The sequence below is a fragment of the Ramlibacter sp. MAHUQ-53 genome, from assembly GCF_052600055.1.
Window position 1 is genome coordinate 389,388 of record NZ_JBQWTS010000002.1, and the last position, 53,602, is coordinate 442,989.

At 73.2% G+C, this 53,602-nt stretch carries 58 protein-coding genes (2 of these 58 only partly in view); 34 read left to right on the forward strand and 24 right to left on the reverse strand.

Annotated features, from left to right (window positions below; genetic code table 11):
• The 6 genes from ACT80S_RS05265 to ACT80S_RS05290 form a co-directional block, all read right to left on the reverse strand.
• Positions 1-209, reverse strand: partial view of an O-antigen ligase family protein gene (locus tag ACT80S_RS05265; protein WP_377413497.1) — the start only. Its footprint begins 1,135 nt before the window's first position; only the first 209 of its 1,344 coding nucleotides appear in the window; the start codon lies at positions 207-209; its stop codon lies off the left edge, out of view.
• Positions 206-1,762 carry an oligosaccharide flippase family protein gene (locus ACT80S_RS05270; protein WP_377413499.1) on the reverse strand — a complete coding sequence of 519 codons (1,557 nt, stop codon included), beginning with the start codon at positions 1,760-1,762 and terminating at the stop codon, positions 206-208. The genes ACT80S_RS05265 and ACT80S_RS05270 overlap by 4 nt, the downstream gene beginning before the upstream one ends.
• A 16-nt stretch (positions 1,763-1,778) precedes the next feature.
• The gene (locus ACT80S_RS05275; RefSeq protein WP_377413501.1) at positions 1,779-1,946 is read right to left on the reverse strand and encodes a hypothetical protein; all 168 of its coding nucleotides are present in this window, start codon (positions 1,944-1,946) and stop codon (positions 1,779-1,781) included.
• A 191-nt stretch (positions 1,947-2,137) separates the two neighbouring features.
• Positions 2,138-3,022, reverse strand: coding sequence for a DMT family transporter (locus ACT80S_RS05280; protein WP_377413503.1), 885 nt, complete (start codon positions 3,020-3,022; stop codon positions 2,138-2,140).
• Positions 3,023-3,067: 45 nt separating this feature from the next.
• A complete protein-coding gene (locus ACT80S_RS05285) occupies positions 3,068-3,568 on the reverse strand; it encodes a methylated-DNA--[protein]-cysteine S-methyltransferase (protein WP_377413506.1) in 501 nt (166 codons plus the stop codon).
• Between the two features lie 362 nt (positions 3,569-3,930).
• Complete coding sequence (locus ACT80S_RS05290; RefSeq protein WP_377413509.1) at positions 3,931-4,752, reverse strand: IclR family transcriptional regulator; 822 nt, start codon at positions 4,750-4,752, stop codon at positions 3,931-3,933.
• 115 nt (positions 4,753-4,867) lie between these two features.
• Here ACT80S_RS05290 and ACT80S_RS05295 point away from each other — a divergent pair, with 115 nt between their 5' ends.
• The 8 genes from ACT80S_RS05295 to ACT80S_RS05330 all read left to right on the forward strand — a co-directional run bounded on the left by ACT80S_RS05295 (position 4,868) and on the right by ACT80S_RS05330 (position 14,469).
• Positions 4,868-5,821: an MBL fold metallo-hydrolase gene (locus tag ACT80S_RS05295; RefSeq protein ID WP_377413512.1), complete on the forward strand. Its 954-nt coding sequence runs from the start codon at positions 4,868-4,870 to the stop codon at positions 5,819-5,821.
• Positions 5,822-5,861: 40 nt separating this feature from the next.
• The gene (locus tag ACT80S_RS05300) at positions 5,862-7,517 is read left to right on the forward strand and encodes an FAD-dependent oxidoreductase (protein WP_377413514.1); all 1,656 of its coding nucleotides are present in this window, start codon (positions 5,862-5,864) and stop codon (positions 7,515-7,517) included.
• Between the two features lie 17 nt (positions 7,518-7,534).
• Positions 7,535-7,795, forward strand: coding sequence for a DUF2783 domain-containing protein (locus ACT80S_RS05305; RefSeq protein ID WP_377413516.1), 261 nt, complete (start codon positions 7,535-7,537; stop codon positions 7,793-7,795).
• A gap of 42 nt (positions 7,796-7,837) precedes the next feature.
• A complete protein-coding gene (locus ACT80S_RS05310; RefSeq protein WP_377413518.1) occupies positions 7,838-8,809 on the forward strand; it encodes a Bug family tripartite tricarboxylate transporter substrate binding protein in 972 nt (323 codons plus the stop codon).
• A 166-nt stretch (positions 8,810-8,975) separates the two neighbouring features.
• The gene (locus ACT80S_RS05315) at positions 8,976-10,358 is read left to right on the forward strand and encodes a phosphomannomutase/phosphoglucomutase (RefSeq protein ID WP_377413520.1); all 1,383 of its coding nucleotides are present in this window, start codon (positions 8,976-8,978) and stop codon (positions 10,356-10,358) included.
• Positions 10,355-11,350, forward strand: a complete 996-nt coding sequence (gene waaC / locus ACT80S_RS05320) for a lipopolysaccharide heptosyltransferase I (RefSeq protein ID WP_377413522.1) — start codon at positions 10,355-10,357, stop codon at positions 11,348-11,350. Before ACT80S_RS05315 ends, waaC begins: the two co-directional genes overlap by 4 nt.
• A gap of 3 nt (positions 11,351-11,353) precedes the next feature.
• Entirely contained in the window at positions 11,354-12,625 is a 1,272-nt protein-coding gene (locus ACT80S_RS05325) for a 3-deoxy-D-manno-octulosonic acid transferase (RefSeq protein ID WP_377413524.1), read from the forward strand.
• 50 nt (positions 12,626-12,675) lie between these two features.
• Complete coding sequence (locus ACT80S_RS05330) at positions 12,676-14,469, forward strand: hypothetical protein (RefSeq protein ID WP_377413526.1); 1,794 nt, start codon at positions 12,676-12,678, stop codon at positions 14,467-14,469.
• On the opposite strand, the gene ACT80S_RS05335 is transcribed toward ACT80S_RS05330, so the two are convergent.
• The 7 genes from ACT80S_RS05335 to ACT80S_RS05365 form a co-directional block, all read right to left on the reverse strand.
• Positions 14,466-15,797: a TolC family outer membrane protein gene (locus tag ACT80S_RS05335; protein ID WP_377413528.1), complete on the reverse strand. Its 1,332-nt coding sequence runs from the start codon at positions 15,795-15,797 to the stop codon at positions 14,466-14,468. The genes ACT80S_RS05330 and ACT80S_RS05335 overlap by 4 nt on opposite strands.
• A gap of 61 nt (positions 15,798-15,858) precedes the next feature.
• On the reverse strand, positions 15,859-16,200 hold the full coding sequence (locus tag ACT80S_RS05340; protein WP_377413530.1) for a rhodanese-like domain-containing protein: 342 nt from the start codon (positions 16,198-16,200) through the stop codon (positions 15,859-15,861).
• Between the two features lie 10 nt (positions 16,201-16,210).
• Entirely contained in the window at positions 16,211-16,876 is a 666-nt protein-coding gene (locus ACT80S_RS05345) for a protein-L-isoaspartate O-methyltransferase family protein (protein ID WP_377413532.1), read from the reverse strand.
• Positions 16,877-16,922: 46 nt separating this feature from the next.
• Positions 16,923-20,078 (reverse strand): efflux RND transporter permease subunit, encoded by a 3,156-nt coding sequence (locus tag ACT80S_RS05350; protein WP_377413534.1) that lies wholly within the window; start codon positions 20,076-20,078, stop codon positions 16,923-16,925.
• Positions 20,079-20,099: 21 nt separating this feature from the next.
• On the reverse strand, positions 20,100-21,224 hold the full coding sequence (locus tag ACT80S_RS05355) for an efflux RND transporter periplasmic adaptor subunit (protein WP_377413536.1): 1,125 nt from the start codon (positions 21,222-21,224) through the stop codon (positions 20,100-20,102).
• Entirely contained in the window at positions 21,221-21,880 is a 660-nt protein-coding gene (locus ACT80S_RS05360) for a TetR/AcrR family transcriptional regulator (RefSeq protein ID WP_377413538.1), read from the reverse strand. Before ACT80S_RS05360 ends, ACT80S_RS05355 begins: the two co-directional genes overlap by 4 nt.
• A gap of 69 nt (positions 21,881-21,949) precedes the next feature.
• The gene (locus tag ACT80S_RS05365) at positions 21,950-22,729 is read right to left on the reverse strand and encodes a YdcF family protein (RefSeq protein WP_377413540.1); all 780 of its coding nucleotides are present in this window, start codon (positions 22,727-22,729) and stop codon (positions 21,950-21,952) included.
• Positions 22,730-22,782: 53 nt separating this feature from the next.
• Here ACT80S_RS05365 and msrA point away from each other — a divergent pair, with 53 nt between their 5' ends.
• From msrA to ACT80S_RS05390, 5 genes are all read left to right on the forward strand, one after another.
• Positions 22,783-23,322: a peptide-methionine (S)-S-oxide reductase MsrA gene (msrA, locus tag ACT80S_RS05370; RefSeq protein WP_377413542.1), complete on the forward strand. Its 540-nt coding sequence runs from the start codon at positions 22,783-22,785 to the stop codon at positions 23,320-23,322.
• 45 nt (positions 23,323-23,367) lie between these two features.
• Complete coding sequence (locus tag ACT80S_RS05375) at positions 23,368-23,799, forward strand: hypothetical protein (RefSeq protein ID WP_377413544.1); 432 nt, start codon at positions 23,368-23,370, stop codon at positions 23,797-23,799.
• A 79-nt stretch (positions 23,800-23,878) separates the two neighbouring features.
• Positions 23,879-25,894 carry a TonB-dependent receptor gene (locus ACT80S_RS05380; protein WP_377413546.1) on the forward strand — a complete coding sequence of 672 codons (2,016 nt, stop codon included), beginning with the start codon at positions 23,879-23,881 and terminating at the stop codon, positions 25,892-25,894.
• A 64-nt stretch (positions 25,895-25,958) separates the two neighbouring features.
• Positions 25,959-26,909, forward strand: a complete 951-nt coding sequence (locus ACT80S_RS05385) for an AEC family transporter (RefSeq protein ID WP_377413549.1) — start codon at positions 25,959-25,961, stop codon at positions 26,907-26,909.
• Between the two features lie 71 nt (positions 26,910-26,980).
• A complete protein-coding gene (locus ACT80S_RS05390) occupies positions 26,981-27,334 on the forward strand; it encodes a hypothetical protein (RefSeq protein ID WP_377413551.1) in 354 nt (117 codons plus the stop codon).
• Positions 27,335-27,368: 34 nt separating this feature from the next.
• On the opposite strand, the gene pdxH is transcribed toward ACT80S_RS05390, so the two are convergent.
• Positions 27,369-28,028 (reverse strand): pyridoxamine 5'-phosphate oxidase, encoded by a 660-nt coding sequence (gene pdxH / locus ACT80S_RS05395; protein ID WP_377413553.1) that lies wholly within the window; start codon positions 28,026-28,028, stop codon positions 27,369-27,371.
• A gap of 24 nt (positions 28,029-28,052) precedes the next feature.
• Between pdxH and ACT80S_RS05400 the strand changes: the two genes are divergently transcribed.
• Positions 28,053-28,625 (forward strand): nucleotidyltransferase family protein, encoded by a 573-nt coding sequence (locus tag ACT80S_RS05400; RefSeq protein WP_377413556.1) that lies wholly within the window; start codon positions 28,053-28,055, stop codon positions 28,623-28,625.
• Here the strand turns inward: ACT80S_RS05400 and ACT80S_RS05405 are convergent.
• Positions 28,594-29,199 (reverse strand): gamma-glutamylcyclotransferase, encoded by a 606-nt coding sequence (locus tag ACT80S_RS05405; protein WP_377413558.1) that lies wholly within the window; start codon positions 29,197-29,199, stop codon positions 28,594-28,596. The genes ACT80S_RS05400 and ACT80S_RS05405 overlap by 32 nt on opposite strands.
• A gap of 136 nt (positions 29,200-29,335) precedes the next feature.
• Here ACT80S_RS05405 and edd point away from each other — a divergent pair, with 136 nt between their 5' ends.
• The 3 genes from edd to ACT80S_RS05420 all read left to right on the forward strand — a co-directional run bounded on the left by edd (position 29,336) and on the right by ACT80S_RS05420 (position 32,236).
• Positions 29,336-31,177 carry a phosphogluconate dehydratase gene (gene edd, locus ACT80S_RS05410; RefSeq protein WP_377413560.1) on the forward strand — a complete coding sequence of 614 codons (1,842 nt, stop codon included), beginning with the start codon at positions 29,336-29,338 and terminating at the stop codon, positions 31,175-31,177.
• Positions 31,168-31,812 (forward strand): bifunctional 4-hydroxy-2-oxoglutarate aldolase/2-dehydro-3-deoxy-phosphogluconate aldolase, encoded by a 645-nt coding sequence (gene eda / locus ACT80S_RS05415; RefSeq protein WP_377413562.1) that lies wholly within the window; start codon positions 31,168-31,170, stop codon positions 31,810-31,812. The genes edd and eda overlap by 10 nt, the downstream gene beginning before the upstream one ends.
• A gap of 91 nt (positions 31,813-31,903) precedes the next feature.
• A complete protein-coding gene (locus ACT80S_RS05420; protein WP_377413564.1) occupies positions 31,904-32,236 on the forward strand; it encodes a hypothetical protein in 333 nt (110 codons plus the stop codon).
• Positions 32,237-32,280: 44 nt separating this feature from the next.
• Here the strand turns inward: ACT80S_RS05420 and ACT80S_RS05425 are convergent, their stop codons facing one another.
• Both ACT80S_RS05425 and ACT80S_RS05430 read right to left on the reverse strand, forming a co-directional pair.
• Complete coding sequence (locus tag ACT80S_RS05425) at positions 32,281-32,703, reverse strand: universal stress protein (protein WP_377413566.1); 423 nt, start codon at positions 32,701-32,703, stop codon at positions 32,281-32,283.
• Between the two features lie 67 nt (positions 32,704-32,770).
• Positions 32,771-33,214: a universal stress protein gene (locus ACT80S_RS05430; protein WP_377413568.1), complete on the reverse strand. Its 444-nt coding sequence runs from the start codon at positions 33,212-33,214 to the stop codon at positions 32,771-32,773.
• Between the two features lie 82 nt (positions 33,215-33,296).
• On the opposite strand from ACT80S_RS05430, the gene ACT80S_RS05435 reads away from it, so the two are divergent.
• The 13 genes from ACT80S_RS05435 to fnr all read left to right on the forward strand — a co-directional run bounded on the left by ACT80S_RS05435 (position 33,297) and on the right by fnr (position 44,120).
• Positions 33,297-35,588 (forward strand): heavy metal translocating P-type ATPase, encoded by a 2,292-nt coding sequence (locus ACT80S_RS05435; protein WP_377413570.1) that lies wholly within the window; start codon positions 33,297-33,299, stop codon positions 35,586-35,588.
• A 2-nt stretch (positions 35,589-35,590) separates the two neighbouring features.
• The gene (gene ccoS, locus ACT80S_RS05440; RefSeq protein WP_377413572.1) at positions 35,591-35,728 is read left to right on the forward strand and encodes a cbb3-type cytochrome oxidase assembly protein CcoS; all 138 of its coding nucleotides are present in this window, start codon (positions 35,591-35,593) and stop codon (positions 35,726-35,728) included.
• Positions 35,729-35,795: 67 nt separating this feature from the next.
• Positions 35,796-37,229 carry a cytochrome-c oxidase, cbb3-type subunit I gene (gene ccoN, locus ACT80S_RS05445; protein WP_377413574.1) on the forward strand — a complete coding sequence of 478 codons (1,434 nt, stop codon included), beginning with the start codon at positions 35,796-35,798 and terminating at the stop codon, positions 37,227-37,229.
• An 18-nt stretch (positions 37,230-37,247) separates the two neighbouring features.
• The gene (gene ccoO / locus ACT80S_RS05450) at positions 37,248-37,874 is read left to right on the forward strand and encodes a cytochrome-c oxidase, cbb3-type subunit II (protein ID WP_377413576.1); all 627 of its coding nucleotides are present in this window, start codon (positions 37,248-37,250) and stop codon (positions 37,872-37,874) included.
• Between the two features lie 13 nt (positions 37,875-37,887).
• Positions 37,888-38,025 (forward strand): cbb3-type cytochrome oxidase subunit 3, encoded by a 138-nt coding sequence (locus ACT80S_RS05455; protein WP_377413578.1) that lies wholly within the window; start codon positions 37,888-37,890, stop codon positions 38,023-38,025.
• A gap of 11 nt (positions 38,026-38,036) precedes the next feature.
• Positions 38,037-38,972 carry a cytochrome-c oxidase, cbb3-type subunit III gene (gene ccoP / locus ACT80S_RS05460; RefSeq protein ID WP_377413581.1) on the forward strand — a complete coding sequence of 312 codons (936 nt, stop codon included), beginning with the start codon at positions 38,037-38,039 and terminating at the stop codon, positions 38,970-38,972.
• A 9-nt stretch (positions 38,973-38,981) separates the two neighbouring features.
• On the forward strand, positions 38,982-40,424 hold the full coding sequence (ccoG, locus tag ACT80S_RS05465; protein WP_377413584.1) for a cytochrome c oxidase accessory protein CcoG: 1,443 nt from the start codon (positions 38,982-38,984) through the stop codon (positions 40,422-40,424).
• Positions 40,425-40,440: 16 nt separating this feature from the next.
• Positions 40,441-40,728 carry a FixH family protein gene (locus ACT80S_RS05470; RefSeq protein ID WP_377413587.1) on the forward strand — a complete coding sequence of 96 codons (288 nt, stop codon included), beginning with the start codon at positions 40,441-40,443 and terminating at the stop codon, positions 40,726-40,728.
• Between the two features lie 39 nt (positions 40,729-40,767).
• Positions 40,768-41,016, forward strand: coding sequence for a hypothetical protein (locus ACT80S_RS05475; protein ID WP_377413590.1), 249 nt, complete (start codon positions 40,768-40,770; stop codon positions 41,014-41,016).
• 67 nt (positions 41,017-41,083) lie between these two features.
• Positions 41,084-42,160, forward strand: coding sequence for a PAS domain-containing sensor histidine kinase (locus tag ACT80S_RS05480; RefSeq protein ID WP_377413593.1), 1,077 nt, complete (start codon positions 41,084-41,086; stop codon positions 42,158-42,160).
• Positions 42,157-42,801 (forward strand): response regulator, encoded by a 645-nt coding sequence (locus ACT80S_RS05485; protein ID WP_377413596.1) that lies wholly within the window; start codon positions 42,157-42,159, stop codon positions 42,799-42,801. The genes ACT80S_RS05480 and ACT80S_RS05485 overlap by 4 nt, the downstream gene beginning before the upstream one ends.
• A 113-nt stretch (positions 42,802-42,914) precedes the next feature.
• On the forward strand, positions 42,915-43,301 hold the full coding sequence (locus ACT80S_RS05490) for a response regulator (RefSeq protein ID WP_377413599.1): 387 nt from the start codon (positions 42,915-42,917) through the stop codon (positions 43,299-43,301).
• Positions 43,302-43,325: 24 nt separating this feature from the next.
• Positions 43,326-44,120 carry a fumarate/nitrate reduction transcriptional regulator Fnr gene (fnr, locus tag ACT80S_RS05495; RefSeq protein WP_377413601.1) on the forward strand — a complete coding sequence of 265 codons (795 nt, stop codon included), beginning with the start codon at positions 43,326-43,328 and terminating at the stop codon, positions 44,118-44,120.
• A 7-nt stretch (positions 44,121-44,127) separates the two neighbouring features.
• On the opposite strand, the gene ACT80S_RS05500 is transcribed toward fnr, so the two are convergent.
• The gene (locus ACT80S_RS05500) at positions 44,128-44,499 is read right to left on the reverse strand and encodes a TraR/DksA family transcriptional regulator (RefSeq protein WP_377413604.1); all 372 of its coding nucleotides are present in this window, start codon (positions 44,497-44,499) and stop codon (positions 44,128-44,130) included.
• A gap of 150 nt (positions 44,500-44,649) precedes the next feature.
• On the opposite strand from ACT80S_RS05500, the gene ACT80S_RS05505 reads away from it, so the two are divergent.
• Genes ACT80S_RS05505 through ACT80S_RS05515 form a run of 3 tightly spaced genes read left to right on the forward strand, consistent with a single transcriptional unit; the run spans position 44,650 to position 47,230 of the window.
• Positions 44,650-45,090 (forward strand): universal stress protein, encoded by a 441-nt coding sequence (locus ACT80S_RS05505; protein WP_377413607.1) that lies wholly within the window; start codon positions 44,650-44,652, stop codon positions 45,088-45,090.
• 17 nt (positions 45,091-45,107) lie between these two features.
• Positions 45,108-46,484 carry an oxygen-independent coproporphyrinogen III oxidase gene (gene hemN, locus ACT80S_RS05510; protein WP_377413610.1) on the forward strand — a complete coding sequence of 459 codons (1,377 nt, stop codon included), beginning with the start codon at positions 45,108-45,110 and terminating at the stop codon, positions 46,482-46,484.
• 59 nt (positions 46,485-46,543) lie between these two features.
• Positions 46,544-47,230: a sulfite exporter TauE/SafE family protein gene (locus ACT80S_RS05515; protein ID WP_377413612.1), complete on the forward strand. Its 687-nt coding sequence runs from the start codon at positions 46,544-46,546 to the stop codon at positions 47,228-47,230.
• On the opposite strand, the gene ACT80S_RS05520 is transcribed toward ACT80S_RS05515, so the two are convergent.
• The 3 genes from ACT80S_RS05520 to gloA form a co-directional block, all read right to left on the reverse strand.
• Positions 47,227-47,532, reverse strand: a complete 306-nt coding sequence (locus ACT80S_RS05520) for a HigA family addiction module antitoxin (protein WP_377413615.1) — start codon at positions 47,530-47,532, stop codon at positions 47,227-47,229. The genes ACT80S_RS05515 and ACT80S_RS05520 overlap by 4 nt on opposite strands.
• Positions 47,533-47,546: 14 nt before the next feature.
• Positions 47,547-47,825 (reverse strand): type II toxin-antitoxin system RelE/ParE family toxin, encoded by a 279-nt coding sequence (locus tag ACT80S_RS05525; protein WP_377413618.1) that lies wholly within the window; start codon positions 47,823-47,825, stop codon positions 47,547-47,549.
• 165 nt (positions 47,826-47,990) lie between these two features.
• On the reverse strand, positions 47,991-48,386 hold the full coding sequence (gloA, locus tag ACT80S_RS05530) for a lactoylglutathione lyase (protein WP_377413621.1): 396 nt from the start codon (positions 48,384-48,386) through the stop codon (positions 47,991-47,993).
• 92 nt (positions 48,387-48,478) lie between these two features.
• On the opposite strand from gloA, the gene ACT80S_RS05535 reads away from it, so the two are divergent.
• Positions 48,479-51,079: a hypothetical protein gene (locus ACT80S_RS05535; RefSeq protein WP_377413624.1), complete on the forward strand. Its 2,601-nt coding sequence runs from the start codon at positions 48,479-48,481 to the stop codon at positions 51,077-51,079.
• A gap of 10 nt (positions 51,080-51,089) precedes the next feature.
• Here the strand turns inward: ACT80S_RS05535 and ACT80S_RS05540 are convergent, their stop codons facing one another.
• From ACT80S_RS05540 to ACT80S_RS05550, 3 genes are all read right to left on the reverse strand, one after another.
• Positions 51,090-51,893 (reverse strand): SDR family NAD(P)-dependent oxidoreductase, encoded by an 804-nt coding sequence (locus ACT80S_RS05540; protein WP_377413627.1) that lies wholly within the window; start codon positions 51,891-51,893, stop codon positions 51,090-51,092.
• A gap of 76 nt (positions 51,894-51,969) precedes the next feature.
• The gene (locus ACT80S_RS05545; protein ID WP_377413631.1) at positions 51,970-52,977 is read right to left on the reverse strand and encodes a tripartite tricarboxylate transporter substrate binding protein; all 1,008 of its coding nucleotides are present in this window, start codon (positions 52,975-52,977) and stop codon (positions 51,970-51,972) included.
• Between the two features lie 97 nt (positions 52,978-53,074).
• Positions 53,075-53,602: the 3' portion of a LacI family DNA-binding transcriptional regulator gene (locus ACT80S_RS05550; RefSeq protein ID WP_377413633.1), read on the reverse strand. It continues 519 nt past the right edge of the window; only the last 528 of its 1,047 coding nucleotides appear in the window; its start codon lies off the right edge, out of view — the gene reads right to left on this strand; its stop codon occupies positions 53,075-53,077.

Genomic DNA, 53,602 nt, shown 5'->3' on the forward strand with positions numbered 1-53,602 from the left:
TGCTCGATCGCGGCGAGCAGCAGCAGCAGCGAGACCACGCGCTGCGCCCAGGCCGCCAGCGGCGGGCGCGGGGCGGGCGCGGCGGCCTGCAGCTGCGCGAAGTGCTCGGCGAGGTCGCGGCCGCCGGCCAGCACGTCCAGCGCGCCGACCAGCAGCATCGCCGGGAAGACCCAGGGCAGCAGCCCCAGCGAGCGCCGCGGCGCCGTCATGGACTGCCTCCGGGCGCGGGCTGCGGCCGCAGGGGGCGCAGCTGGCGCAGCGCCGTGCGCGCCTCCTCGCCGAGCAGGGCCGGGCGCAGGCCGACGAGGCCGGCGGCCGCCGCCAGCGCGCCCAGTCCCCCCAGGGCCAGCGAGGCGGCGGCCTGGACGGCGCCTCCTGCGGCGCCTCCCGCGGCGCCATCCCCGGCGCCAAAGCCGGCGCCGCCAGGCGCGGCGACCGTGGCAAGGGCCAGGCCCGCGGCGGTGCCCGCGCCGCAGGCCAGCGCCAGCCCCGCGCCGCGCAGCGCCAGCGGCAGCAGGCGCGCGCCGGGCAGGGACAGGGCCTGCAGCGCCGCCCGCACGGTGGCCAGGGCGCGCAGGTGCAGCGCCAGCGCCGTCACCGCCGCGACGGCGGCCAGCCCCTGCGGTGCGAGCCACCACCACGCGGGCAGGGCCAGCGCCAGCACCGGCCACTGCAGGCGGGCCTCGAGCCGGCGCCGGCCGGTGTGCCACAGCACCGGCGTCGACAGGCCCCACAGCGCCCAGGCCGGCAGGCAGGCCAGGAGGAGCGCGAGCACGGCGCCGGCCGGCGTCCACGCCGGGCCATAGAGCAGCCGCACGAGCGCGGGGGCCAGCAGCGCCAGCACCGTCGCCGCCGGCACCAGCAGCACCAGGGCGCAGGCCACGGCGGCGAGCCAGCCGCGGGCCAGCGCGCGGGCGTCTCCCGCGAGCTTCGCGCCGGAGGCGAGGAAGGCGGGCTGCACCGCGCCGAGCAGCAGCGTCACCGGGATCTGGGCGAGGTTCCAGGCCAGGGTGTACAGGCCCACGCCGTGCGCCTGCAGGGCGCGGCCGATGACGAGGCGGTCCAGGTTGGCGAGCAGCCAGTTGGCGAGGTTGGTGATGAACACGGCGCGGCCGGTGTCCAGCGCCTGGCCGCCGTCGTCGTGCCGCAGCAGCGGGCGCACCGGGTGCGGGCGCAGCCACCAGGCGCCGGCCAGGGTGGCGGCGGCCTGGGCGACGGCGGCCATGGCCAGGGCCTGCGCGCCCCAGCCGGCCAGGGCCAGGGGCAGGCCGCAGGCGAGGTAGCCGGCGGCGTAGGCCGCCAGCTGCAGCAGGCCGAGGCGGCGGAAGTCCAGCGCGCGCTGCAGCAGGCACAGCGCGGTGCCGCTGGCGGCGGTGAGCACGCAGGCCAGGGCCAGCCAGCGCAGCACCGGGGCCAGCGCGGGCGTGCCGAAGAAGGCGGCGGCGGCCGGCGCGCCCAGCGCCATCGCCAGCGCGCAGGCTGCGCCGGCGAGCAGCTGCCAGGTGAAGGCCAGGCGGATGTCGGCTTCGCCCACGCGGTCGCGCAGCACCAGGCTGTGGCTGAAGCCGGTGCCGGCGAGGAAGCCGGCGAAGGTGAGCACCGCGATGCCCAGGCCGTAGGCGCCGTAGGGGCCGGGCCCGAGCAGCCGGGCCAGCGCCACCTGGGCACCCAGTTGCAGCGCGAAGCGCGCGGCGGTCGTCAGCGCGCTCCAGCGGACGGCCCGTGCGGCGCGCGCGGCGAGGCTGGGGCCGGTAGGGTCCATGGGCGCGCCGCCTGCGTCATCGCGTGCCGCTGGCATGGCGCCGCCAGGCGATGCCGGCCATGAGCGCGGCGCCCGCGAGCAGCAGGTCCAGCGGCCGCGGCGGCGGCGCCGCGGCCTGGCCGAGCGCGGCCGGCGGGAGCAGGCCGGCCAGCAGGGCCAGCGTGGCGGCGAGGGTGGCGTTCATGGGTTCGTCCTGGCATCGGGGTGTCTGCGGACGGCATGGTGGATTCCGCCCTCGAGCAGGAGCGTCGGAAAACGCCGCCTTGCGATGGCTCTTTCAGGCTATCGGGTCTCCGGGGCCCTGCCCGAAGCGCGACCCGCGTCCAGCGGCCCTTGCGCCTGCTGCGGCCTCCCGGCCCGGGGCGCGATCCCGGTTCAGCGGCGCGGCAGCTTGACCACGCCGGTGGACAGCGCGGTGCCCAGCACGATCACCACGCCGCAGGCCAGCATCCAGGCGCTGACGGATTCGCCCAGGAAGACGACGCCGTAGACCACGGCGAAGACCGGCACGACGAAGGGGACGGCCAGGGCGCGCGCCGGGCCGAGCCGCTCGATCAGGCGGAAATACAGCACATAGGCCAGGCCGGTGCACAGCACGCCGGCGGCCAGTGCCGCGATCCAGGCGGTGGCGCCGGGCAGGCGCGGCGGGGCGAACCACAGGGCCGGCAGCAGCAGGCCCAGCGTGGCCCCCAGCAGGCTGCCGGTGGCGGTGACCAGGGGCGGGATGCCGGTCAGGTACACCTTGGTGAAGCTGGCGGCGATGCCGTAGCACAGGCAGGCGCCGAGGCAGGCGAGCACCGCCCAGGCCGGTGCGACGCCCGAGGCGCCCGGGGCGATGCCGGTCTTCTCGCCGGCCAGCAGCGCGACGCCGGCGAAGCCGATCGCGAGGCCGGCCAGGCGTGAGCCGTCGGGCCGGTCCTTGAGCCAGAGCCAGGCCACCAGCGCGCCGAACATGGGGGTGGTCGCATTGAGGATGGACGACATCCCGGTGCTGATCGAGCGCAGCGAGAAGGCGTAGAGCGTGAAGGGGATGCCGGAATTGAGCAGGCCGACGAAGAAGCTGGCCTTCCAGTGCCGGCGCAGCACGCCCAGGTGGCCGCGCAGGGCTACCACGGGAAGCAGCACCGCGGCGGCGATGACCACGCGCATCAGCGCGGTGCCGAGCGCGCCGAATTCGCCGACGGCCAGCAGCATGAACAGGAAGGACGCGCCCCAGAGGGCGGCCAGCAGGATGAATTCGGCGAGGACGGACAGGGGCATGGGGCAGGGCGGGGAGGGCGCCGCCTCATGCCCGGCTTGCGGGGCTCAGTGCAGCACGCCTTCGAGGCGCAGCAGCGCCGTCTTGCGTTCGAGCCCGCCAGCATAGCCGGTCAGTGCGCCGCCGACACCGAGCACGCGGTGGCAGGGGACGACGATGCTCACCGGGTTGCGGCCGACGGCGGCGCCCACGGCGCGGGCCGCTGCCGGCACGCCCAGGCGGGCGGCGAGGTCGCCATAGCGCACGGTGGCGCCGGAGGGGATGGCCTGCAGGGCCTGCCAGACGCGGGCCTGGAAGGGCGTGCCGCCGGCGAGGTCCAGCGGCAGGTCGAAGGCCTGGCGGCGGCCGGCGAAGTAGTCGTCCAGCTGGCGGCGGGCGGCATCGAAGACGGGCAGGCCGGGGTGCGGGGACCACTGCCTGGCGGCGTCGGGCCAGTGCTTCTGCCCTTCGAACCACAGGCCGGCGAGTCCGCGCGGGGTGGCCGCGAGCAGCACCGGGCCGAGGGGGCTGTCGTAGGACGCGGTGTGGCGGGGGGCGGGGGAGGGCATGTCGGGCTCCTGGGGCAGGTGGGGCGAGCGGGCCATGATAAGCAGACGGGTTGCCGCTGGGGGTGGAATCCCTGCCGGGGGGCGGGTTGGGGTCAGGTCTTGCATCAACGCGACGGGTTGTCTCGGCCTCCCCCGGCTTCGTCCGGCCGGGCGCGCTGCACGGGCGGGGGCAGCAGGCTCCTCCCGGGGGGCCGGTGCGCTCCCGCGCACGGCCCCACGGGTCCCTCCGCCTGCCGCCCCCACCCGCGCATCACGCACGACCACGTGAAGGCTTCGCGCCGGAAGGATCACGCGTCATTTTTCGCCCGAACCTCACCGGAGAAGGCGCGCAAGGCCGCGTTGATGCAAGACCTGACCCCCGATCACCCCGGCGCCACGCCCCCCAGCCGGGTGGTGATTTCCCGCGCCGCCTCGCGTACCGCCTGGGCCGCAGGGCTGGACCAGGCGGCCGGCAGGCGGTCCTGGTGGTCGGTGGCGGTGATCACCAGGACCGGGTTGCCCTCCAGGTCGAACACCGGCGCGCTGAACGCGTTCACCCCCGGGATCGGGCTGCCCATGGCGCGGCTCACGCCATGCCGCTGCGCCTCGGCGCGGATGTCGTCGAGCTCGGCCAGGCGCTGGCGGAACTGCGACGCCGGCATGGGCTCGCCCAGCGCGCCGGCGATGGCCTGCTTGAGCCGGTCGGCCGGCATGGCCGTGGCGAAGGCACGGCCGGTCGCCGTGTCGAAGATGGACAGCACGCTGCCGATGCGCAGCGACACATGCAGCGGCTGGCTCGCCTCGATCAGCCGCACCACCGTCGGCCCGAAGTTGCCCCACACCGATACCGCCACCGCATGCCCCGTGCGCGTCGCCAGCGCCCGCACCACCGGCTCGGCGGCCTGCAGCGGGTCCAGCCGGCGCAGGCAGGCCAGGCCCACCCGCAGGGCCGCGGGACCGAGGTCGTAGCGGCCCGTGGCGTCCTGCTCGATCAGGCCCAGGCGGGCATAGCTCACGAGGTAGGGGTGGGCGCGCGAGGGCGTCATGTCGGCGCGGGCGGCCAGGTCCTTGAGGCTCAGGGCGCTGCCGCTGTCGGCCAGGGCCAGCAGCAGCCGGCCGCCAACCTCCACCGACTGCACCGCGCGCTGCGACTTGTCCTCGGCCTCGTCGGCGGCCGGGGAGACGGAATCAGGGTTTCTTCGCATGGGACAAACGAGTTTGACACAAACGGATGGTGTCCGTATATTTGCAATAAGCGAATGCGTTCGCAAAAAACAAATCCGGGACGGGCCGCCGTCCCCCAGCTCCTGAAGGACCCCCATGGCCAAGACCTTTGCCTCCGCCGCCGACCTCGAACAGAAGAAGGTCAGCTTCACCCAGATTTCCGAGCACGCCTGGGCCTACACCGCCGAGGGCGACCCCAACACCGGCATCATCATTGGCGACGACGCCGTGCTGGTGGCCGACACCCAGGCCACGCCCGCCATGGCCGCCGACGTGATCCGCCGCATCCGCGAGGTCACCGACAAGCCGATCAAGTACGTGGTGCTCACGCACTACCACGCGGTGCGCGTGCTGGGCGCCAGCGCCTATGGCGCGCAGCAGGTGCTGGCCAGCCAGGACACCTACGACCTGATCGTCGAGCGCGGCGAGCAGGACAAGGCCAGCGAGATCGGCCGCTTCCCCCGCCTGTTCCAGAACGTGGAGACCGTGCCCGCCGGCCTGACCTGGCCGACCATGACCTTCACCGGCAAGATGACCGTGTGGCTCGGCAAGCTGGAAGTGCAGCTGCTGCAGGTCGGCCGCGGCCACACCAAGGGCGACACCGTGGTCTGGCTGCCCGGCGAGAAGACCCTGCTCTCCGGCGACCTCGTCGAGTTCGACGCCACCCCCTACGCCGGCGACGCCTACTTCCAGGACTGGCCGCAGACCCTGGACAACATCGCCGCCCTGGGCCCCAAGGCCCTGGTGCCGGGCCGCGGCCCCGCCCTGATCGGCGAGCCGCAGGTCCAGGCCGGCCTGGAGGGCACCCGCAGCTTCATCAGCGACCTGTGGGCCGCGGTCAAGCCCGGCGCCCAGGCCGGCAAGCCGCTGCGCGCCGTCTACGAGGAGGCCTTCAAGGCCATGCAGCCGAAGTACGGCGACTGGGTCATCTTCAACCACTGCATGCCCTTCGACGTGACCCGCGCCTACGACGAGGCCACCGCGCACCGCGACCCGCGCATCTGGACCGCCGAGCGCGATCGCCAGATGTGGGAGGCCCTCGAGGGCTGATCCCGCCCCGGACCCGACGCAACCCGCAGGAGACCGCGCGATGAAGCCCAACGACATCCCCGCCTACGCATTCCGCGGCACCGGTGAAGCGGTGCAGGCGATCCAGTTCCCCTACCGCCGCAGCGCCGACCAGGACGCCACGCAGCCAGTCCACCACCCGGTGGTCATCGTCGGCGCGGGCCCGGTGGGCCTGTCCCTGGCGATCGACCTGGCCCAGCGCGGCCAGCCCGTGCTGCTGGTGGACAACGACGACAAGCTGTCCATCGGCTCGCGCGCCCTGTGCTTCGCCAAGCGCGCCCTGGAGATCTGGGACCGCCTGGGCGTGGGCGACCCGATGGTGGACAAGGGCGTGTCCTGGAACGTCGGCAAGGTGTTCCTGCAGGACCAGCAGGTCTACCAGTTCAACCTGCTGCCCGAGGATGGCCACGAGCGCCCGGCCTTCATCAACCTGCAGCAGTACTACTGCGAGGCCTACCTCGTCGAGCGCGCGCTGCAGCTGCCGAACATCGAGATCCGCTGGAAGAACACGGTCACCGGCATCGCGCCGCGCGAGGACGGCGCGCTGCTGACGCTGGACACGCCCGAGGGCGCCTACCAGGTCGACGCCGGCTGGGTGATCGCCTGCGACGGCTCGCGCTCGCCGGTGCGCAACCTGATGGGCCTGGACAGCAAGGGCCGCATCTTCAAGGACCGCTTCCTCATCGCCGACGTGAAGATGAAGGCGGATTTCCCCACCGAGCGCTGGTTCTGGTTCGACCCGCCGTTCCATCCCGGCCAGAGCGTGCTGCTGCACCGCGAGCCCGACGATGTCTGGCGCATCGACTTCCAGCTCGGGTGGGATGCCGACCCGGAGACCGAGAAGAAGCCCGAGAACATCATCCCGCGCGTGCAGGCCCTCCTGGGCAAGGACACCGAGTTCACCCTCGAGTGGGCCAGCGTCTACACCTTCGCCTGCCTGCGCATGGACAAGTTCGTGCACGGCCGGGTGGTGTTCGCCGGCGACAGCGCGCACGGCGTCTCGCCCTTCGGCGCGCGCGGCGCCAACAGCGGCGTGCAGGACACCGACAACCTGGCCTGGAAGCTGGACTGGGTCCTCAAGGGCCGCGCCCCCGTGGCCCTGCTCGAGACCTACGGCCCCGAGCGCCAGTACGCGGCGGACGAGAACATCCTCAACTCGACGCGCGCCACCGACTTCATCACGCCCAAGAGCGAGATCAGCCGCCTGTTCCGCGACCAGGCGCTGGGCCTGGCGCGCGACCACGACTTCGCCCGCCGCATCGTCAACAGCGGCCGCCTCTCGGTGCCCGCCACGCTGCACGGCTCGCCGCTGAACACGCCCGACGCCGACAGCTTCCAGGGCCGCATGGTCCCGGGCGCTCCCCTGACCGACGCGCCGGTGCAGCGCGAAGGCCGCGACACCTGGCTGCTGCGGTCGCTCGGCCCCGAGTTCACCCTGCTGGTGTTCGGCGACGCGCCGGCCTGGGCCGCGGGCCTGCCGAACGTGACCGTCCTGTGCGTGGGCGCCGACCTGCGCGATACGCGGGGCCTGGTCGCCCAGCGCCTGGACGCCACCCCCGGCACCGCCTACCTGCTGCGCCCCGACCAGCATGTCTGCGCCCGCTGGCGCCAGCCCACCGAGGCCGGCGTGCGCGCCGCCCTGGCGCGGGCCACCTGCACCGCCGCCATCCTGGCCTGAACCCGAGGAGACCCCCGATGCTGAACACGCAACCGAACATGGCCTCGTACGACGACTTCTACGAGGCGCTGATCTCCGCCCACCAGGGCCTGTCCACCGCCGAGAGCCACGCCATGAACGCGCGCCTGGTGCTGCTGCTGTCCAACCACATCGGCGACCTGGCGGTGCTGCAGGAGGCCCTGCGCATCGCCCGCGGCCAGCCGGCCGCCGCCGAGTCCGCCTCGCTGGCGGGCCGCGCCGCCATCACCCCGGTCGCGCCCTCGCACGCGGCGGCCTGACCGATCCCCCTTCCCACCCGACGTCCACCGAAGGAGACAACCATGATCAACCGCAAGCAATTCATCGCCCTCGCGGCGTCCGCCCTGGCCCTCGTGTCCGGCGCGGCCCAGGCGCAGGCCCAGGCCAAGCCCGTCGAATGGGTGGTCGGCTACCCCGCCGGCGGCGGCTCCGACATCGTCGCGCGCACCATCGCCGAGGCCATGGGCAAGAGCCTGAACCGCCCGATCGTGGTCAGCAACAAGCCCGGCGCCGGCACCAACATCGCTGCCGACTACGTGGCCCGCTCCAAGGACTTCGGCAACATCGTCTTCACCGCCGACTTCGCCACCCTCGCGGCCAACCCCTTCCTGTTCTCCAAGCTGACCTACGACGCGCAGAAGGACTTCCAGCCGGTCGGCCTGCTGGTGCGCTTCCCGATGTTCCTGGTGGTCAACCCCGGCATCCCCGCAGCCAACTACAAGGAGTTCGCCACCTGGGCCAAGGCCCAGAAGGACCCGGTGCCCTGGGGCTCGGCCGGCCCGGGCAGCCCGCACCACCTGGTGGGCGAGCTGTTCCGCGAGTCCAGCGGCCTGAAGCTGCAGCACGTCGCCTACCGCGGCGCGGCCCCGGCGATCCAGGACGTGGTGGCCGGCCAGATCCCGGCGATGTGGATCGACAGCGCCACCGTGCTGCCCTTCATCGAGGGCAAGAAGGTCAAGGTGATCGGCGTGGCCTCGGCCAAGCGCCTGAACCTGCTGCCCGAGGTGCCGACGCTCAACGAGCAGGGCCTCAAGGGCTTCGAGGGCTACGCCTGGCAGGGCCTGGTGGTGCCCACCGGCACGCCGGCCGACGCCGCCGCCGGCTTCGCCAAGGCGCTGCAGGACGCCCTGGCCTCCACCCCGGTGAAGGCCCGCATGCAGGCCCTGGGCGTGGAGCCCATGCCCGGCACGCCCGCCGACATGGCCAGCTTCTCCCGCACCGAGCGCGAGAAGTGGGGCGGCGTGATCACCAAGGTCGGCGTCAAGCTCGACTGACGCCGCTCGCGGCGGGGCCGGTCGGGGGCCGCCCGATTTCGTCTCCCGATCGATCCGCGCCGAGGCTGCGCGGCAGCCCGCGCCCGCCCCTTGCGCGAGGCGGCTTCCTGCTACGATCCCCGCGCCGCGCCCTTCACGGCGCCGCGGATCCCGCAGGAAACCACCCATGCCTCTGTCCCCCTCGATCTTCAAGGCCTACGACATCCGGGGCATCGTCCCGTCCACCCTCGACGAGTCGGTGGCCGAGTCGCTGGGCCGGGCCTTCGCCGCGGCGGCCCGGGCCGCCGGCGAGTCCTGCGTGGCGGTGGGGCGCGACGGTCGCCTGTCCGGCCCGGCGCTGTCCGCCGCCCTGGTGCGCGGGCTCACCGCCGGCGGCGTCGACGTGCTCGACGTCGGCATGGTCACCACCCCGATGCTGTACTTCGCCGCGAGCACCGAGTGCCGCAGCGGCATCCAGGTCACCGGCAGCCACAACCCGCGCGACTACAACGGCTTCAAGATGGTGCTGGCCGGTCGCGCCATCTTCGGCGAGGAGATCCGGGCCCTGCGCCGCGCCATGGAGGGCGCGCAGCCCGACGCGCCGCGCCGCGGCGCCGTGCGCACGCTGGACATCTTCCCGGCCTACCGTGAGCGCATCGCCTCGGGCGTGCGGCTCGCCCGCCCGATGAAGATCGTGGTCGACTCCGGCAACGGCATCGCCGGCGCCTCGGCCCCGGCGATCTTCCGCGCGCTGGGCTGCGAGGTGGTCGAGCTGTTCTCCGAGGTGGACGGCAACTTCCCCAACCACCACCCCGACCCGAGCAAGCCCGAGAACCTGCGCGACCTGATCGCCGCGCTCCAGGCCACCGGCGCCGAGCTGGGCCTGGCCTTCGACGGCGACGGCGACCGCCTGGGCATCATCACCCCCAGCGGCGCCAACATCTTCCCGGACCGCCAGATGATGCTGTTCGCCCGTGACGTGCTCTCGCGCGTGCCCGGCGGCGCCATCCTGTTCGACGTCAAGTGCACGCAGCGCCTGGCCCCCGCGATCCGCGAGGCCGGCGGCGTGCCGATGATGTTCAAGACCGGCCACTCCCTGATCAAGGCGCGCATGAAGGAGGTCGACTCTCCCCTGGGCGGCGAGATGAGCGGCCACATCTTCTTCAAGGAGCGCTGGTACGGCTTCGACGACGGCACCTACGCCGGCGCCCGCCTGCTGGAGATCCTCTCGCGCGAGGCCGACCCGGGCGCCGTGCTGGAGGCCCTGCCCTCCAGCTTCTCCACCCCCGAGCTGAACGTGGCCTGCGCCGAGGGCGAGCCGCACGCGCTGGTCGAGCGGCTGGTGGCAGGCGCGACGTTCGCCGCGCCTGCCGAGGTCTCCACCATCGACGGCCTGCGCGTCGACTGGCCCGACGGCTTCGGCCTGATCCGCGCCTCCAACACCACGCCGGTGCTGGTGCTGCGTTTCGAGGGCCACACCGAGGCGGCGCTGCACCGCATCGAGGCGGACATGCTGGCGCTGCTTCGCAGCGTCAAGCCCGATGCCCGCGTCGGCGAGGCCGCGCATTGAGGGTCCTCATCGTCAAGCTGTCCTCGCTGGGGGACGTGGTGCAGACGCTCCCCGTGCTGCACGACATCCAGGGCCAGTTCCCGCAGGCGCGCATCGACTGGGTGGTGGAGGAGGCCTTCGCCCCGCTGGTGCGGCGCGCCGCGCGGGTCGACCGGGTGCTGCCCATCGCCCAGCGCCGCTGGCGCAAGGCCCGGTTCGACCCCGTCCACCGGCAGGAGCGCCGCGCCTTCTTCGAAGCACTGCGTGCCCAGGCCTATGACGCGGTGATCGACTGCCAGGGACTGCTCAAGTCGGCCCTGGTCGCGCGGCGCGCGCGGCTGGCGCCGGGCGGTTTCTCCGCCACCTTCGGCAACGCCAGCGAGCTGTGCGGGTACGAGTGGCCCGTGCGCTGGCTGCTGCAGCGGCCCCTGCCCATGCCCGCGCGGATCCATGCCGTGGCCCGCACCCGGCTGCTGGTGGCCCAGGCGCTGGGCTATGCCGGCCTCGGCGTGCTCGAGCAGCCGCCCACCTATCCCTGGCGCCGCCGGGCGCCGGCCGGCGTGCCGCAGGTGCTGCTGGCGCACGGCACGACCCGCGCCGACAACGAATGGCCCGCCGCCCACTGGGCCGAGATCGGCCGCCGGCTCACCGCGCAGGGCTGCGAGGTGCAGCTGCCGCAGGCGAGCGACGCCGAGGGGGCGCTGGCCGACCGCATCGCCCGGGAGATCGGCGCCAGCGCCCGGGTGCTGCCCCGCATGGGCCTGCCGGCGCTGCTGGAGCACATGGAGGGCCTGAGCGGGCTGGTCGGCGTGGACTCCGGCGTGGCCCACATGGGCGTCGCGCTGGACCTGCCGGTGGTGGAAATCTTCAGCCAGCCGCGCGCCTGGCGGGCCGGGCCGGTGGGCCGCCCGCACCAGTGCGCCGTGGGCGGCGAGCGCGCGCCGTCGCCCGACGAGGTCTGGAACGCATGGCAGGCCTGCTGGCAGGCGCGCCCCGACGTCGAGGCGGGCTGAGCCATGGCCCTGGCGCGTGCGCTCTACTCGCTCGCCACCGGCGCGGCCCAGCCCCTGCTGCGCCGCAAGTTGCGCCGGCGCGGGGTGGCCGAACCCGGCTACCTCGAGGCCGTGGAGGAACGCTTCGGCCGGTACGCGCAGCCGGCCGAGCCCGGCGCGCTGTGGATCCATGCGGTCTCCCTCGGCGAGACGCGGGCCGCCGCCATCCTGGTCCACGCGCTGCGCGAGCGCGCGCCCGGCCTGCGCCTGCTGCTCACGCACGGCACCGCCACCGGCCGCGCCGAGGGCGCCCGCCTGCTGCGCCCCGGCGACCGGCAGGCCTGGCTGCCCTGGGACACCCCGGGCGCGGTGCGCCGCTTCCTCGCGCACCACCGGCCCTGCGCCGGCGTGCTGATGGAGACCGAGGTCTGGCCCAACCTGGTGGCGCTGTGCGCGCGCCAGGGCGTGCCGCTGGCGCTGGCCAACGCGCGGCTCTCCGGCAAGTCGATGGCGCAGGCGCTGAAGTGGCCCGCGCTGTCGCGGCCGGCCTATGGCGCGCTGGCCGCGGTGTGGGCGCAGACGCAGGCCGACGCCGAGCGGCTCGCGCGCGTCGGCGCGCGCGTCGACGGCGTCTTCGGCAACCTCAAGTTCGACGCCCGCCCCGACCTCGCGCAGCTCGAACGCGGCCTCACCTGGCGCGCGCAGGTCGATGCGCCGGTGGTGATGTTCGCCAGCTCCCGCGAAGGCGAGGAGGCGGCCTTTTTCCGCGAGGTCGCGGCGCGCCGCGGCCAGGGCCTGCGCTGGCTGGTGGTGCCGCGGCACCCGCAGCGCTTCGACGAGGTGGCGCAGCTGGCGCAGGCCGCCGGCCTGTCGGTCTCGCGCCGCAGCGCCTGGGGCGAGGGCGGCCCGGCGCAGGCCGATGTCTGGCTCGGCGATTCGCTGGGCGAGATGGCGCTGTACTACGGCCTGGCCGATGCGGCCCTGCTCGGGGGCAGCTTCGAGCCGCTGGGCGGGCAGAACCTGATCGAGGCCGCGGCCTGCGCCTGCCCGGTGGTGATGGGCCCCCACACCTTCAATTTCGCCGAGGCCGCGGACAACGCGCAGGCCGCCGGCGCGGCCCTGCGGGTGGCCGGCCTCGGGGAGGGCGTGGCCCGCGCCGCCGCCCTCGCGGCCGACGCGACCGCCCGCTCGGCGATGGCGCAGGCGGCGCAGGATTTCGCCGCCGCCCACCGCGGCGCCGCCGCCCGTACGGCCGACGCGGTGCTCGCGCTGGCGGCGCGCCGAGGCGCCCGCTAACCTCGCCCGCCACACCGCCACCGCCCGGCGGGCCGAGGAGGGCGTCCCCCATGCAGCCGAAGCCAACCGCCGGGAGCCCTGCCTCCTGGTCCCCCGCGCCGCTCATGCACGCGCTGGCGCAGCACCCGCTCCCGCCGCCGACGCCTGCCTTGCCGGAGGGCCCGGACCTCGCCGTCGGCCTGTCGCCGCCGAACCTGCGGGGCCTGGCCGGGCGGGGCCGCCTGGACGGGCGCGACGTGGCGGCGGGCACGCCGGGGCAGGCGCGCAGCGGCGCGCTACAGGGCGGCGCGGGGCCCGGCGAGGTCCCGCCGGCCGTCGCCGGCGGCGGCCCCGGGCCGGCGCCCGCCGAGACCTTCGACCACCGCATGGCGAGCGCGCTGTCCGGCCTGGTCCGCACCTCGTCGGCCTGCACGCCCGAGGCCCAGGCGGCCCACGCCGCCCAGGCGGCGGCGCTGATCGGCGTGGCGGGGCTGGCGCCGGCCGGGCGCGAGGCCCTGGCGCGCCGGGTGGCCGAGGCCTGCCTGGAAGGCGTGCCGGGCGTCACGCTGATGGGCACACCCGGCCCCACGCCAGGCCCCACGCCAGGTACGACGCCCTTCACCACCGTCGAGGTGCCGGTGGCCACGGCAACCGCGCTCATGCGCGCCATCGTGCAGGCCCTGCCTGCGGGCGCCGCCCGCGAGGCCTGGTGCGAGGCGCTGCACCGGCACGCGCGCGACCTGATCGCCACCCGCAGCCCGCCACTGGCGTGGGTCGACCGCTTCGCCCGCGCGCTGGGTGACCTGCACGGCGGCCGGCAGATGCCGGTACCCACGCTGCGCGCGCTGGTCAGTCCCCTGGTGCGCGAAGCCTCCCGCCTGCCGGCGACCAGCCTGCTGGCCTTTGCGGAGGGCCTGTCGTACAGCCTGGGCGAGCCCCGCATCGCACCCGGGGCGCTGCGCGAGTTGCTGCGGCTGCCGCTGGCCCTGGTACCGCTGCGCGACCCGGCGGACATGGCCGGCGCGATGTGGCTGTTCACCCGCGGCGCCGGCGGGTCCTGGCTCTCGTCGGCGCAGGCCGAGGTCCTGATGGGCGGCCTGCTGGAGGCCGACGACCTGCCGCCCGAGTCCCTGGGCTACATGGCCTGGGCCCTGGCCCGCGCCCGCCTCGCCGGCGTAGCGCCGATGTCGCCCGAGGCGCCGATCCATGCGGACGACCCTCCGCCCGCAGCCGACCTGCTGCTGGTCATGGCCCGGCAGGCATCACCCGCCGAGACCGGCCGGCTGCTGATGGCGGTGGGCGTGGCGCTGCGGTCCGAGGACCAGGTGGCCGGCTGGGTGCAGACCCTGCTGCCCCGGATGGTGGCCATGCACGGCGCCTGGACGCCGCTGCAGGTGGCAGCAGCGGCCTGCGGGCTGGCCGTCGGCATCTCCGATGGCGCGCTGCCGCGCCCGATGGAGGGCTCGCTGCAAGCCGTGCTCAAGCTGACGCGGGGCGGTCCCTGGGGCGCGCCCCGGGGCCTGGCACCGGCGCAGCTGGGCGTGGCGCTGGCCGCGCGGCCCCTGCAGGTACTGGCGGAGCCCGCGCTGTCGCCCGGCGACCAGATGGCGCTGCTGGAGGCGGTCTTTTCCATCCCGCGGGTGCTGGATGGCCGCAGCGTCCCGGCGCTGTTCAGCCAGGTCCTGGCCCTGGACCTGCCCACCGAACGCAAGGCCGAGGTGCTGGCGATGCTGATGCGCCTGGGCTCGGCGCATGTCACGCCGCAGATGCTGGAAGCGGCGCGCGCGCTGGGTCCCGACGCGAAGGGCGGCGCGGCGGGCCCCGGCGGGGTGGCGCGAGGCGCGCCGGGCCCGGGCGGGACTTAGCGCGCCAGCAGCCCGTTGATGGCGTTCAGGTCCTCGGCCTGCAGCGAGCCGTTGGCCTGGCGCAGCTTGAGCTGGCCGAGCAGCACGTTGTAGCGGGCCACGGCGAGGTCGCGCTTGGTCTGGAACAGCTGGCTCTGCGCGTTCAGCACGTCGATGTTGATGCGCACGCCCACCTGGTAGCCCAGGCGGTTGGCGTCCAGCGCGCTCTGGCTGGAGGCCTCGGCGGCCTCCAGCGCCTTGACCTGGCCGGCCCCCGAGACCACGCCGAAGTACGCGGTGCGGGTGGCCTGCGCGACGTCGCGGCGGGCCTTGTCGAGGTCGGCCTGGGCCTTGTCTTCCAGCGACAGGGTCTCGCGCACGCGGTTCTGCACGGCGAAGCCGGCGAACAGCGGCACGCTCAGGGTGACGCCGAACTGGTCGACCGTCGAGCGCGAGCTGGTGCCGACGGTGACGTTACCGTTGATGTTGCGGGTCTGGCTGCGGCTGGCGGTGAGGTCCAGCGTGGGCAGGTGGCCGGCCTTGGCCTTGGTCGTCTCCAGGCGGGCCACCTCGAGGTTGAGGCGGGCCTGCTGGATCGCGGGGCTGATGTCCTCGGCCTGGCGCACCCAGGCCTCCGGGTCGGCCGGCTGCGGCTGGGGCAGGGCCAGCGGCGATGCCAGCGGCGCGGGCTGGGCGTCGGTCTTGCCGGTGACGGTGTCCAGCGCCAGCTTCTTGACCCGCAGGTCGTTCTCGGCGGCGATCTCCTGCGAGACCACCAGGTCGAAGCGGGCCTGCGCCTCGCGGGTGTCGGTGATGGTGGCGGTGCCCACCTCGAAATTGCGGCGGGCCGAGGCGAGCTGCTCGCTCACCGCGGCCTTCTGGGCGCGCACGAAGGCCAGCGTGTCCTGGGCGGCGAGCACGTCGAAGTAGGCCTGGCTCACGCGGATCACCAGGTCCTGGCTGGCGACGGTGAGCTGCGCGCGGGCGGCCTCGGCCTGGCGCCGGCCCTGCTCGTAGGCCGCCAGGTTGGCCGGCCGGTACAGCGGCTGGGAGGCCTGGATCGCGGCGTTGCGGGTGCCGAACTCGCGGTTCGTGGTGGTGGCGCCGGACTTGCTGGTCAGGTCGGACTCGCTGGCCGTGGCGCTCAGGCCCACCGTGGGCAGCAGGCCGGCGCGGGCCTGGTCGGCGCGGTACTGGGCCGCCTCGAAGCTGGCGCGGGCCGACTGCCAGGCCGCGTCGTGCGCGCGGGCCGACTCGTACAGCGCCTGCAGGCTCTGGGCCTGGGCCGCGCCACCGAGGAAGGCCAGGCCGAGGGCCAGGGGCAGGGGCAGCAGTCGCAGCGAGTTCATCATCCGTCCGTCCTCTTGGGTGTTGTCGTGGGTTCTTCGGTCCCGGCGCCGGCGGGGCCGGTCAGTAGCGGGGCACGGCGGGGTCGCGCTCCATCGACCAGGCGTCGATGCCGCCGGCGACGTTGGCCACATGGTCGTAGCCGTTGCGCGCCAGGAACGCCGCCACCTGGTAGCTGCGCATGCCGTGGTGGCACAGGCAGGCCACCGGGCGCTGCGGGTCGATCTCGGCCAGGCGCGCGGGGATCGACTGCATCGGGATCTGCAGCAGCTCGAAGCCCTCGGGCGTGACGCTGGCGAAGGCGGTCTCCACCGGCTCGCGCACGTCCAGCAGCAGGGGCGCGCCCTCGGCATCCTGGCGGGCGAACCAGTCGGAGAGCTGGGCGGGGCGGACCTGGTCGATCATCCGGCGGGGCTCAGAACGAGAAGCGCGAGGGCTCGGAGAAGCCCTGCAGGCGCGGCGCCACCGTGTCCCAGCGCTGGGCGGTGGTGTAGGCGGTCTCGCCGGTGCGGGTGACCAGGGTGGCGCGCATCATCGGCTCGCTGCCCACGATGGCGATCAGGCGGCCGCCGACCTTGAGCTGGGCCAGCAGGGCCTGGGGCACCTCGGCCACCGAGCCGCTGAGCACGATCACGTCGAACGGGGCTTCGCCGGCCAGGCCCTTGGCGCCGTCGGCCACGCGCACTTCCGCGTTCTCCACACCGGCCTTCTTCAGGTTCTCGCGGGCCTGGGCGGCCAGCTGCGGGTCGAGCTCGAGGGAGATCACCGAGCGGGCGCGGCCGGCCAGCAGGGCCGCCATGTAGCCCGAGCCGGTGCCCACTTCCAGCACCTTCTCGTGGGGCTGGGGCGCGACGTCCTGCAGCAGGCGGGCCTCGACGCGGGGCGCCAGCATGCTCTTGCCGGGGGCCAGCGGGATCTCCATGTCGACGAAGGCGAGGGCCTTGTGCGCCTCGGGCACGAAGTCCTCGCGCTTGAGGACGGACAGCAGCTCCAGCACCTGGGGGTCCAGCACGTCCCAGGGGCGGATCTGCTGCTCGATCATGTTGAAGCGGGCTTGTTCGATGGACGCGGGCAGGGTCATGGTGTGTTCTCGATCAGGGAGGGTCGGGAAGGCCTGGATTCAGGAGTCAACCCGCGATTTTAGGAGGCGCGGGTGAACGGCCTGCAAAGCGCCGGGCCCAGGCGGCGAAGTCGTCCAGCAGGCAGTAGGCCACCGGCACCACCACCAGGGTGAGCAGGGAGGAGGTGATGACCCCGCCGATCACTGCCTGGCCCATGGGCGCGCGCTGCTCCGCGCCCTCGGACAGGGCGAACGCCAGGGGCACCATGCCGAAGACCATGGCCAGCGTGGTCATGAGGATGGGGCGCAGGCGCACCCGCGCCGCCAGCAGCAGGGCCTCGGCCCGGTCCATCCCCTCGGCGCGGGCGCGGATGGCGAAGTCCAGCAGCAGGATGGCGTTCTTGGTCACCAGCCCCATCAGCATGACGATGCCGATCACCGAGAACATCGAGAGGGTGGAGCGGAACATCATCAGCGCCAGCACCACGCCGATCAGGGTCAGGGGCAGCGAGGTCATGAGGGCCAGCGGCTGCAGGAAGCTGCGGAACTGGCTGGCCAGGATCATGTAGATGAAGATCACCGCCATCGCCAGCGCGGAGACCGCGTAGCCGAAGGACTCGGCCATGTTCTTGGTGGAGCCGCCGAACTGCCAGCGGTAGCCCGGGGGCAGGGCGATGCCCTCCAGCGCGGCGCGGATGTCGGCCGAGACCTCGCCCGCCGAGCGGCCGTAGGCGTTGGCGCTCAGGGCGACCTCGCGGGACAGGTCGCGCCGGTTGATCTGGTGGGGGCCGGTGGCCTCGCGCACCGAGGCCACCTGGCCCACCCGCAGCACGCGGGGGCTGCCGTCGGCCGCGGCGCCGGCCACCAGGGGCAGTCGCTCGAGGTCGGCCGGGGTGCGGCGCGCCTCGGGAGCCAGCCGCACGTTGACGTCGTAGGTCTGGTCGTCGGGGGCGCGCCAGTTGCCGACGGTCTGGCCGGCCACCAGGGTGCGCAGGGGCGAGGCCACCTGGGCGACCGACAGGCCCAGGTCGCTGGCCAGGTCGCGGCGCACCGCCACGTCGACGGTGGGCTTGTCGGGCTTGAGGCTGGTGTCCAGGTCCACCAGGCCGGCGATGGGGCGCAGGCGCTCCATCGCCAGCTGGGAGAGGCGGCCGAGTTCGCGCAGGTCCGGCCCCTGGATGGACAGCTCGATCTGCTTGTTGCCGCCCACCGAGTCCAGCAGGCCGGCCTGGGTGACGGTGATGCCCGGCACCGAGCGCAGGCGCTCGCGCAGCGCCGCGGCCATCTGGTCGACGCTGCGGGTGCGCGCCTTGCGGTCCACCAGCCGCACGTAGACCGAGGCGTAGATCTTGCCCTGGGCCGCGCCGGTGTTGATGGTGGCCACGGTGTAGCGGGTCTCGGGGAACTCGCGCAGGATGGCGTCGACCTGGCGGGCCTTGGACTCGGTCAGCTCCAGCGAGGAGCCCACCGGGGTGTTGAAGTTCACCGTGAGCTCGGAGTAGTCGGCCTTGGGAACGAACTCGGTGCCCACCAGCCCGAGCATCGCCACGCTGGCCGCGAAGATCGCCAGCGCGCCGAGGACCGTGGCGAGCTGGTGGCCCAGGGACCAGCGCAGGATGGACTGGTAGGCGTCGGCCAGGCGCTCGGTGCCGCGGTCGAAGGCGCCGGTGACCCGGCCGATGGTGCGCTCGTACAGCGTGCGCGGCGCGTGCGGGTGGCGGTGCGCCTCGATCTCCGGGTCATGCCACACCGAGGACAGCATCGGGTCCAGCGTGAAGCTCACGAACATCGAGATCAGCACCGCGGCCACGATGGTCACGCCGAACTCGTGGAAGAACTTGCCGATGATGCCGCCCATGAATCCGATCGGCAGGAACACCGCCACGATGGAGAAGGTGGTGGCCACCACGGCCAGCCCGATCTCCTGCGTGCCCGAGAGCGAGGCCTCGTAGGGCCCTTTCCCCATCTGCACGTGGCGCACGATGTTCTCGCGCACCACGATCGCGTCGTCGATCAGCAGGCCCACGCACAGCGACAGCGCCATGAGCGTCACCATGTTCACGGTGAAGCCGAAGGCGTGCATGAACAGGAAGGTGCCGATCAGGGCGATGGGCAGCGTCAGCCCGGTGATGACGGTGGAGCGCCAGGAGTTGAGGAACAGGAAGACGATCAGCACGGTGAGCACCGCGCCCTCGATCAGGGTCTGGCGCACGTTGGCCACCGAGACACGGATCGGCCGGGAGGCGTCGATGATGGGCTCGAGCCTGACGCCCGGCGGCAGTTGCGGGCGCATCTCGCGCAGCACCGCGTCCAGGCCGTCGACCACCTGGATGGTGTTCTCGTCCTGCGCCTTTTGCACCGACAGCAGCAGCATGCGCTGGCCGTTGTACAGCGCCAGGCTCTCGACCTCGGCGGCGCCGTCCACCACCCGCGCGACCTGGCCGAGGTAGACCGGCACGCCGTTGCGCCGGGCGACCACCAGCCGCGCGAAATCCTCGGGCCGCTGCAGGCGCGCCTGCAGCTGCACCACCCGCTCCTGGCCGGCGTTGCGCAGGGCGCCCACGGGCTGGTCCTGGTTCTCGCCGCGCACGGCGGCCACCACCTGCTCGGGCGTCACGCCCAGGGCCTCGAGGGCCGCGGGGTTGAGGTACAGGTTGATTTCGCGCTCGGTGCCGCCCACCAGCGAGACCGAGCCCACGCCGCGCACGTTCTCCAGCCGCTTCTTCAGGACCTGGTCGGCCCAGTTGGTCAGCTCGATCGCCGACATGGCGCGGCCCGACCCGGGGTCCGGCAGCACCGCCACCGACCACACGGCGCGGCTGGCCGGGTCGAAGCGCAGCACGCGCGGCTCCTTGACCTCCTCGCGCAGGGTGGGGCGCACGGCCGCCACCTTCTCGCGCACGTCCTCGGCGGCCTTGCGGCCCTCCACCGTGAGCTGGAACTCGATGATCACCACCGACTGGCCCTCGTAGCTGCGCGAGGTCAGGGCGTTGAGGCCGGCGATGGCGTTGACCGCCTCCTCGATCTTCTTGGTGACCTCGCTCTCCACGATCTCGGGCGAGGCACCCGGGTATTCGGCGGTGACCACCACCACCGGGAAGTCGATGTTGGGGAACTGGTCGACCTTCAGCCGCTGCAGCGAGAACAGGCCCAGGACGACGAGGGCCAGCATCACCATCGTGGCGAAGACGGGGTTGCGCAGGGCGACGCGGGTGAACCACATGGTGCGGGGTGCCTGGGCGCTTCAGGGCGCGGGGCGGGTGAACCGCACCGCCGTGCCTTCGCGCAGCGCGCCCACATGGCCCAGGAGCACCGAGGCGCCCTCGGCCAGCCCGTCCACCGCCACCAGCGCCTCGCCGGCGCGCTCGCCGCGCGCGCCCGGCGTCACCGGCCGGTGCACCACCCGGTCGCCCTCGACCAGCTGCAGGTAGGGCGCGGGCTTGTCGGTGCGCAGCGCCGACAGCGGCACTGCCACCGCCCGGGTGCGGCCGGCGGCGATCTGCCCCTGCGCGAACAGGCCCTGACGCAACCCCGGCGCGGGCGCCACCGTCAGGTAGACCGGCACGCTGCGGGTGCCCGCCAGCGCGCTCGGATTGATGCGCGCCACCGTCGCCGTCACCGGCTGCGGCAGGCCTTCGATGGCCAGCTGCGCGGCCTGGCCGGGCCGCACCCGCACCGAGTCGGCAGCGCTGACCGTGCACTCCAGCTCCAGGCGCGAGGGATCGACGATCTCGAGCACCCGGGCATCCACCGCCAGCCGCTCGCCCGGCTGCGCCAGCCGCTGCGACACCAGGCCGGCGATGGGCGCGACCAGGGTGGTGTCGTCCAGCGCCTTGCGGGCCGAGTCGACGGCGGCCAGTGCCGCCTGGTGCGTGGCCGACGCTCCGGCCAGCGTGCTCTGCGAGCTCTCCAGCGCGGTGCGGGAGATGAAGCCCTGGTCCACCAGGGCCTGGTTGTTGTCGTACTGGCGCCGGGCGATCTCGACCTGGGCGCGCGCCGCGTCGGCCTGCTCGCGCGCCTGGCGCAGGCGGGCCTGGGCCTCGGTGGGGTCGATGCGCGCGAGGGTCTGGCCGGCGCGCACCGCATCGCCCTCGCGCACCGCCAGCCCCTGCAGCTCACCGGCGGCGCGGGCCTTCACGAAGGCGCTGTTGACGGCGCGCAGCGCGCCGGTCACGGGCAGGCCCAGCGTCAGTTCGGCGGTTTCGGCGCGCACCACGTCGCCTGCAGCCAGCTCGACGACGGCTTCGGCCCGCGGCGCGGAGGCCGGGGCCGACGGGCCGCCGGCGCCTTGGCGCGCGCGCAGCGCCGCGCCGGCGGCGGCCAGCACCAGGAGGGCCACGGCCACCCGGGCCAGGGTCTTGCGGGTCATGGGGATTCCTTGGCGGGCAGCGACAGGCCCAGGATCAGGATGTCGGCCAGCATATCGATGAAGCGCTCGGGGTCCATCGGCCGGTCGTCCGGGACGCAGACGCTGGTCGAGTGCCGGCTCAGCATTAGGTAGACCATGGGGCCGATCACGACATGGATGGCGTGGTCCAGGTCCACCGGGCGGAACTCGCCGCGGTCGATGCCGCGCTGCAGGACGCGGCGCACCAGGTCCTGTCCCGGCCGCACCACCTCGCGCTGGTAGAACTCGGCCAGCTCCGGGAAGTTGCGGGCCTCGCTGAGCATGAGCTTGGTGATGCCGCAGGCCCGGGTGGCCCCGATGCGTTCCCACCAGCTGCGCAGGCAGTGGCGCACCATGTCGGCGGTCGGGCCGGTATAGGTGGCGAACTCGGCGTCCCACTCGGCCATGCGGCCCGCGATGGTCTCGGACACCACCGCCTTGAACAGGTCCACCTTGCTCGGGTAGTAGATGAACAGCGTGCCCTTGGAGACGCCGGCCCGGGCTGCCACCTCTTCGACCCGGGTGGCCGCATAGCCCTTCTCCACGAACAGCTCCAGCGCCGCGCCCAGCAGCTCGCCGGGGCGCGCCTGCTTGCGGCGCTCACGCTTGACGTGGCCGTCGTCGGCCGGGGTGTCCATGGGGTGGGGCTGGGGGGACTGGGTTACTGACTGGCGGGTTATTAATGTAGCCAGCCGGCCCTGCCAGCGTCAAGGTGGCGAGAGGCGGAGGTACTGTAAGGCCAACCACTCCCGCAGCACCTGTCGCGAGGCCGACAGGCCGTAGGCGGTGGGCAGCCATTCCAGGGCCGGGCGCTCCTGGGGGAAGGGCAGGCCGGTGGGCGCGGGCAGCACCTCGAAGCCGGCGGCGCGCAGCTCGATCGTGGCGCGAGGCAGGTGCCAGGCGTCGCTGACCAGGGCGATGCGCCGCACGCCGCCCGCCGCACGCGGGCGCAGCAGCTCGGCCAGGCGCTGGGCGTTCTCCCGGGTGTCGCGCGAGCGGTCGTCCACCCAGCGCAGCTCCACGCCGAAATCGCGCCGGGCGGCCATGCGGGCGGCCTCGGCCTCGCTGGCCAGGCTGCGGCCCGACCAGCCCATGCCGCCGGCGAAGGCCAGCGGCAGGCCGGTGGCGCGCGCCAGCCGCGCCCCCTGGCGCAGCCGCCCGAGGGTGGCTGCGGAGGGCTGGGGCTCGCCGTATTCGGGGGCCTGCGCCAGCACGCCGCCGCCCAGGACCACGATGGCCTGGGTGCGGTGGCGGGCCAGGTCGGCCAGGCCGGCGGGCGGGGGCGGCGGCACGAGGTGGCGTGACAGCTGCAGCGCGATGCCATGGGTCGACAGGGCCCACAACGCCGCCAGCCCGAACGCCACCAGCGCCAGGCCGAGCCGGCGCCAGGCGATGCAGAACACCAGCCCGAGCAGGGCGAGCAGCAGGGGGCCGGCCGGGGGCAGGAGCAGGGCCGAGAGGAGTGCCTTGTAGTCGCCGGCTTGCATGTGGGGGGGATGGTAGCGATACAGTGCCGGTCTGCGAATCAAGATCGACCCTCATGAGCTCACTCCAGACCCTGGTCCTCGGCGGCGGCTGCTTTTGGTGCACCGAAGCCGTCTATGTGAAGGTGCGCGGCGTGGCCGACGTGGAGTCCGGCTACTGCAACGGCCAGCTGGCCCGCCCGACCTACGAGCAGGTCTGCACCGGCGCCACCGGCTGCGTGGAAGTGGTCAAGCTGACCTATGACCCGGCGCAGGTCTCGACCCGCCAACTGCTGGAGATCTTCTTCGCCGTCCACGACCCGACCCAGTTGAACCGCCAGGGCAACGACCTGGGCACGCAGTACCGCAGCGGCATCTACTTCACCACGCCGCAGCAGCAGGCCGAGGCCGAGGCGCTGGTCGCCGAGCTGCAGCGCGAGGACGCGTTCGGCGCGCCCATCGTCACCGAGGTGCTCCCGCTGGCCGACTACTGGCCGGCCGAGGACTATCATCAGGACTTCTTCGAGCGCAACCCCTACCAGGGCTACTGCCTCGCGGTGGCGGCGCCCAAGGTGGCGAAGTTCCGCCGCGCCTTCGCCGACCTCGCCCGCGACTAGTCGCCCCACCGATCCCGCGCCGACCCCGCGACTGCTCCTTCCGCCATGCGCCTGCCTGCCGCACGCACTGCACGACCCGCGCAACGCGCCCAGCCCGCCCCGGCCCGACGGCCCGGCGGCGCGCGCGCCTGGGCCGCGGGGCTGCTGCTGGCCTGCCTGCTGCTGGCGCAGGCGCTGGCCCTGGTGCACCGGGTGGTGCACGTGGCGCCGGGCGCCGCGGCGCACTCGGCAGCCCCCGTGGCCGCGGCGCATGCGGACCCGGCAGCGGCGTCGTCCCTGGCCCGCCTGTTCGCCGGCCATGCGGACGACGCCGGCTGCCGCCTCTACGATGCCCTGGCCCATGACGGCCTGCCCTGGGCGGCGCCCGTCGCCCCGGCCCTGGCCGTGGCCCTGGCGCTGCCGCCGGCCGCGCCCGCCGGGTGCGTCCCGGCCCTTGCCACGGCCTTCGACGCGCGCGGCCCCCCGGCGCTGAACTGAGCCCCCGAACGCCAGGCCGCCGCACGACCCCCGGGTCCGTGCGGCCGGCCTCGTCTCATCGCCAGTTTCATTCCGCGCCATGTCCCATCCAAGAATTCCCTTTTCCCGCGGCGCCCTCGCCGCGGCCCTGGCCTGCCTGGGCCTGCCCGCTGCCGCACAGCCGGCCGCCACCCTGCCCGAGGTCACCGTCACCGCCAACCCGCTGCGCAGCGCCGAGCGTGTCTCCCCCGTCGACCGGCTCGAAGGCCCCTCCCTGACCCTGCGCAGCCAGGGCAGCCTGGGCGAGACGCTGGACCGCCTGCCCGGCGTCTCCAGCACCTACTTCGGCCCCGCCAGCAGCCGCCCCGTGATCCGCGGTCTGGACGGCGATCGCATCCGTCTGCTGCAGAACGGCGGCGCCAGCCTCGATGTCTCCGGCCTGAGCTTCGACCACGCCGTGCCGATGGACCCGCTGGCCGTCGACCGCATCGAGGTCCTGCGCGGCCCGGCCACCCTGGTCCATGGCGGCAGCGCCCTGGGCGGGGTCGTCAACCTGATCGACAACCGCATCCCGCAGGAGCGCCTGCGGGGCGTGACCGGCCGCGTCGATGCCGGCCTCGCCAGCGGCTCGCGCGAGCGCCGCGGCGCCGCGATGGTCGAGGGCGGCAACGACCGCTACGCCCTCCACGTCGATGCCTTCAGCCGCCACGCCGGCGAGGTGCGCGTGCCGGCGGCCCTGGACTGCGAGCAGGCCGGGGCGGCCCGCACGGCGCGCCGCATCTGCAACTCGCAGGCGCGCGCCGACGGCGGCGCCATCGGCGGCACCGCCTTCTTCGAGCGCGGGCAGCTGGGCGCCTCGGTGGCCAGCTACCGCAGCGGCTACGGCTCGCCCGCGGAGGACGAGGTCACCGTCGGCATGCGCTCGGACCGCTACGCCTTCGACGGCCAGTGGCGCCCCGCCGCCGGCCTGGTGGAGCAGGTGCGCGTGCAGGGCAGCCGCACCGAGTACCGCCACACCGAGTTCGACGCCGGCGCGCCCGGCACCGTCTTCCGCAATGACGGCAGCGACCTGCGCGTGGAGGCGCGCCACCGGCCGCTGGGGCCGCTGTCCGGGGTGGTCGGCCTGCATGCCGAGGCCTCGCGCTTCGCCGCCGAGGGCGACGAGGCGTTCGCGCCGCCGAGCCGCACCCGCCAGCGCGCCGTCTTCCTCTACGAGGAGCTGGCGACCGGGTGGGGCCGGCTCTCGCTGGGCGCGCGGCGCGAGTCGGTGCGGGTGGCCTCGCCGGGCGCCGAGGGCATCGACCGCTTCGTGCCCGGCGAGCGCGCGTTCGCGCCCCGGGCCTTCGCGGCCGGCGCGCTGTGGCGCCTCACGCCCGCCTGGCAGCTCACCGCGAACCTGGCGCGCAGCGAGCGCGCGCCGCGTGACTACGAGCTCTTCGCCAACGGCCCGCACGTGGCCACCGGCGCCTGGGAGCTGGGCAACGCCACCCTCGGCACCGAGCGCTCCACCAACCTGGACATCGGCGCGCAGTGGCGCGACGGGCCGCAGCACGCGCGCGTGGCCCTGTTCGCGAACCGGTTCGACCGCTTCATCGCGCTGCTGCCCACCGGCTCGCAGCGCACCGACGACGGCGGCGAGCCGATGCCCGAGTACGCCTACCAGGGCGTGCCGGCGCGCTTCACCGGCCTGGAGGCCGCCGGCACCGCCCGCCTCGCGCAGCGCCCCGGCACCTGGGACCTGGAGTGGCGCGGCGACCTGGTGCGCGCCAGCCGGCGCGACACCGGCGAGCCGCTGCCCCGCATCGCCCCGGCCCGCGTCGGCGCCACGCTGGCCTGGAGCCTCAAGCCCTGGGGGGCGCGCCTGGGCTTCGACCACGCGGCCCGCCAGGACCGCGTGCCGGCCGGCGACCGGTCCACGCCGGCCTACACGCTGTGGCATGCCGCGCTCACCCGCAGCTCCCGCGCCGCCGGCGCCGAGCTGCTCTGGTACGCGCGCCTGGACAACGCCGCCGACCGCCTCGCGTACAGCGCCAGCTCCATCCTGACGCAGACCGCGCCGGGCCGGGTGCCGCTGCCGGGGCGCAGCCTGCGCGTGGGGGTGCGGGCGGACTTCTGACCCGCGCCCGGGCGGGAGGCGGGCGGCCGATAGACTCGGGCCCTTTCGCCGAGCCCGACCGCCCGTGGACCACCCCGTCATCGCCGCCCTCCTGCCCGTCCTCGGGGTCATCGCCGTCGGCCTCCTCGCCGGCCGCCGGCGCTGGGTGGGGCAGGCCGGCGTGCGGGACCTGTCGAACCTCGTCTTCCTGGTCCTCACGCCCTGCCTGCTGTTTCGCACCATGAGCCGGGTCCAGGCGCAGGCGCTGGACTTCACGCCGGTGGCGGCCTACTTCGCCGGCGTCGGCGTGGTCTTCGCCGCCACGCTGGCGGCCCGCGGCATCAACCGGCGCGCCACGGTGCTGGCCCTGGCCGCCACCTTCAGCAACACCGTGATGATCGGCATTCCCCTGGTCGGCCTGGCCTTCGGCGAGCAGGGGCTGGTGACGCTGTTCACCCTCTACACCCTGCACACCGTGGTGCTGCTCACGCTGGCCACGCTGCTGATGGAACTGGCCGCCCAGCGCGAGGCGCGCGCGGCCGAGGGCGGCCCGCCGCTGCGGGCGGCGCTGGCCACCGCGGTGCGCAAGTCGCTGCTGCACCCGGTGCCGCTGCCGATCCTGGCCGGGCTGGCCTTCGCCCAGACCGGCCTGGCCCTGCCTGCCGTCGTCGACAAGCCGCTGCAGATGCTCGGGTCGGCCCTCGGGCCGATGGCGCTGCTGCTGGTGGGCCTGAGCCTGGCCCACCTGAAGCTGGCGCGGGAGCTGCGCGGTGCCCTCGGCCTGGTGCTCGCCAAGAACCTGGTGATGCCGGCGCTGGTGGCCGCTGCCGGCGTGATGCTGGGCGTCACCGGGCTGCCGCTGGTGGTCGTGGTGGTCGTCGCCGGCCTGCCGGCGGGCGCCAACTCGCTGCTGTTCTCGCAGCGTTACCAGGTGGCCGAGGACCAGGTCACGGCGACGGTGGGACTGTCCACCCTGTGCTCGCTGGCCACCGTGCCCCTGGTGATGGCGGCGGCGACCTACCTGGCCGGGCGATGACCGCCTGCGCCGGGCGCGCGGCGGGCCGCGCCCGCGCTTGAAACGTCCCGGCGCCTGCCTACGATGGGGCCATGGGTCCCTTCCGCTTCCGTCGCGTGCCTTGCCTGCTGGCGCTGTCGGCCCTGCTCGGGGGCGCGCTGGAGGCCGCCGCCGAGCCGGCGCCGCAAGGCGTCCTGGCGGATTGCGGCGGGACGCTGGCGCCGCCCGATCCCTGGTCGGCCCGGGAGGCGGCCATCGCCGCCTACGCCCGGGTGCCGCCGGCCTGCCTCAGGTCGCTGGTGCGCGCGTGCAGCGAGGCGGCGGCCGCGTCCTTCCTGGACGGCGGCACCGCGGCGGTCTGTTCGGTCCGCTACGAGGCGCTGCTGCGGCACGGGTTCGGCGGCGATTTCCGCGCGCTGCTGGCGTGGTGGCACGAGGGGCGTTGAGGCGCGCCGGGGAACGCCGCGGGCGAGGACCGCCTCAGGGTGCCAGGCGCTCGCGCACCCAGCTCCCCGCGGGTTGGCCGTCCTGCTGCCGGTACCGCAGCCGGTCATGCAGGCGGCTCTTGCGGCCCTGCCAGAACTGCCACTCCTGCGGCACCAGGCGGTAGCCGCCCCAGTGCGGAGGGCGCGGCGGGTTCAGCAGGAACTGCGCGCCGTACTTCGCGGCGTTGGCCACCAGCACCGAGCGGCCGGTGATCACCTGGCTCTGGGGGCTGGCCCAGGCGCCGATGCGCGAGTCCAGCGGCCGGCTGTGGAAGTAGGCGTCGCTCTCCTCGGCGCTGGTCTTCTCCACCCGGCCCTCGATGCGCACCACGCGCTCGAGCTCGACCCAGTGGAATTGCAGCGCCGCGAACGGGTTGCCCGCCAGCTCGAGGCCCTTGCGGCTCTCGTAGTTCGTGTACCAGACGATGCCGCGCTCGTCGTACCCCTTCACCAGCACCACCCGCGTGCTGGGACGCAGGTCGCTTCCGACGGTGGCCACGGTCATCGCGTTGGGCTCGGGGACCTGGGACTTGATGGCCTCGGTGAGCCACTGGTCGAACTGCTTCAGCGGGTCGGCGTGGCTGGCGTCCTCGCTCAGCTCGGCGCGCTCGTAACTCTTGCGAAGGTCGGCCAGTTCTCGGGCGGTGGTGCTCATGGCGCTCGATATTACAGTCGGCGCATGACCGAGACCGCGAGCGCCACCTCCCCGCAACCCGTCGTGATCGTGCTGGCCTCGGGCCGCGGCGAGCGCTTCGCCGCCTCGGGCGGCACGGTGCACAAGCTGCGCGCGCCGCTGGAGGGGGTGCCGGTGCTGGAGCGAACCCTGGCCGCCGTGCGCGCCAGCGGGCTGCCCTGGCACCTGGAGGATGCCGGCCACCCCGGCATGGGCGACTCCATCGCCGCCGCCGTGCGCGCCACCCGCGGCGCGCCGGGCTGGCTGGTGCTGCCCGGCGACCTGCCCCTGGTACAGCCGGCGACGCTGCGCGCGGTGGCCGCCGCGCTGGCCGGCGCGCCCGCGGTGGTGCCGGTCTTCGAGGGCCGGCGCGGCCACCCGGTGGCCTTCGGCCCGGCCTGCGGCGCGGCGCTGGCCGGCCTGTCGGGCCCGCAGGGCGCCGCGGCCGTCCTGCGGCCGCTGGCGGTTCGCGAGCTGCCGGTGGACGACATCGGCTGCGTCACCGACATCGACACGCTCGACGACCTCGCCGAGGCCGCGCGCCGGCTCAGGACCCGCGGTCCGGGCGCGCCAGCCTGACCAGCCGCTCCAGGTGGCGGTCGCGGATCTCCAGCCGCCGCAGTTCCTCCAGCGTGCGCTCGGCGTACTCCAGCGTGGTGCCGTAGCGGCCGCAGGCCGTGGCGAAGATGCGGCGGTACTCCTCGTCGCTGAGGGTGCCGGTGTGGTTGGGGCTGCGCCGCGAGAGCGTGAAGGCCAGCGCGGTCACCGGGCCGTGCGGCGTGGTGCAGGGCAGCCAGCGCGGGTCGTACACGCCGGTGGGCATCTCGCGCGCCCACAGGCGCGTGAGCTCCCCGGCGGCCACCGCATGCGGGATGCGCACCACCATGCCCTGGCAGCTGCCGCCTGAGAGCAGGCCCAGCACCAGCCCCGGGCACTCGGGCGTGCCGCGGTTGACGCGGCTCCACATCTTGAGGGCGCGGTGCCAGCCGTGCACCCGCGCGGCGCGGCGCTCGGTGAACTCGACGTCGGGCTTCCACAGCAGGGAGCCGTATCCGAACAGCCACAGGTCGCTGTGCCCGCCCCATTCGCGCAGGGCGCGTTCGAGCATGGCCGCGGGGTCGCGGTGGGGCAGGGGGGCAGGCAGGGGTCCCATGCGCAAAACTGTAGCAAGCCCGGTCCCCGGTGCCGAGGCCCGGCGCGGTGCGTCGTTCGTAACCTGTTCGTAACCCCGGGGCGTCCGCACGAGGGTGTAGCGACTACCATGCCCCATTGCTGAAAACGTCACACCCATGAGCCTTCATCCCGTGGTGGCCGCCGTCACCGACCGCATCCGCGAGCGAAGCCGCGAAGCCCGCGAGGCCTACCTGGCGCAGGTCGACGCGCTGGCGAACCGCCCCCGCGGCAGCGACCGACTGGGCTGCGCCAACGTCGCCCACGCCTTCGCCGCGCTGCCCTCCAGCGACAAGTTCAAGGTGGTGGCCGAGCGCGCGCCCAACATCGCCATCGTCACCTCCTACAACGACATGCTGTCGGCGCATGCCCCGTTCGCCGGCTACCCCTCGATCATCAAGGACGAGGCCCGCCGCCACGGCGCCACCGCCCAGGTGGCCGGCGGTGTGCCCGCCATGTGCGACGGCGTCACCCAGGGCACGGCCGGCATGGAGCTGTCGCTGTTCTCGCGCGACGCCATCGCCCAGGGGACGGCCATCGGCCTGTCGCACGACGTCTTCGACGCGGCGCTGATGCTCGGCATCTGCGACAAGATCGTTCCCGGCCTCCTGATCGGCGCGCTGCACTTCGGCCACCTGCCCACCGTCTTCGTGCCCGCCGGCCCCATGGCCAGCGGCCTGTCCAACAGCGAGAAGGCCAAGGTGCGCGAGCAGGCCGCCAAGGGCGAGGTCGGCCGCGAGGCCCTGCTCGACGCCGAGCAGAAGGCCTACCACGGCCTGGGCACCTGCACCTTCTACGGCACCGCCAACAGCAACCAGATGCTGATGGAGGCCATGGGCCTGCACGTGCCGGGCACCGCCTTCGTCCACCCGGCCGACGACCTGCGCGAGCACCTCACCCGCGAGGCGGTGCGCACCGTCCTGGGCATCACGAGACAGCAGCACTTCACCCCGATCGGCCGGCTGGTCGACGAGCGCTGCATCGTCAACGCCATGGTGGCCCTGATTGCCACCGGCGGCTCGACCAACCACCTGATCCACTGGGTCGCGGTGGCCCGCGCCGCCGGCCTCACCATCGACTGGGACGACTTCGCGCAACTCTCCGCGGTGGCGCCGCTGCTGGCGCGCGTCTACCCCAATGGCAGCGCCGACGTGAACCAGTTCCAGGCCGCCGGCGGCCCCGGCTTCGTGATCCGCGAGCTGATGGACGCCGGCCTGATGCACGACGACGTGGCCACCGTGCGCCCCGCCGGCCTGCGCGAGTTCGGCGCGGTGCCCTCGCTCGATCGCGGCGCGCTGCGCTGGACGCCCACCGGCCCCAGCGGCGACGAGTCCGTGGTGCGCCCCGTGGCCGCCCCGTTCTCGCCCACCGGCGGCCTCAAGCTGCTCGAGGGCAACCTGGGCCGCAGCGTGATCAAGGTCTCGGCCGTGCCCGAGGACCGCCACGTGGTCGAGGCGCCCGCCCGCGTGTTCGACAGCCAGGAAGCCCTGATGGCCGCCTTCGACAGCGGCGAGCTGGCCCGCACCTGCGAGGCCAACGGCCATGGCGGCCTGGTCTGCGTGGTGCGCTGGCAGGGCCCGCGCGCCAATGGCATGCCCGAGCTGCACAAGCTCACGCCGCCGCTGGCGGTGCTGCAGGGGCAGGGCTTCCGCGTGGCGCTGGTCACCGACGGCCGCATGAGCGGCGCCTCGGGCAAGGTGCCCGCCGCCATCCACGTCAGCCCCGAGGCCGCCTCGGGCGGCCCGCTGGCCCGCCTGCGCGATGGCGACGTGGTGCGCCTGGACGCCGTCGCCGGCACCCTGCAGGCGCTGGTGGCCGAGGCCGACTGGGCCGCGCGCACGCCCGCCACGATTCCCGCCGCGCAGCACGCGGCCAACCAGGTCGGCCTGGGCCGTGACCTGTACGCGAATTTCCGGCGCAACGCGCTGTCCGCCGAAGAAGGAGCCTGCACATGGCTGTGACCACCGACTCGCTGTCCGCCCTGCAGGTGATGCAGGACGCTCCCGTCATTCCCGTGATCGTGCTCGAGGACGTGGCCCAGGCCGTGCCGCTGGCGCGCGCGCTGGTGGAGGGCGGCATCCGCATGCTGGAGGTGACCCTGCGCACGCCCGCGGCGCTGGCCTGCATCGAGGCGATCGCGCGCGAGGTGCCGGGTGCGGTGGCCGGCGCCGGCACGGTGCGCAGCGTGGCCGATGCCCGCGCCGCCCGCGACGCGGGCGCCCGCTTCGCGGTGAGCCCCGGCTACACCCAGGCCGTGGGCCGCGCCTGCCGCGAGCTCGGCCTGCCGCTGCTGCCCGGCGTGGCCACCGGCAGCGAGATCATGGCCGCCGCCGAGGATGGCTACACCGAACTGAAGTTCTTTCCCGCCATGCAGGCGGGCGGGCCGGCCATGCTCAAGGCCTGGAGCGGCCCGTTCACCGACACGCGCTTCTGCCCCACCGGCGGCGTGTCGGCGGCCAACGCGAAGGAGTTCCTGGCGCTGCCCAACGTGGTGTGCGTGGGCGGCTCCTGGCTCACGCCGGCCGACGCGGTGAAGCAGGGCGACTGGGCGCGCATCACCCAGCTGGCGCGCGAGGCCGCGGCCCTGCGCGCCTGACGCCCGGCGTCACCCGGCAGGCTGGCCGCCGCCTGCCTGATCGTGGTCAGAATGAACTATAAATCGCTCCTCGGCGCGAAGGAGCGATGATATGGCATGGCATCTCGGGCGGGTGGCTGCGGGTTTCGGCGTGGTGATCGGGGCCGGCCTGGCGCAGGCGGCGCCGGCGGACGAGGAGTTCGGCGAGGCCGCCAACCTCTATCGCGCCGAGCGGATGTTGGCGGCCTATGCGCGCTTCGTGGCGCTGGCCAACCGCGGCGACCGGGACGCCGCCCGCATCGCGCTGTTCATGCACCGCTACGGCCCCACGCTCTATGGCCGCTACTGGGATGCGCAGGTGGACGAGGTGGAACTGTGGACCCGCCTCGCCCAGCAGCCCCAGGGGCGCACGCCGCCCGCGTACCGGCCGCCCCGCCAGCACTGAGGGGCCGAGCGCGGCGCGGCGGCTGCGGGTCGCGCCCGCGGCCCTTACTTGACCAGCATCACCGGCACTTCGGCACCGGTCACCACCTTCTGGGCGACGCTGCCCAGGAGGGCGCGACCCAGGATGCCGTGGCCGTGGGTGCCCATCACGATCATGTGGGCCTTGGCCTTCTTGGTGGCCTTGAGGATCTGCTCGTCGGGCACGCCGACCGAGGCTTCGCAGCGGAACTTGATGTCGTGCTTGTCCAGGAACTTGCGGATCGGGGCCAGCACCTTCTCGGACTCGTCCTGCTGGTACTCCTTGACCACGTCGGCGCCGACGGCGGTGCGCACGCGCGGGGGCAGCTGGGGCTGCACGTTCAGGACGATGACTTCGTCGTCGGGGCCGGCCAGGCTCTCGTGGGTCACGAGGAAGGCGAGGGCTTTCTTGGTGTACTGGCTGCCGTCGGCGGCGAGGACGATCTTCATGGAGTGTGTTCCTTGCTGTTGTTGTCGATGGGGTTGGTCCTGGCCCGGATGGTACCGTCAACGCGCGTCAGCGCAGCACGAGCACCGGGATGGCGCTGTGCGTGAGGACCTTCTGGGTCTCGCTACCCAGGAGCATGCGCCGGACGCCGCGGTGCCCGTGGGAGGCCATGACGATGAGGTCGCAGCCGTGCTTGCGCGCGGCGGCGAGCACCGCGTCGGCGACATGGTCCGAACGCGCCAGCACGCCGCGCGCCGCCACGCCCAGGGCGCCGGCGGCCTCGACGACCCCGTCCACCACGGCCTGGCCGCGCGAGCAGCCCTCGTCCTCGATGCGCGCGACTTCCTCCGGCGGCATGGAGTCGCGGCCCTCGAACAGGCTCAGGGGATAGTCCGGCACCACGTGCACCGCCACCAGGCTCGCGCCGGTGCTCGCGGCCAGCCCGATCGCGGCCTGTTCGGCCTTGCGCCCGAGCGCCGAGGCGTCGGTGGCGACGAGGATGCACTGGTACATGGTGAAAGCTTATCGCCTGCGGCGGCTGCTGGCGTTGATGCCAGTCAATCCCGCGGCCTGCCGGATGGGGTAGCCTCCGGCCATGGCGTCTCCTGCCCCGCTGGCCCCGTCGTTCCCGTCCGCTGCCGAGGCGCCTGCCGATGCGGCCTGGGCGGCGCTGGACGACGCCGCCGAGTGGTCCGCGTTCGGGCGGCCGCTGCCGGGCCGCGAGGGCTGCTGGGAGTCGTACCTGGCGATCGAGGGCATGCACTGCGCCGCCTGCACCCTGGCGGTCGAGGACGCGCTGGGCCGCGTGCCCGGGGTCGAGGCCGTCGAGGTCAATGGCCCGGCCGCCACCGCCCGCGTGGTCTGGCATGCGGGCCAGGCCCGGCCGTCCCAGTGGCTGGCCTCGCTGCGCGCCGCGGGCTACGGCGCGGTGCCCGCCGGCGACCTGCTCGACGCCGAGCCGCGCCGCCGCGCCCAGCGCGTGCTGCTGTGGCGGTGGCTGGTGGCCGGCTTCGGGATGATGCAGGCCATGATGTACTCGTGGCCGCTGTACATCGCCGCGCCCGGCGACATCACGCCCGACATCGAGGCCCTGCTGCGGTGGGGCGCCTGGATGATGACGGTGCCGGTCATGGTGTTCTCCTGCTGGCCCTTCCTCGCCGCGGCGCTGCGCGACCTGCGCCATCGCCGCGTCGGCATGGACGTGCCCGTCGCCCTGGGCCTGGCCATCGCCTTCGCCGCCAGCACCGCCGCCACCTTCGACCCGTCCGGTCCCTGGGGCCGCGAGGTCTGGTACGACTCGGTGACCATGTTCGTGTTCTTCCTGCTGTCCGGCCGCCTGCTGGAGCAGCGCCTGCGTGACCGCACCGCCGGCGCGCTCGAGGCCCTGATGCGGGCGCTGCCGGCCAGCGTCGAGCGCTGGGCCGAGGTTGCCGGCGCCTGGGAACGGGTGCCGGTGCGCCGGCTGGCGGTGGGCGACCGTGTGCGGGTGCTGCCCGGCGAGGTGTTTCCGGCCGACGGCCTCGTGGAGGCCGGCGAGAGCCGGGTCGACGAGGCCCTGCTCACGGGCGAGTCGCAGCCGCTGGCGCGCCGTCCCGGCGACGCCGTGATCGCCGGCAGCCACAACCTGGCCGCCTCGCTCGAAGTGCGGGTGGAGCGCCTGGGCGAGGACACCCGTTACGCCGGCATCGTCGCCCTGATGGAGCGCGCCTCGGTGGACAAGCCGCGCCTGGCGCGGCTGGCCGACCGCATCGCCAGCCCCTTCCTGCTGGCGGTACTGGCCGCCGCCGCGGTGGCGACCGCCTGGTGGTGGCCCTCGGGCCCGGCCCACGCGCTGTCGGTGGCCGTGGCGGTGCTGGTCGTGACCTGCCCCTGCGCCCTGTCGCTGGCCACGCCGGCCGCCATGCTCGCCGCCGCCGGCGCGCTGGCGCGGCGCGGCGTGCTGGTGCGCCAGCTGCAGGCGCTCGACGGGGCGGCCGCGGCCGACACCGTGGTGTTCGACAAGACCGGCACCCTCACGCGCGACGCCATGGGCGTGGCCGCCACCCGCTGCCGCGAAGGCGCCGACCCGGCCGAGGTCCTGGCCGCGGCCGCCGCCCTGGCGGCGCATTCCCTGCACCCCGCCTCGCGGGCCCTGGTGGCGGTGCACCCCGCGCCGGTGGCGGTGGCCCAGGCGGTGCGCGAGCACCCGGGCGAGGGCCTGGAGGGCCGGCCGGCGGCGGGTCCCTTCGCCCGGCGCCTGCTGCGCCTGGGGTCGGCCGCCTTCTGCGGCGCGCCCGCGCAGTCCGGTGATTCGGCCCAGGTGCACCTGGCCGACGAATCCGGCTGGATCGCCAGCTTCGACCTGGCCGAGACCCTGCGCCCCGACGCCGAGGCCGCGGTGCGCGCGCTGCGCGCCCTGGGGCTGGAGGTGCGGCTGCTGTCCGGGGACCGTGCCCCGGCGGTGCAGCGCCTGGCGGCGCGCGCCGGCATCGACCACTGGGATGCCGGCTGCAGCCCCGAGGACAAGCTGGCCCGGGTGCAGGCGCTGCAGGCCCAGGGCCGGCGCGTGGTGATGGTGGGGGACGGCATGAACGACGGCCCCGTGCTGGCGCGCGCCGACGTCTCGGTGGCGATGGGCGAGGGCGTGCCCCTGGCCCAGTCGCGCAGCGACGTGGTCGCCCAGGGCGGGCAGTTGTCCGCGGTGGCGACCCTGGTGGCGCAGGCCCGGCGCACCCGCGCGGTGGTGCGCCAGAACCTGGCCTGGGCGGCGGTCTACAACGCCGCCTGCGTGCCGCTGGCCATCGCCGGCCTCATGCCGGCCTGGCTGGCCGGCCTGGGCATGGCGGCCAGCTCCCTGCTGGTGGTGATGAATTCCGCGCGCCTGGCTGGCGTGCCCTCCGTGGAGTAGGCATGGACATTCTTTTCGTACTCATTCCGCTGTCCATCGTGCTGGCCCTGTTCATCCTGGCGGGCCTGGGGTGGGCGGTCTGGCGTGGCCAGTTCGAGTCACTCGACGCCGAGGGCGAGCGCATTCTTCACGGGGATTGACCTGAATCAAGGGTTATCCCCGAGAAGCGCCAGAGACTGCGTGGGTATCCAAAAAGGCGATTTACCCATGACGACGGACTCTCTCGCTCCCGCTCGCTACCACGACACCGTGGTCCGGCAGTTCTCCCTCATGGCCGTGGTCTGGGGGGTGGTGGGCATGCTGGTTGGCGTGTTCATCGCCGCCCAGCTGGCCTGGCCTGAACTCAATTTCGGCATCCCGTGGCTCTCCTATGGCCGCCTGCGGCCACTGCACACGAATGCGGTGATCTTCGCGTTCGGCGGCTGCGCGCTGTTCGCCACCAGCTACTGGGTGGTGCAGCGCACCTCGCACGTGCCGCTGTTCGCGCCCAAGCTGGCCGCCTTCACCTTCTGGGGCTGGCAGGCCGTCATCGTGGCCGCCGCCATCTCGCTGCCCCTGGGCTACACCTCGGGCAAGGAGTACGCGGAGCTGGAGTGGCCGATCGACATCCTGATCGCGCTGGTCTGGGTGGCCTATGCGGTGGTGTTCTTCGGCACCGTGGGCATGCGCAAGGTGCGCCACATCTACGTGGCCAACTGGTTCTACGGCGCGTTCATCATCGCCGTGGCCCTGCTGCACATCGTCAACAGCGCCGCGGTCCCCGCCGGCCTGATGAAGTCCTATTCCGCCTACGCCGGCGTGCAGGACGCGATGATCCAGTGGTGGTACGGCCACAACGCCGTGGGCTTCTTCCTCACCGCCGGCTTCCTGGGGATGATGTACTACTTCATCCCGAAGCAGGCCGAGCGCCCCGTCTACAGCTATCGCCTGTCGATCGTCCACTTCTGGGCGCTGATCTTCACCTACATGTGGGCGGGCCCGCACCACCTGCACTTCACCGCGCTGCCGGACTGGACCCAGTCGGTGGGCATGCTGTTCTCCCTGATCCTGCTGGCGCCCTCCTGGGGCGGCATGATCAACGGCATCATGACCCTCTCGGGGGCCTGGCACAAGCTGCGTGACGACCCCGTCCTGCGCTTCCTGATCGTGTCCCTGTCCTTCTACGGCATGAGCACGTTCGAGGGCCCGATGATGTCCATCAAGACCGTCAACGCCCTGAGCCACTACACCGACTGGACCGTCGGCCACGTGCACTCCGGCGCCCTGGGCTGGGTGGGCCTGATCTCCATGGGCTCGCTGTACTACCTGATCCCGCGCCTGTTCGGCCAGAAGAAGATGTTCAGCAACAAGGCCATCGAGGTCCACTTCTGGGTGGCCACCATCGGCATCGTGCTGTACATCGCCGCCATGTGGATTGCCGGCGTGATGCAGGGCCTGATGTGGCGCGCCATCAACGCCGACGGCACCCTGACCTACACCTTCGTGGAGTCGGTCAAGGCGACCTACCCCTTCTACGTGATCCGTGTCCTCGGCGGCGTGCTGTACCTCGCCGGCATGCTGGTGATGGCCTGGAACGTCTGGATGACGGTGGCCAACGGCCGCGCCGTCCACGCCAATGTCCCGGCGCCCGCCCACGCCTGACGCGAAGGAAGTTTCGACATGAGCAACGCAAATCAGAGCACCGGCTTCTCCCACGAGAAGGTGGAGACCAGCAACTTCCTGATGATCGTCCTGATCCTGCTGGTGGTCGCCATCGGCGGCCTGGTGGAGATCGTCCCGCTGTTCTTCCAGAAGTCCACCACCGAGGCGGTGCAGGGCGTCAAGCCCTACGCCCCGCTGCAGCTGGCCGGCCGCGACATCTACCTGCGCGAGGGCTGCTACAACTGCCACTCGCAGATGATCCGCCCGTTCCGCGCCGAGACGCTGCGCTATGGCCACTACTCGGTGGCCGGCGAGTTCGTCTACGACCACCCGTTCCAGTGGGGCTCCAAGCGCACCGGCCCGGACCTGCACCGCGTGGGCGGCAAGTACTCGGACGAGTGGCACCGCATCCACCTGGTCAACCCGCGTGACGTGGTGCCCGAGTCCAACATGCCGGCCTACCCCTGGCTCGAGAAGAACACGCTGGATCCGGCCAGCATCCAGCCCCGCATGAAGGCGCTGCGCGCCGTGGGCGTGCCGTACTCCGAGGAGGAGATCGCCAAGGCGCCCGAGCAGCTCAAGGGCAAGACCGAGATGGACGCCCTGGTGGCCTACCTGCAGGGCATGGGCCTGGCCCTCAAGTAAGGAGGAACGCCCCATGGACATCACCACCGCGCGCATCGTGGCCACGCTGGTTTCCCTCGGCACCTTCCTGGCCATCGCGGCCTGGGCCTATGCCCGCCGCAACAAGAGCCGCTTCGAGGATGCGGCCTCGATCCCGTTCCAACAAGATTAAAGGCGCCCACCATGAGCGACTTCACCTCGAATTTCTGGTCGGTCTTCGTGGCCGCCATCACCCTGGCGGGCATCTTCGGCTGCCTGCTGCTGCTGTGGGTCACCGCCCGCAAGAAGGTCGTGGCCGCGACCGACAACACCACCGGTCACGTCTGGGACGAGGACCTCACCGAGTTGAACAACCCGCTGCCGCGCTGGTGGATGTGGCTGTTCGTCATCACCATCGTCTTCTCGCTGGGCTACCTGGTCGCCTACCCGGGCCTGGGCAGCTACGCCGGCAAGCTGGGCTGGACCACCGCCGGCCTGCATGCCGCGGAAGTGGAGAAGGCCAAGCAGGAGCTCGCGCCCCTGTACGCCCAGTTCACGTCCAAGAAGGCCGAGGACCTGGCCGGTGACCCGCAGGCCATGGCCATCGGCGAGCGCCTGTTCATGAACAACTGCGCGCAGTGCCACGGTTCCGACGCCCGCGGCAGCAAGGGCTTCCCCAACCTGACCGATGCCGACTGGCTGCACGGCGGCTCGCCCGACAAGATCGCCGAGACCCTGACCAAGGGCCGCATCGGCAACATGCCCCCCATGGCCGCCGCCGTCGGCAGCCCGGAGGACGTGCGCAACGTCGCGCACTATGTCCTGAGCCTGTCCAACGCGCCGCACGACTCGGTGCGCGCGCAACTGGGCAAGTCCAAGTTCGGCGCCTGCGCCGCCTGCCACGGCATGGACGGCAAGGGCAACCCGGCCCTGGGCGCGCCGAACCTGACCGACGACACCTGGCTGCATGGCTGGGGCGAGCAGGCGATCGTGAACATCGTCAACAACGGCAAGGTGAACGCGATGCCGGCCCAGGAGGGCAAGCTCACCCCCGAGCAGATCCACGTGCTGGCCTCGTATGTGTGGGGCCTGTCGAACAAGCCCGCCCCCACGCAGGCGGCGGCTGCGCCGAAGCCCTAAGCTGTCCGAATGCCTGATCACGCGCCGAAGCCCAAGGTCATCCCCATCACGCCGGTCCCGGCGGACGATGGGGACGTCTACCAGTCCCTCTACGAGGCGCAGAAGAAGATCTACCCGCGTTCCGTCACCGGCCGGTTCGTCAACTGGCGGTGGCTGTTCGTGTGGCTCACGCAGATCGTCTTCTACGGCCTGCCGTGGCTGCAGTGGGGCGAGCGCCAGGCGGTGCTGTTCGACCTGGCCGCCCGGCGCTTCTACATCTTCGGGTACGTGCTGTACCCGCAGGACTTCATCTACCTGACCGGCGTGCTGGTGATCAGCGCGCTGTCGCTGTTCCTGTTCACCGCGGTGGCCGGTCGCCTGTGGTGCGGCTTCGCCTGCCCGCAGACGGTCTACACCGAGATCTTCCTGTGGATCGAGCGCCACGTGGAGGGCGACCGCCCCCAGCGCATGAAGCTCGACGGCGCGCCGATGTCCCTGGAGAAGCTGGTCAAGAAGTGGTTCAAGCACTTCCTGTGGATCGGGTTCTCGATCTGGACCGGCTTCACCTTCGTGGGCTACTTCACGCCCATCACCGAACTGGGCATGGAGTTCCTGCAGACCCGCATGGGCTCGTGGGAGGTGTTCTGGGTGTTCTTCTACGGCTTCGCCACCTACGGCAATGCCGGCTGGATGCGCGAGCAGGTGTGCAAGTACATGTGCCCCTACGCCCGCTTCCAGAGCGCGATGTTCGACAAGGACACCCTGATCGTCAGCTACGACACGGCGCGCGGCGAGCCGCGCGGCACGCGCGGGCGCAAGGACGATTTCAAGGCCAAGGGGCTGGGGTCGTGCATCGACTGCGGGCTGTGCGTCCAGGTGTGTCCCACCGGCATCGACATCCGCAACGGCCTGCAGTACGAGTGCATCGGCTGCGGCGCCTGCATCGACGTGTGCGACAGCGTGATGGACAAGATGCAGTACCCGCGGGGGCTGATCTCCTTCACCACGCAGAACGCCCAGTCCCAGGGCTGGGACCGCGCCCGCATGTGGCGGCGGGTGCTGCGCCCGCGGGTGCTGCTGTACACGGTGATCCTGGGCGCCCTGACCTTCGGCGTGGCCCTGAGCCTGGCGCTGCGCACGCCGCTGAAGGTGGACGTGGTGCGTGACCGCGCCGCGCTGGCGCGCATCGTTGCCGGCGGCAAGATCGAGAACGTCTACCGGCTGCAGGTGATGAACGCCACCGAGAAGCCCCAGACCTACCGCTTCACCGCCGAGGGCCTGCCCGGCCTGGTGGTAGCCTCGGAGGCCGAGGCCGACGTGGAGCCCGCGCAATCGCGCTGGGTCGCCCTGCGCCTGCAGGTGCCGTACGGCAGCGCCGCGCCGGGCTCGCACAAGATCCGCTTCCACATCGCCACTGTTTCCGGCGACGCGCAAGTGACCGAGAAATCCGTCTTCCTGATGCCCCGGCAGTGACCGGGAAGGAGCCGCCATGGACCGCCGTCCCCCCGCTTCCGACACTTCCCCCGCCACCCCTTCGCGCCCGTGGTGGGCCCATGGCCACGTGTGGCTGCTGATCGCCGGCCCGGCGGCCGTGATCGTGGCCGGCGTCATCACCCTGGTGCTGGCCCTGCGCACGCCCGACCCGCTGGTGGCCGAGGACTACTACCGCCGCGGCCTGGAGATCAACAAGACCCTGGCCGAGCGCGAGGGCGGCAAGGCGATGATGCCGGCCGTCCAGGGCCGCAACCACGCGCTAACCCCTAGCGCGGCGAACTGAGTCCGGGTCCACAATCGTTTCACAGGAGGACGCAACCCGATGTGGAGCAAATTGATCATGGCCGTGGCCTGGCCCGCCTTCCTGGCTGCCTGCCTGCTGGAGGCGGCCGTCTTCGCTGTCGTCGACCCGCTGGACCTGAGCTGGGCGGGGGACCCCCTGGGCTGGTCTCGCCAGGCCGTCTACACGGTGGGCTTCTTCGTCTTCTGGGCGGCCTGCATCGCCTCGAGCGTGACGGCCCTCACGCTGGTCTCCCACGACACCCACGGGCCGGCGCACGCGCACGAGTGAGGGGGGCGCGCCCGGGGGGACGGGCCTTGTGCTGTAATTTGCGAAGTCGCCACGACCGCAGTACTCCGTGCCCCCTTTTTCATCGCTGAGCGTCCCCGACGCCGCCGAGCGCCTCGCCGCGCTGCTCGAAACGGCCATGGATGCCATCATCAGCATCGATGACGCCGAGCGCATCGTCCTGTACAACCGCGCCGCCGAGCAGATCTTCGGCTGGCGCGCCGACCAGGTCATGGGCAAGCCCTTGTCCATGCTCATTCCGGAGCGTTTCCGCGCCAGCCACGCCGACCATGTGCGCCGCTTTGCCGCGACCGGCGTGACCTCGCGCCGCAAGGGCGGCAGCGACGGCATCGTCCTGTGGGGGCTGCGGGCCGACGGCACCGAGTTCCCCATGGACGCCTCGATCTCCCAGATCGACACCGACCACGGCAAGGTCTTCTCCGTGATCCTGCGTGACGTCACCGAGCGGATGCGGGCGCGGCAGGACCTGGCGCGCTTCGCCACCGAGGCCTCCGCCATCCGCGAGCAGGAGAAGAGCCGGGTCGCGCGCGAGCTGCACGACGAGCTCGCGCAGTCCCTGACCGCGCTCAAGATGGACGCCATCTGGCTGCGCGACCACCTGGCCCGCGACCCCGAGGCTGCGGCGGCCAAGGTCAGCGGCATGCTGCAGATGCTGGACGCCAGCGTCGCCGCCACCCGCCGCATCGCCGCCGACCTGCGCCCGCTGGTGCTGGACGACCTGGGCCTGGTGCCCGCCATCGAGTGGCTGGCCCAGAGCTTCACGCAGCGCCATGGCGTGCACTGCGAGCTGGACCTCGACGAGTCCCTCGAACTGGAGGAGCCCTACGCCACGGCCGTCTTCCGCATCGTGCAGGAGTCTCTGGCCAACGTCGCCAAGCATGCCCGGGCGCGGACCGTGTGGGTGCGCGTGGCGCGCGCTGGCCGGCAGATCGTGATCGAGGTGCGCGACGACGGCGTCGGCTTCGACACCGGCGCCGGCCGCAAGCCGCAGTCGCTGGGACTGATCGGCCTGCGCGAGCGGGCCCAGCTGCTGGAGGGCACGATGTCCATCGAGTCCACCCCGGGCGAGGGCACGCGGGTCGCGGCGCGCATCCCGGCGCCGGCGGGGCAGGGGGCCGGCACATGATCCGCGTCGTCCTGGCCGATGACCACGCCATCGTGCGCGAGGGCCTCAAGGGCATCCTCGCGCGCGTGCCCGATTTCCAGGTGGTGGGCGAGGCCGCCGACGGCGCCCAGGTGCTGCAGCGGGTGCGCGAGGCCGAGTTCGACCTGCTGGTGCTGGACCTGTCCATGCCCGGGCGCAGCGGCATGGAGCTGATCAAGCTGGTGAAGGCCGAGCGGCCGCGCGTGCGCATCCTGGTGCTGTCCATGCACCACGAGACCCAGTACGCGGTGCGGGCCATCAAGTCCGGCGCCAGCGGCTACCTGACCAAGGAAAGCGCGCCCGCCGAGCTGGAGCAGGCGCTGCGCAAGATCGCCGACGGCGGCGCCTACGTCACCGCCGAGGTGGCCCAGCAGCTGGCCCTGGGGGCCATGCCGGGCCGCGAGGCGGCGCCCCACGAGGCGCTGTCGGCCCGCGAGTTCGAGGTGTTCCAGCAGCTCGTGGCCGGCGCCTCGGTCACCGCGATCGCCGAGCGCATGAGCCTGTCGGTCAAGACAGTGAGCACCCACAAATCCAACCTGATGCACAAGCTGGGCCTGGGCAACCCCAGCGACCTGGTGCGCTACGCCATCAAGCACGGGCTGGCGGACGCCACCGAGATCTGAGCGCCGCCCTGGCGGCCTAGGACGAGTCCTAGGCCGCGTTCCAGACGATTCCTAGCCAGCAATTCAGCTCTTACTGATGGGCAAGAGCCGGCGGACGCGGCACAGTCACGTCCATGGCACCCAGCTCCCATCCCCGCGTCTTCCTGGCCGACGACTCCGGCCCGATCCGCTCGCGCGTGGCCAACCTGCTCGGCGAGCACGACATGGAGGTCGTCGGCGAGGCGGCCACGCCGCAAGGCTGCATCGAGGGCATCCTGGCCAGCCGGCCGGAGGTGGTCGTGCTCGATGTCCAGCTCGAGGGCGGCACGGGCCTGCAGGTGCTCAAGGCGGTGCGCGAGGCGGCCCCGGGCATCGCCTTCGTCGTCTTCAGCAACAACGCCGCGCCCGCCTACCGCAAGCGCTACCTCGGCGAGGGCGCCGCGAGCTTCCTGGACAAGAGCAGCGACTTCGAGCAGCTGCCCGACGCGATCGCCGATGCCGGCAGCCGCGTCCATCACTGAACACCCCACGAGAGAGACCCCCGCATGAACCACGAACACGCCATCGCTCCCGTCCGCGTCGTGCCGCGCCGCTCCGTGACGGAGTCTTCGGAGGGCGCCGGCTGCGGCGCCGCGCCGCTCAAGACCCTGTGCTCCAACTGCCACCTGAAGGACCTGTGCCTGCCCTGCGGCCTCAGCGGCGCGGACCTGCAGCGCCTGGACGGCCTGCGCTTCGGCCGCCGCCGCGTGCGCACCGGCGAGGAGCTCTATCGCGGGGGGGACAAGTTCCAGTTCATCTACGCGGTGCGCAGCGGCACCTTCAAGTCCAGCCTGATGCTGGTGGACGGCCGCGAGCAGGTCTCCGGCTTCCACATGGCCGGGGAGCTGATGGGCCTGGACGGCGTCGCCCACGGCCGCCACGCCAGCGCCGCCACCGCGCTGGAGGATGCCGAGGTCTGCGCCATCCCCTACACCCACCTGAGCGAGCTGGCCAGCGGCAGCGCCGACATCCAGATGCTGATGGCCCGCCTCATGAGCCGCGAGATCGTGCGTGAGCACAGCCTGATGATGCTGCTCGGGAGCATGAACGCCGAGGAGCGCCTGGCGGCCTTCCTGCTGAACCTCTCGCAGCGCCTGAAGGCGCGCGGTTACTCGGCCAGCGAGTTCCACCTGCGCATGTCGCGCGCCGAGATCGGCAGCTACCTGGGCATGAAGCTGGAGACGGTGAGCCGCACGTTCTCGGCCTTCCAGCAGCAGCGCCTGCTGGAGGTGGACAAGCGCCACATCCGCATCCTCGACCTCGAGGCCCTGGGACGGGCCTTCGACAGCCGGGTGCACTGAGCTTGGCTCAGGCGGTCTCGGCCAGCGACTGGCAGCGGATGCAACGCAGCGCCGTCGGCAGCGCCTCCAGCCGGCGCAGCTCGATGGGCTCGCCGCACGCCAGGCACTGGCCGTACTGGCCGCGCGCCAGCCGCAGCAGCGCCGCCTGCACCGCCTCGAGTTCCTGCACCGCGTGCGTGTGCTGCATCTCGTGCACCGCGGTGCTGGTCTCGGCGTCGGCCAGGTCCTTGAAGTCGGTCACCGCTTCGCCCGGCTCGCGCGCCTGCGCCTCGGCCTGGTCGCGGGCCGATTCCTCGGCCAGCAACGCGCGCAGCTCGGCCTCGCGCCGCTCGAGCAGCTGCTGGAAGCGGGGCGTCATCTCGGCTTGGAAGGTGGTCATGGTCGTCGGGCCTTTCAGTCGGGGCGATACGGTCAGATGGAGCCGATTCTGTGGCCTGCAAGCGACCTGTCAATTGACCCGAATCAACCACGGCGGGAGCATCCCGTCGCATCATCCGCCAACACGTCACTTCCCCTGAGAGGTCACACCATGTTCAAGCGCATCCTCCTGGCCACCGACGGCTCGGCCGCCTCGGACCACGCCGCCACGCTGGCCATTTCCCTCGCCCGCACCCATGGGGCGACGCTGACCGCGCTCTACGTGGTCGACCCTTATCCCTACCTGGGCATCGGCGAGGCCAACCCCATGGGCTTCAACGCCTACATGGAGGCTGCGCGCGTGCACGGCGCCGAGGCCCATGCCCGCGTGGCCCGCATGTCGGCCGAGGGCGGCGCCCCGGTGCCCCTGGTCACCCGCCTCGTCGAGGATGTCTCGGTCATCGAGGGCCTGCTCGAGACCGCCCGCGACACCCAGGCCGACCTCATCGTCATCGGCTCGCACGGCCGCACCGGCATCGCCCGCGTAGTGCTGGGCAGCGTGGCCGCGAAGGTCGTCGCGCAATCGCCGGTGCCGGTGCTCGTCACCCGCTGAGGAATCCGCAGGACGCCATGAACACCATCTCGCCCGAGCTGTTGCAGCGCTTCGACATCAACGGGCCGCGCTACACCTCCTACCCCACGGCCGACCGGTTCGTCGAGGCGTTCACCGCCGGCGATTACGCGCAGGCCCTGCGCCAGCGCGGGCAGCAGCCCTCGTCCCTGCCGCTGTCGATCTACGTGCACATCCCGTTCTGCGCGTCCCTGTGCTACTACTGCGCCTGCAACAAGATCATCACCAAGCACCATGAGCGCGGCGCGGAGTACCTCGAGTACCTGGCGCGCGAGGTGGCCCTGCATGTCGCCGAACTCGGGCGCGGGCAGTCGGTGAGCCAACTGCACCTGGGCGGCGGCACGCCCACCTTCCTCAGCGACGCCGAGCTGGGCCAGCTCATGGCCATGCTGCGCGCCAACTTCGCGCTGGTGCCCGGCGGCGAGTATTCGATCGAGGTCGACCCGCGCACGGTGGACGCCACCCGCCTGCAGGCGCTGGCCGACCTGGGCTTCAACCGCGTCAGCTTCGGCGTGCAGGACTTCGACCCCGACGTGCAGAAGGCGGTGCACCGCATCCAGCCCGTGGAGCAGGTCTTCGCGCTGGTGGACGAGGCGCGCCGCATCGGCTTCGAGTCGGTCAACGTGGACCTGATCTACGGCCTGCCGAAGCAGACCTCGGAGTCGTTCGCGCGCACGCTGTCGCAGGTGGCGCAGCTGCGGCCCGACCGCATCGCGCTCTATGCCTACGCGCACCTGCCGGAGCGCTTCAAGCCGCAGCGGCGCATCATCGCCATCGACCTGCCCTCGGGCGCCAGCAAGGTCGGCATGCTGGCCTCGGCGCTGGCCGCCTTCGAGAAGGAGGGCTATGTCTACGTGGGCATGGACCACTTCGCGCTGCCCGACGACCCGCTGGCCGTGGCCAAGCGCCAGGGCCGCCTGCACCGCAACTTCCAGGGCTACAGCACCCAGCCCGACTGCGACCTGATCGGCCTGGGCGTCTCCGCCATCGGCCGCGTCGGCGCCACCTACAGCCAGAACGCCAAGACGCTGGAGGAGTGGACCGACCTGATCGACCAGGGCCAGCTGCCCGTGACGCGCGGCCTCGCGGTGAACCGCGACGACCTCACGCGCCGCGCGGTGATCATGGCCCTCATGTGCCAGGGCCAGGTGCTGTTCGAGTCCATCGAGCTGGCCTGGATGATCGACTTCCGCCGCTACTTCGCGCCCGAGATGGCGCAGATGGAGGAGCTGGCGCGCCAGGGCCTGGTGACCATCGACGCGAACGGGATCCAGGTCACCGCCGAGGGCTGGTACTTCGTGCGCGGCGTGGCCATGGTCTTCGACCGCTACCTGCAGGCCGACCGCAGCCGTGCCAGGTTCTCTCGCATCATCTGAGCCGCCGTGAGCGAATCCACCCTTTCCGCGCAGGCCCGAGGCCTTCCCCGCCACCGAGCATGTCCCTGACCCTGGCCCTCACGGCGCTCCTGATGGGGCTGGCCGGCGGCCCGCACTGCGCCGCCATGTGCGGCGCGGCCTGCGCGGGCATCGCCCGGGCCGGCGCGCAGCCCGTGTCGCGGTCCGTGTGGACCTTCCAGGCCGGGCGCCTGGCCGGCTACACGCTGGCCGGCGGCCTGGCGGCGGGCATGGTGCAGAGCTTCGCCTGGCTGACCACGCAGGCCGCCGCGCTCAAGCCGGCCTGGACCCTGCTGCACCTGCTGGTGCTGGCCTGGGGCCTGAGCCTGCTGGTGCTGGCGCGCCAGCCGGCCTGGGCGCAGCGTGCCGGGCTGGCAGCCTGGGGCCGCATCCGCCCGCTGGTGCAGCGCACCGGCGCGGCCGGCGTCTTCGGCGCCGGCGCGCTGTGGATCTTCATGCCCTGCGGGCTGCTGTGGTCGGCGCTGCTGGTGGCCTCGCTGGCCGGCGGGCCGCTCGACGGCGCGCTGGCGATGGCGCTGTTCGCCGCCGGCAGCAGCCTGGGGCTCATCGCCGGGCCGGGCCTGCTGGCGCGCGTGCGCGAGGCCGGCAACCGGCTGCGCAACGACTGGGGCACGCGCCTGGCCGGCGCGCTGCTCGCGGCCACCGCGGTCTTCGCGCTGTGGATGGACCTGGTGGAGCGCGCCGCGCCGTGGTGCCTCGCGCCCTAGGGGGCCTGCGGGTCATGCCGCGGAATGCGGCGGATCAGGGCGGCCATGGAGGCCTTCGCGGTCTCCAGGTCGTAGTGGTTCTGGAGGTTCAGCCAGCTCTGGGCATCGGTGCCGAAGTAGGCGGCCAGGCGCAGCGCCGTGTCCACCGTGATGCCGCGCTTGCCCAGCACGATCTCGTTGATGCGGCGCGGCGGCACCTCGATGGCCTGCGCCAGGGCGTACTGGCTCAGGCCCAGCGGCTTGAGCCAGTCCTCCAGCAGGATTTCGCCGGGGTGGACCAGGGGAACGTCACGACGGGCCATGGCCAGCTCCTGGGTCAGTGGTAATCGACGATGGCCACGCGGTGGGCGTGGCCGTCTTCCCAGTGGAAGCACAGGCGCCACTGGCCGTTGATGCGCAGGCTCCATTGCCCGTCGCGGTCGCCGCACAGCGGCTCGAGCCGGTTGCCCGGCGGCATGCGCAGGAAGGACAGCGTGACCGCCGCATTCAGCGGCTGCAGGCGCCGCAGGGCCACCGACTCGATGTTCCTGAACCGCGCACAGCGACGGCCCTCGAACAGGGCCTGCGTGTCCCTGCACGCGAAGCTCACGTTCACGAAGCATAACGATCGACGTTATTAACGTCAATCGTTAACACGCGTGGAAAGGATGGATGGTTCGCTGGGTCCACTCGGGCCTCCCTCGGTCGTCCGCGGACGCCGACCGTAGCGGGAGGGCCGGGGGCCGGCCCATCCAAGGGAGCCGGGCGGTCTGTAAGCCGGTCAGCCGGCCTCGGCCGGGCGCTCGATCAGCTCGATCTTGTAGCCGTCGGGGTCCTGCACGAAGGCGATCACCGTCGTGCCGCCCTTGACCGGTCCCGCCTCGCGGGTGATGGTGCCGCCGGCCGCGCGGATCTTCTCGCAGGTGGCGGCGACGTCGGGCACCCCCAGGGCGATGTGGCCATAGGCCGTGCCCGGGTCGTAGCGGTCGACGCCATAGTTGTAGGTCAGCTCGATCTCGGCATGGTCGGGGTTTGTGCCGTAGCCGACGAAGGCCAGCGAGTACTTCTGGTCGGGCCGGTCGGTGGTGCGGATCAGGGTCATGCCCAGCACGCGGGTGTAGAAATCAATGGCGCGCTGCAGGTCGCCGACGCGCAGCATGGTGTGGAGGATTCGCATGCCGCGGATCATAGGCGCCACCACCGGAACCGCACCCGCTCACGGGTTACCACGGATGAGCGAGCAACTGCAGAGCTCGTTCAGGAGCGCCCGTGCATCCCGTCCGCCTCCACCTGCCTGCGGGCATGGCGCCGCCGCCGTCCCCCCGCAGCGATCCCGTCGCCCACGCCCATCGCAGCCTCGGCGCCGCCCTGTCCGAGTACGTCATGCCCGGCGAGGAGGCCGAGGCGGCGCGTGCGCTGCTCGCCTGCGTGGACGGCGGGCGGCTGGACCTGGCCGGCCTGGACGAGGCCTACGCGCACCTGCCGTTCGTGATGGAGGTGCCGGCCTGGAAGGCGCTGCGCGAGGCGGTGGCCGCGCTCTCGCTCGGGCCGGTGACCGAGGTCCATGCGGGCCAGGCCGACAGCGAGGCCGAGTTCAACCTCCTGGCCATCGGCCTGGGCCTGCTGCGGGAGCTGCGCGAGGTGTACCTGTCCGTGCCCCGCGAAGGATCGAACCTGCGCCTGACCGGCCTGCACCAGGAGCCGCCGCCGCGCGTGCACCTCGACTGCCCGCGCGCCAACGGGCTGCTCGTCACCGCGCGGGAGGGGCTGGTGCTGGAGACCTCGGGCGAGGCCTTCATCGGCCAGATCTACATGGACCGGCCCGAGCGCATCACGGTGGACGCGAAGGGCCGGGAGGTGGCGCGCGAGCCGCTGGCCGGGGCCCAGTTCTTCACGCCGCCGCCGCCCGAGGCGCTGGTGGCCGGGGGGGACCGGCATGCGGCGCAGGAGATCCTCGTCGAGACCGACCTGAACCTGCGCCGCCCGTTCCCCGACACGCCCGAGGCCCGGCGGCTCGGGCTGGTCGATACCCCGCAGGCCTGCCGGCACTTCGCCCTGGCGTACGGCTGCGCCCAGCAGGCCTATGAGCGGGAGCAGGCCCACCTGCCGCCGCAGGCGCGCCGGCCGTTCTCGCTGGTGCCGGCGGGAGACAGCAAGGGCATCTGCGTGGCTGACCCGCCGCCCTGGACCGAGCGCGCCTACCGCGAGGTGATGGCGACCCAGGCGGTGGCCCTCGCCAGCGACGCCGGCTTCGGCAGCGCGATGGCCCACCTGTGCGACACCCTCGCGCCGTCGCAGGCCCGGGTGTTCGTGGTGCGGGCGTTCGACCACCTGATGGCCCTCAAGCTGGCGCGCGCCCCCGGCCCGACCCCGCTGTTCCAGGTCAGCTTCTACGACCCGTGCCGCACGCTCACCGACCAGGGGCTGTGGGTGCGCGCCAGCGCCGACCTGGAGCGCCTCTCGCTCGCCGACTTCCTGCCGGACTGGGACCTCGAGGCCCAGGGCTGGGACCCCGAGATCGCCGTGATCTACGACTGCCCGGCCGAGCCTCTCGAGTCCTCCGGGACGGCCGGGACGCCGCCGGCGCGCGGGCCCGGCCCCGCCGCGCCGCAGCCGCTGGGCCTGTTCGGCCCCTTCCTGGTGGACGAGCCGCAGGCCGACTGGCTGTCCTTCCTAGTGCCGGCCAATGCCATCGTGCCCGTGATGCGGGCCGTGGGCGCGGTGCCCGAGCCCGGCTCCGAGGCGGGCCTGGCGGTGCTGCAGGCCGGCGCCGACGCGGGCTATCCAGCCCTGCACGTGGCCTGCCGCCGGGGCGCGGCCGACGGGGTGGCGGCCTATGTGGCGGCCGTCCTCGCCATCCCCCCCGAGGGCCTCGGCCAGGCGGACCGGGTGGCCCTGCTGCGGGGGATCATCGAGGACGACGAGGCCCATCCCGCCCTGTACCACGCGTTCGAGCGGTCGCCGCGCGCGGTGGCGATGTTCGCCCGCGGCGTGCTCACCGCCCCGGCGGCGGTGCTGGACGCCTCCGGCAAGCGGGCCCTGGTGGCCGCCTCGGACGAGGCGGGGCATGCGCGCGAGGTGGTGCTGGCGATCGAGGGCTCGAGGGGCCGCAGCGAGGCGGACCGCGAGCGGGTGGCCGCCGGCGTGCTGGCCTGGGCCCATGAAGTGCTCGCGGCCACCGCCTTGCCGTTGCCCGTGCTGCGCGAGCTCCTGGCCGCGGCGGGCGTGTCGGCGCAGGTGGCGATGGCGCCCGCCCCCCGTGACGGCAAGCACGAGGTTTCCGGCGACGCCCGCGAGACCGGCGACCCGACGCCGGCCGCCGCCCTCCTGTGCGCGGTGCTGGAGTCGCCGCTGGCCCCGGCGCAGCGTGCCCAGGTCCTCGAGGCCACCGGCCTGTCGCCGGTGGCGGTGGCCGAGGCGCTGGCCGCGCAGACCGACGCGCGGGCGCCGCAGGCCCTGGCCCGCCTGCTCGACGCGCTGCCGGCCAGCGGCCTGCCGGCGGGCGAGGTGCGGGCGCTGCAGGACAAGTACGCGGACCTGCGCAAGGCCGCAGCCGCCCGGGCCGGCGGCCCGGGCCTCCAGACGCTGCGCGAGGCCGGGCCGGGGCTGTCAGTGCGCGGGCTGCCGGTCACGCCGGCGCAGTGGGCCGCCACCGGCCTGCAGGCGCAGGGACCCGACGCGAACCCGGACTGGATGCGGTGCACCGCGAAGCAGCCGCTGGACGACCTGCAGCCGTTCCGGCTTGCGCCTGGCGTCCGCCGGGGGGCCGCGGTGGCGGACGACGCGGTGTGCTACCTGCTGCCGGTCGACCGGCTGGAGTTGCCGCCGGCGCACGGGCCGACGGCGCGCGAGTCGAAGGCCGCCTCCTGAGGCCGGGGCCTCACGCCGGCGTCACCGGCACGGTGTAGTTCAGGGTCATGCGCCCGCCGTCCACCACCACGATCTCGCCGGTGACGTAGCTGGCCGCATCGCTGGCCAGCCAGGCCACGGCGTCGGCGATCTCGGCGGGCGTGCCCAGGCGCTTCATCGGCGTGCGACTCATGATCTTCATGCGGGCCTCCTCGCTGGTGAGGACGGCCTTGGCCGCGAGCTCGGTGGCGATGGTGCCCGGCGCCACCGCATTGACGCGGATGCCGTGGTCCGCCAGCGACAGCGCCATCACCCGTGTGAGCTGGTTGATGCCGCCCTTGCTCACGTTGTAGCTGGCGATGTTGGGGATGGCCAGCATGCCGTTGACCGAGCTCATGTTGACGATGCTGCCGCCGCCCGAGCGTGCCATCTCGCGCGCGGCGGCCTGGCCCATGAGGAAGGCGCCCTTGAGGTTGACGCGCAGCACCGCATCGAAGTCGGCCTCGGTCACCTCGAGGAACTCCGCCGCCTTGAAGATGCCGGCGTTGTTCACGAGGATGTCGAGGCGCCCGTGCAGGGCGATCACCTGCGCGATGCAGGCGTCGGCCTGGGCCTTGTCGCCCACGTCGCAGTGCACGTAGGTGGCGCCGACGTCGGCCGCGACGGCCCGGCCGCGGTCGTCGTCGATGTCGGCGACGACGACGAAGGCGCCGTCGGCGGCGAAGCGCCGCGCGCAGGCCTCGCCGATGCCCTGGGCTCCGCCCGTCACCAGGCAGACCCGGCCGCCGAGGCCGAAGGAGATGGGGGGGGTGGGGGTGGGGCGCTTCGTGGTCATGGCCGCATGGTAGTGCGGGCCGTGGCGCCGGGCCAGCCGGCGCGTGCGCCGTCGGCCCGTGCGCCGTCGGCGCCCCTCAATCCAGCGGGAAGCGCTTCGCCAGCCCCGTGAAGCGCTCGTCCTCCTTGCGCACCTGGGCGGCGAATTCCTCGGGCGTGTTGACCAGCGGGATCGCGCCGGCGCCCGCGATCGCCTTCTGCAGTTCGGGGTTGCGCATCACTTCCTTCACCGCGGCATGGATGCCCTGGGCCGCCGCGGGCGGCGTGTCCTTGGGCGCGAACAGGCCGAACCAGGTCGTGTACTCGTACTGGGGCATGCCGGTCTCGCCGACGGTCCTGATGTCCGGCGCCGCGGGGGCCCGCTGGGTGCCCTGGCTCGCCACCACCTTGAGCGTGCCGGCCTTCTGGTGGGGGATGGCGGCGGTGATCCCGGTGACGGCGAAATTCACGTTGTTCGCGATCATGTCCGTGATGATCGCCGCCGTGCCCTTGTAGTTGACCACGATCAGGTTGGGGAGCGACTCGGCCTGCAACTGCCGCCCGAACAGCTTGGCGACGTTCTCTCCCGTGCCCATGGAGCAGGGCGTGGCCGCCGCCTTGCAGTAGGCGATCAGCTCCGGCAGCGTGCTGGCCGGGATCCTGGCGTTGGCCACGATGACGCCCGGCGAGTAGGCGATGTTGGTCACCGGCTTCAGCTGGGCGAGCGGGTCGGTGCCCTTGAAGGCCGGCGCGTGCTTGGTCAGGACGATGGCAGGCGTCTGCAGCAGCAGGGTGTGGCCGTCGGCGCGCGCCTCGATCACCCGCCGCCCGCCGATCAGGCCGTCCGCGCCGGGCACGTTCTCCACCAGCACCGGCTGGCCCCAGAGCTCGCCGAGGAGCTTGGCCGTGGCGCGCGCGGTGGTGTCGGTCCCGCCCCCGGGCACATAGGGCACGACGATGGTCACGGGCCGGCTGGGTTTCCACGTCGCCGGCGACTCCGCACGGGCCGCGGCGGCGAGTGCGCACAGGCCGGCGAGGGCCAGGGGAGGGACGACACGCGTCCACGGGAGGGAGTTCGACGACATCTGCATCCTTGTCTGTTTCATGGCCAGGGTGGGGGCCCGGCTCCACCTGCTTCACCTGCTTGGCCTGCCATGCTCGTGTGCAACACCTGTGCAAACCATCGGGGGCTGCCCTCGCGGGTCAGCGGCTCGCGGCGCCGGTCGTGCCGCGCCGGATCAACTCGATCGGGAGCACGTCGTGCGCCGGCGGGCTGATCGCATGCCCCGGGCGCATGCGATCGAGCAGGCGCCGTGCGGCGGTGCGCGCCATGGCCTCCACCGGCTGCCGGATGGACGTCAAGCCCACGATGGGCGAGCCCGCCAGCGGCATGTCGTCGAAGCCGATCACCGAGAGTTCGTCCGGCACCTTGCGGCCGCACCGGCGCGCGGCCTCGAGCACGCCCAGGGCGATGGTGTCGTTGCCCGCCACGATGGCCGTCACCGGCTGGGGCGCGGCCAGCAGGCCCATCGCCCGCGAGTAGCCCATCTCGGAGGTGTACTCGCCCCACGCCACATGGGCCGGTTCCGGCTCCAGCCGGGCCTCCCGCAGGGCCTGCAGCGCGCCAGCCATGCGGTCCCGGCTGGTGGAGGTGTTCTGCGGCCCCATGAGGAAGCCGAGCCGGCGGTGGCCCAGGTCGAGGAGGTGGTGCACCGCCTCCTGGCCGGCGCG

Bases quoted from the DNA above. Each gene is read 5' to 3' on its own strand.
- ACT80S_RS05270 (WP_377413499.1), bottom strand. From the start codon at position 1,762: ATGGACCCTACCGGCCCCAGCCTCGCCGCGCGCGCCGCACGGGCCGTC.
- ACT80S_RS05275 (WP_377413501.1), bottom strand. From the start codon at position 1,946: ATGAACGCCACCCTCGCCGCCACGCTGGCCCTGCTGGCCGGCCTGCTC.
- ACT80S_RS05280 (WP_377413503.1), bottom strand. From the start codon at position 3,022: ATGCCCCTGTCCGTCCTCGCCGAATTCATCCTGCTGGCCGCCCTCTGG.
- ACT80S_RS05285 (WP_377413506.1), bottom strand. From the start codon at position 3,568: ATGCCCTCCCCCGCCCCCCGCCACACCGCGTCCTACGACAGCCCCCTC.
- ACT80S_RS05290 (WP_377413509.1), bottom strand. From the start codon at position 4,752: ATGCGAAGAAACCCTGATTCCGTCTCCCCGGCCGCCGACGAGGCCGAG.
- ACT80S_RS05295 (WP_377413512.1), top strand. From the start codon at position 4,868: ATGGCCAAGACCTTTGCCTCCGCCGCCGACCTCGAACAGAAGAAGGTC.
- ACT80S_RS05300 (WP_377413514.1), top strand. From the start codon at position 5,862: ATGAAGCCCAACGACATCCCCGCCTACGCATTCCGCGGCACCGGTGAA.
- ACT80S_RS05305 (WP_377413516.1), top strand. From the start codon at position 7,535: ATGCTGAACACGCAACCGAACATGGCCTCGTACGACGACTTCTACGAG.
- ACT80S_RS05310 (WP_377413518.1), top strand. From the start codon at position 7,838: ATGATCAACCGCAAGCAATTCATCGCCCTCGCGGCGTCCGCCCTGGCC.
- ACT80S_RS05315 (WP_377413520.1), top strand. From the start codon at position 8,976: ATGCCTCTGTCCCCCTCGATCTTCAAGGCCTACGACATCCGGGGCATC.
- ACT80S_RS05325 (WP_377413524.1), top strand. From the start codon at position 11,354: ATGGCCCTGGCGCGTGCGCTCTACTCGCTCGCCACCGGCGCGGCCCAG.
- ACT80S_RS05330 (WP_377413526.1), top strand. From the start codon at position 12,676: ATGCAGCCGAAGCCAACCGCCGGGAGCCCTGCCTCCTGGTCCCCCGCG.
- ACT80S_RS05335 (WP_377413528.1), bottom strand. From the start codon at position 15,797: ATGAACTCGCTGCGACTGCTGCCCCTGCCCCTGGCCCTCGGCCTGGCC.
- ACT80S_RS05340 (WP_377413530.1), bottom strand. From the start codon at position 16,200: ATGATCGACCAGGTCCGCCCCGCCCAGCTCTCCGACTGGTTCGCCCGC.
- ACT80S_RS05345 (WP_377413532.1), bottom strand. From the start codon at position 16,876: ATGACCCTGCCCGCGTCCATCGAACAAGCCCGCTTCAACATGATCGAG.
- ACT80S_RS05350 (WP_377413534.1), bottom strand. From the start codon at position 20,078: ATGTGGTTCACCCGCGTCGCCCTGCGCAACCCCGTCTTCGCCACGATG.
- ACT80S_RS05355 (WP_377413536.1), bottom strand. From the start codon at position 21,224: ATGACCCGCAAGACCCTGGCCCGGGTGGCCGTGGCCCTCCTGGTGCTG.
- ACT80S_RS05360 (WP_377413538.1), bottom strand. From the start codon at position 21,880: ATGGACACCCCGGCCGACGACGGCCACGTCAAGCGTGAGCGCCGCAAG.
- ACT80S_RS05365 (WP_377413540.1), bottom strand. From the start codon at position 22,729: ATGCAAGCCGGCGACTACAAGGCACTCCTCTCGGCCCTGCTCCTGCCC.
- msrA (WP_377413542.1), top strand. From the start codon at position 22,783: ATGAGCTCACTCCAGACCCTGGTCCTCGGCGGCGGCTGCTTTTGGTGC.
- ACT80S_RS05375 (WP_377413544.1), top strand. From the start codon at position 23,368: ATGCGCCTGCCTGCCGCACGCACTGCACGACCCGCGCAACGCGCCCAG.
- ACT80S_RS05380 (WP_377413546.1), top strand. From the start codon at position 23,879: ATGTCCCATCCAAGAATTCCCTTTTCCCGCGGCGCCCTCGCCGCGGCC.
- ACT80S_RS05390 (WP_377413551.1), top strand. From the start codon at position 26,981: ATGGGTCCCTTCCGCTTCCGTCGCGTGCCTTGCCTGCTGGCGCTGTCG.
- pdxH (WP_377413553.1), bottom strand. From the start codon at position 28,028: ATGAGCACCACCGCCCGAGAACTGGCCGACCTTCGCAAGAGTTACGAG.
- ACT80S_RS05400 (WP_377413556.1), top strand. From the start codon at position 28,053: ATGACCGAGACCGCGAGCGCCACCTCCCCGCAACCCGTCGTGATCGTG.
- ACT80S_RS05405 (WP_377413558.1), bottom strand. From the start codon at position 29,199: ATGGGACCCCTGCCTGCCCCCCTGCCCCACCGCGACCCCGCGGCCATG.
- edd (WP_377413560.1), top strand. From the start codon at position 29,336: ATGAGCCTTCATCCCGTGGTGGCCGCCGTCACCGACCGCATCCGCGAG.
- eda (WP_377413562.1), top strand. From the start codon at position 31,168: ATGGCTGTGACCACCGACTCGCTGTCCGCCCTGCAGGTGATGCAGGAC.
- ACT80S_RS05420 (WP_377413564.1), top strand. From the start codon at position 31,904: ATGGCATGGCATCTCGGGCGGGTGGCTGCGGGTTTCGGCGTGGTGATC.
- ACT80S_RS05425 (WP_377413566.1), bottom strand. From the start codon at position 32,703: ATGAAGATCGTCCTCGCCGCCGACGGCAGCCAGTACACCAAGAAAGCC.
- ACT80S_RS05430 (WP_377413568.1), bottom strand. From the start codon at position 33,214: ATGTACCAGTGCATCCTCGTCGCCACCGACGCCTCGGCGCTCGGGCGC.
- ACT80S_RS05435 (WP_377413570.1), top strand. From the start codon at position 33,297: ATGGCGTCTCCTGCCCCGCTGGCCCCGTCGTTCCCGTCCGCTGCCGAG.
- ccoS (WP_377413572.1), top strand. From the start codon at position 35,591: ATGGACATTCTTTTCGTACTCATTCCGCTGTCCATCGTGCTGGCCCTG.
- ccoN (WP_377413574.1), top strand. From the start codon at position 35,796: ATGACGACGGACTCTCTCGCTCCCGCTCGCTACCACGACACCGTGGTC.
- ccoO (WP_377413576.1), top strand. From the start codon at position 37,248: ATGAGCAACGCAAATCAGAGCACCGGCTTCTCCCACGAGAAGGTGGAG.
- ACT80S_RS05455 (WP_377413578.1), top strand. From the start codon at position 37,888: ATGGACATCACCACCGCGCGCATCGTGGCCACGCTGGTTTCCCTCGGC.
- ccoP (WP_377413581.1), top strand. From the start codon at position 38,037: ATGAGCGACTTCACCTCGAATTTCTGGTCGGTCTTCGTGGCCGCCATC.
- ccoG (WP_377413584.1), top strand. From the start codon at position 38,982: ATGCCTGATCACGCGCCGAAGCCCAAGGTCATCCCCATCACGCCGGTC.
- ACT80S_RS05470 (WP_377413587.1), top strand. From the start codon at position 40,441: ATGGACCGCCGTCCCCCCGCTTCCGACACTTCCCCCGCCACCCCTTCG.
- ACT80S_RS05475 (WP_377413590.1), top strand. From the start codon at position 40,768: ATGTGGAGCAAATTGATCATGGCCGTGGCCTGGCCCGCCTTCCTGGCT.
- ACT80S_RS05485 (WP_377413596.1), top strand. From the start codon at position 42,157: ATGATCCGCGTCGTCCTGGCCGATGACCACGCCATCGTGCGCGAGGGC.
- ACT80S_RS05490 (WP_377413599.1), top strand. From the start codon at position 42,915: ATGGCACCCAGCTCCCATCCCCGCGTCTTCCTGGCCGACGACTCCGGC.
- fnr (WP_377413601.1), top strand. From the start codon at position 43,326: ATGAACCACGAACACGCCATCGCTCCCGTCCGCGTCGTGCCGCGCCGC.
- ACT80S_RS05500 (WP_377413604.1), bottom strand. From the start codon at position 44,499: ATGACCACCTTCCAAGCCGAGATGACGCCCCGCTTCCAGCAGCTGCTC.
- ACT80S_RS05505 (WP_377413607.1), top strand. From the start codon at position 44,650: ATGTTCAAGCGCATCCTCCTGGCCACCGACGGCTCGGCCGCCTCGGAC.
- hemN (WP_377413610.1), top strand. From the start codon at position 45,108: ATGAACACCATCTCGCCCGAGCTGTTGCAGCGCTTCGACATCAACGGG.
- ACT80S_RS05515 (WP_377413612.1), top strand. From the start codon at position 46,544: ATGTCCCTGACCCTGGCCCTCACGGCGCTCCTGATGGGGCTGGCCGGC.
- ACT80S_RS05520 (WP_377413615.1), bottom strand. From the start codon at position 47,532: ATGGCCCGTCGTGACGTTCCCCTGGTCCACCCCGGCGAAATCCTGCTG.
- gloA (WP_377413621.1), bottom strand. From the start codon at position 48,386: ATGCGAATCCTCCACACCATGCTGCGCGTCGGCGACCTGCAGCGCGCC.
- ACT80S_RS05540 (WP_377413627.1), bottom strand. From the start codon at position 51,893: ATGACCACGAAGCGCCCCACCCCCACCCCCCCCATCTCCTTCGGCCTC.
- ACT80S_RS05545 (WP_377413631.1), bottom strand. From the start codon at position 52,977: ATGAAACAGACAAGGATGCAGATGTCGTCGAACTCCCTCCCGTGGACG.